55 protein-coding genes (2 of these 55 only partly in view) are annotated in these 54,619 nt (G+C 66.3%); 25 read left to right on the top strand and 30 right to left on the bottom strand.

Annotation, left to right across the window (positions count from 1 at the left end; translation table 11 throughout):
• Positions 1 to 344, bottom strand: partial view of a glutathione S-transferase family protein gene (locus GTH22_RS17310; RefSeq protein WP_252946831.1) — the 5' portion only. It extends 325 nt beyond the left edge of the window; the window shows 344 of its 669 coding nt (coding positions 1–344); its start codon is at positions 342 to 344; the stop codon falls past the left edge of the window.
• 208 nt (positions 345 to 552) lie between these two features.
• On the opposite strand from GTH22_RS17310, the gene GTH22_RS17305 reads away from it, so the two are divergent.
• The 3 genes from GTH22_RS17305 (at position 553) to GTH22_RS17295 (ending at position 2,852) form a co-directional block, all read left to right on the top strand.
• The gene (locus GTH22_RS17305) at positions 553 to 1,206 is read left to right on the top strand and encodes a peroxiredoxin (RefSeq protein WP_252946830.1); all 654 of its coding nucleotides are present in this window, start codon (positions 553 to 555) and stop codon (positions 1,204 to 1,206) included.
• A 136-nt stretch (positions 1,207 to 1,342) separates the two neighbouring features.
• Positions 1,343 to 2,104, top strand: a complete 762-nt coding sequence (locus GTH22_RS17300; RefSeq protein ID WP_252946829.1) for a metallophosphoesterase — start codon at positions 1,343 to 1,345, stop codon at positions 2,102 to 2,104.
• A 235-nt stretch (positions 2,105 to 2,339) separates the two neighbouring features.
• Positions 2,340 to 2,852 carry a hypothetical protein gene (locus GTH22_RS17295; RefSeq protein WP_252946828.1) on the top strand — a complete coding sequence of 171 codons (513 nt, stop codon included), beginning with the start codon at positions 2,340 to 2,342 and terminating at the stop codon, positions 2,850 to 2,852.
• A gap of 90 nt (positions 2,853 to 2,942) precedes the next feature.
• On the opposite strand, the gene pnp is transcribed toward GTH22_RS17295, so the two are convergent.
• The 6 genes from pnp to GTH22_RS17265 form a co-directional block, all read right to left on the bottom strand.
• Positions 2,943 to 5,078, bottom strand: coding sequence for a polyribonucleotide nucleotidyltransferase (gene pnp, locus GTH22_RS17290; RefSeq protein ID WP_252946827.1), 2,136 nt, complete (start codon positions 5,076 to 5,078; stop codon positions 2,943 to 2,945).
• A gap of 247 nt (positions 5,079 to 5,325) precedes the next feature.
• Positions 5,326 to 6,453, bottom strand: a complete 1,128-nt coding sequence (locus tag GTH22_RS17285; protein WP_252946825.1) for a GAF domain-containing protein — start codon at positions 6,451 to 6,453, stop codon at positions 5,326 to 5,328.
• Positions 6,454 to 6,637: 184 nt separating this feature from the next.
• Positions 6,638 to 7,351, bottom strand: a complete 714-nt coding sequence (locus GTH22_RS17280; RefSeq protein ID WP_252946824.1) for a sterol desaturase family protein — start codon at positions 7,349 to 7,351, stop codon at positions 6,638 to 6,640.
• A 167-nt stretch (positions 7,352 to 7,518) separates the two neighbouring features.
• The gene (gene rpsO / locus GTH22_RS17275; RefSeq protein WP_252946822.1) at positions 7,519 to 7,788 is read right to left on the bottom strand and encodes a 30S ribosomal protein S15; all 270 of its coding nucleotides are present in this window, start codon (positions 7,786 to 7,788) and stop codon (positions 7,519 to 7,521) included.
• Between the two features lie 156 nt (positions 7,789 to 7,944).
• Entirely contained in the window at positions 7,945 to 8,427 is a 483-nt protein-coding gene (locus GTH22_RS17270; RefSeq protein WP_252946820.1) for a DUF5665 domain-containing protein, read from the bottom strand.
• A gap of 59 nt (positions 8,428 to 8,486) precedes the next feature.
• Entirely contained in the window at positions 8,487 to 9,491 is a 1,005-nt protein-coding gene (locus tag GTH22_RS17265; RefSeq protein ID WP_252946819.1) for a calcium-binding protein, read from the bottom strand.
• Between the two features lie 196 nt (positions 9,492 to 9,687).
• On the opposite strand from GTH22_RS17265, the gene GTH22_RS17260 reads away from it, so the two are divergent.
• The gene (locus tag GTH22_RS17260) at positions 9,688 to 10,683 is read left to right on the top strand and encodes a hypothetical protein (protein WP_252946818.1); all 996 of its coding nucleotides are present in this window, start codon (positions 9,688 to 9,690) and stop codon (positions 10,681 to 10,683) included.
• Here GTH22_RS17260 and GTH22_RS17255 read toward each other — a convergent pair.
• From GTH22_RS17255 to GTH22_RS17215, 9 genes are all read right to left on the bottom strand, one after another.
• A complete protein-coding gene (locus tag GTH22_RS17255) occupies positions 10,661 to 11,185 on the bottom strand; it encodes a DUF1643 domain-containing protein (protein ID WP_252946816.1) in 525 nt (174 codons plus the stop codon). The two genes, GTH22_RS17260 and GTH22_RS17255, sit on opposite strands and share 23 nt — an antisense overlap.
• 85 nt (positions 11,186 to 11,270) lie before the next feature.
• On the bottom strand, positions 11,271 to 12,173 hold the full coding sequence (gene truB / locus GTH22_RS17250) for a tRNA pseudouridine(55) synthase TruB (protein ID WP_252946815.1): 903 nt from the start codon (positions 12,171 to 12,173) through the stop codon (positions 11,271 to 11,273).
• Positions 12,174 to 12,269: 96 nt separating this feature from the next.
• On the bottom strand, positions 12,270 to 13,586 hold the full coding sequence (locus GTH22_RS17245) for an insulinase family protein (protein WP_252947667.1): 1,317 nt from the start codon (positions 13,584 to 13,586) through the stop codon (positions 12,270 to 12,272).
• Positions 13,587 to 13,591: 5 nt separating this feature from the next.
• Positions 13,592 to 15,013 carry a pitrilysin family protein gene (locus tag GTH22_RS17240; protein WP_252946813.1) on the bottom strand — a complete coding sequence of 474 codons (1,422 nt, stop codon included), beginning with the start codon at positions 15,011 to 15,013 and terminating at the stop codon, positions 13,592 to 13,594.
• Positions 15,014 to 15,136: 123 nt separating this feature from the next.
• The gene (locus GTH22_RS17235; RefSeq protein ID WP_252946811.1) at positions 15,137 to 15,670 is read right to left on the bottom strand and encodes a DUF3035 domain-containing protein; all 534 of its coding nucleotides are present in this window, start codon (positions 15,668 to 15,670) and stop codon (positions 15,137 to 15,139) included.
• A gap of 50 nt (positions 15,671 to 15,720) precedes the next feature.
• The gene (lspA, locus tag GTH22_RS17230; RefSeq protein WP_252946809.1) at positions 15,721 to 16,212 is read right to left on the bottom strand and encodes a signal peptidase II; all 492 of its coding nucleotides are present in this window, start codon (positions 16,210 to 16,212) and stop codon (positions 15,721 to 15,723) included.
• Entirely contained in the window at positions 16,212 to 17,801 is a 1,590-nt protein-coding gene (gene purH / locus GTH22_RS17225; RefSeq protein WP_252946807.1) for a bifunctional phosphoribosylaminoimidazolecarboxamide formyltransferase/IMP cyclohydrolase, read from the bottom strand. The genes lspA and purH overlap by 1 nt, the downstream gene beginning before the upstream one ends.
• Positions 17,802 to 17,819: 18 nt before the next feature.
• The gene (locus GTH22_RS17220) at positions 17,820 to 19,538 is read right to left on the bottom strand and encodes a heparinase II/III family protein (protein ID WP_252946806.1); all 1,719 of its coding nucleotides are present in this window, start codon (positions 19,536 to 19,538) and stop codon (positions 17,820 to 17,822) included.
• 177 nt (positions 19,539 to 19,715) lie between these two features.
• The gene (locus GTH22_RS17215; protein ID WP_252946804.1) at positions 19,716 to 20,939 is read right to left on the bottom strand and encodes an RsmB/NOP family class I SAM-dependent RNA methyltransferase; all 1,224 of its coding nucleotides are present in this window, start codon (positions 20,937 to 20,939) and stop codon (positions 19,716 to 19,718) included.
• A 71-nt stretch (positions 20,940 to 21,010) separates the two neighbouring features.
• On the opposite strand from GTH22_RS17215, the gene GTH22_RS17210 reads away from it, so the two are divergent.
• Positions 21,011 to 21,184: a DUF1674 domain-containing protein gene (locus GTH22_RS17210; RefSeq protein ID WP_252946803.1), complete on the top strand. Its 174-nt coding sequence runs from the start codon at positions 21,011 to 21,013 to the stop codon at positions 21,182 to 21,184.
• Between the two features lie 77 nt (positions 21,185 to 21,261).
• On the opposite strand, the gene dapB is transcribed toward GTH22_RS17210, so the two are convergent.
• Positions 21,262 to 22,080, bottom strand: a complete 819-nt coding sequence (gene dapB / locus GTH22_RS17205) for a 4-hydroxy-tetrahydrodipicolinate reductase (protein ID WP_252946802.1) — start codon at positions 22,078 to 22,080, stop codon at positions 21,262 to 21,264.
• Positions 22,081 to 22,180: 100 nt separating this feature from the next.
• On the opposite strand from dapB, the gene rbfA reads away from it, so the two are divergent.
• The 6 genes from rbfA (at position 22,181) to GTH22_RS17175 (ending at position 27,826) form a co-directional block, all read left to right on the top strand.
• Positions 22,181 to 22,603 (top strand): 30S ribosome-binding factor RbfA, encoded by a 423-nt coding sequence (rbfA, locus tag GTH22_RS17200; RefSeq protein ID WP_252946801.1) that lies wholly within the window; start codon positions 22,181 to 22,183, stop codon positions 22,601 to 22,603.
• Complete coding sequence (locus GTH22_RS17195) at positions 22,581 to 23,342, top strand: phosphodiester glycosidase family protein (protein ID WP_252946800.1); 762 nt, start codon at positions 22,581 to 22,583, stop codon at positions 23,340 to 23,342. The genes rbfA and GTH22_RS17195 overlap by 23 nt, the downstream gene beginning before the upstream one ends.
• A gap of 92 nt (positions 23,343 to 23,434) precedes the next feature.
• Positions 23,435 to 25,282: a DNA mismatch repair endonuclease MutL gene (mutL, locus tag GTH22_RS17190; protein ID WP_252946799.1), complete on the top strand. Its 1,848-nt coding sequence runs from the start codon at positions 23,435 to 23,437 to the stop codon at positions 25,280 to 25,282.
• A complete protein-coding gene (locus GTH22_RS17185; RefSeq protein ID WP_252946798.1) occupies positions 25,279 to 26,517 on the top strand; it encodes a DNA recombination protein RmuC in 1,239 nt (412 codons plus the stop codon). The genes mutL and GTH22_RS17185 overlap by 4 nt, the downstream gene beginning before the upstream one ends.
• Positions 26,518 to 26,683: 166 nt before the next feature.
• A complete protein-coding gene (locus GTH22_RS17180; RefSeq protein ID WP_252946797.1) occupies positions 26,684 to 27,436 on the top strand; it encodes an SDR family oxidoreductase in 753 nt (250 codons plus the stop codon).
• 63 nt (positions 27,437 to 27,499) lie between these two features.
• Positions 27,500 to 27,826, top strand: coding sequence for a DUF3775 domain-containing protein (locus tag GTH22_RS17175; protein ID WP_252946796.1), 327 nt, complete (start codon positions 27,500 to 27,502; stop codon positions 27,824 to 27,826).
• A gap of 6 nt (positions 27,827 to 27,832) precedes the next feature.
• Here the strand turns inward: GTH22_RS17175 and mnmH are convergent, their stop codons facing one another.
• On the bottom strand, positions 27,833 to 28,870 hold the full coding sequence (mnmH, locus tag GTH22_RS17170; RefSeq protein ID WP_252946795.1) for a tRNA 2-selenouridine(34) synthase MnmH: 1,038 nt from the start codon (positions 28,868 to 28,870) through the stop codon (positions 27,833 to 27,835).
• 103 nt (positions 28,871 to 28,973) lie between these two features.
• Here mnmH and GTH22_RS17165 point away from each other — a divergent pair, with 103 nt between their 5' ends.
• From GTH22_RS17165 to GTH22_RS17155, 3 genes are all read left to right on the top strand, one after another.
• On the top strand, positions 28,974 to 30,950 hold the full coding sequence (locus GTH22_RS17165; RefSeq protein ID WP_252946794.1) for a caspase family protein: 1,977 nt from the start codon (positions 28,974 to 28,976) through the stop codon (positions 30,948 to 30,950).
• A 16-nt stretch (positions 30,951 to 30,966) separates the two neighbouring features.
• The gene (locus tag GTH22_RS17160; RefSeq protein ID WP_252946793.1) at positions 30,967 to 32,010 is read left to right on the top strand and encodes a serine protease; all 1,044 of its coding nucleotides are present in this window, start codon (positions 30,967 to 30,969) and stop codon (positions 32,008 to 32,010) included.
• 145 nt (positions 32,011 to 32,155) lie between these two features.
• A complete protein-coding gene (locus GTH22_RS17155; RefSeq protein ID WP_252946792.1) occupies positions 32,156 to 32,644 on the top strand; it encodes a LysM peptidoglycan-binding domain-containing protein in 489 nt (162 codons plus the stop codon).
• A 6-nt stretch (positions 32,645 to 32,650) separates the two neighbouring features.
• On the opposite strand, the gene GTH22_RS17150 is transcribed toward GTH22_RS17155, so the two are convergent.
• Positions 32,651 to 33,037, bottom strand: coding sequence for a hypothetical protein (locus tag GTH22_RS17150; protein ID WP_252946791.1), 387 nt, complete (start codon positions 33,035 to 33,037; stop codon positions 32,651 to 32,653).
• Between the two features lie 84 nt (positions 33,038 to 33,121).
• Between GTH22_RS17150 and hemF the strand changes: the two genes are divergently transcribed.
• Together hemF and GTH22_RS17140 are read left to right on the top strand one after the other, a co-directional pair.
• Complete coding sequence (gene hemF, locus GTH22_RS17145) at positions 33,122 to 34,000, top strand: oxygen-dependent coproporphyrinogen oxidase (protein WP_252946790.1); 879 nt, start codon at positions 33,122 to 33,124, stop codon at positions 33,998 to 34,000.
• Between the two features lie 108 nt (positions 34,001 to 34,108).
• Positions 34,109 to 34,984 carry a DMT family transporter gene (locus GTH22_RS17140; protein ID WP_252946789.1) on the top strand — a complete coding sequence of 292 codons (876 nt, stop codon included), beginning with the start codon at positions 34,109 to 34,111 and terminating at the stop codon, positions 34,982 to 34,984.
• A gap of 35 nt (positions 34,985 to 35,019) precedes the next feature.
• Here the strand turns inward: GTH22_RS17140 and GTH22_RS17135 are convergent, their stop codons facing one another.
• Positions 35,020 to 35,403, bottom strand: coding sequence for a hypothetical protein (locus tag GTH22_RS17135; RefSeq protein ID WP_252946788.1), 384 nt, complete (start codon positions 35,401 to 35,403; stop codon positions 35,020 to 35,022).
• A 134-nt stretch (positions 35,404 to 35,537) separates the two neighbouring features.
• On the opposite strand from GTH22_RS17135, the gene GTH22_RS17130 reads away from it, so the two are divergent.
• Both GTH22_RS17130 and GTH22_RS17125 read left to right on the top strand, forming a co-directional pair.
• Positions 35,538 to 36,077, top strand: coding sequence for an RNA polymerase sigma factor (locus GTH22_RS17130; protein WP_252946786.1), 540 nt, complete (start codon positions 35,538 to 35,540; stop codon positions 36,075 to 36,077).
• Complete coding sequence (locus GTH22_RS17125) at positions 36,074 to 38,176, top strand: VWA domain-containing protein (RefSeq protein ID WP_252946785.1); 2,103 nt, start codon at positions 36,074 to 36,076, stop codon at positions 38,174 to 38,176. Before GTH22_RS17130 ends, GTH22_RS17125 begins: the two co-directional genes overlap by 4 nt.
• Before the next feature lie 244 nt (positions 38,177 to 38,420).
• Here the strand turns inward: GTH22_RS17125 and GTH22_RS17120 are convergent, their stop codons facing one another.
• A complete protein-coding gene (locus tag GTH22_RS17120) occupies positions 38,421 to 39,581 on the bottom strand; it encodes a TIGR03862 family flavoprotein (RefSeq protein WP_252946784.1) in 1,161 nt (386 codons plus the stop codon).
• A gap of 33 nt (positions 39,582 to 39,614) precedes the next feature.
• On the opposite strand from GTH22_RS17120, the gene GTH22_RS17115 reads away from it, so the two are divergent.
• The gene (locus GTH22_RS17115; RefSeq protein ID WP_252946782.1) at positions 39,615 to 39,914 is read left to right on the top strand and encodes an HNH endonuclease; all 300 of its coding nucleotides are present in this window, start codon (positions 39,615 to 39,617) and stop codon (positions 39,912 to 39,914) included.
• On the opposite strand, the gene GTH22_RS17110 is transcribed toward GTH22_RS17115, so the two are convergent.
• The gene (locus tag GTH22_RS17110) at positions 39,883 to 40,536 is read right to left on the bottom strand and encodes an enoyl-CoA hydratase/isomerase family protein (RefSeq protein ID WP_252946781.1); all 654 of its coding nucleotides are present in this window, start codon (positions 40,534 to 40,536) and stop codon (positions 39,883 to 39,885) included. The two genes, GTH22_RS17115 and GTH22_RS17110, sit on opposite strands and share 32 nt — an antisense overlap.
• Positions 40,533 to 41,285 (bottom strand): SDR family oxidoreductase, encoded by a 753-nt coding sequence (locus tag GTH22_RS17105; protein WP_252946779.1) that lies wholly within the window; start codon positions 41,283 to 41,285, stop codon positions 40,533 to 40,535. Before GTH22_RS17105 ends, GTH22_RS17110 begins: the two co-directional genes overlap by 4 nt.
• Before the next feature lie 136 nt (positions 41,286 to 41,421).
• Between GTH22_RS17105 and GTH22_RS17100 the strand changes: the two genes are divergently transcribed.
• The 4 genes from GTH22_RS17100 (at position 41,422) to GTH22_RS17085 (ending at position 45,734) form a co-directional block, all read left to right on the top strand.
• Positions 41,422 to 42,924: a DUF2125 domain-containing protein gene (locus GTH22_RS17100; RefSeq protein ID WP_252946778.1), complete on the top strand. Its 1,503-nt coding sequence runs from the start codon at positions 41,422 to 41,424 to the stop codon at positions 42,922 to 42,924.
• Between the two features lie 246 nt (positions 42,925 to 43,170).
• Positions 43,171 to 43,488: an antibiotic biosynthesis monooxygenase gene (locus GTH22_RS17095; protein ID WP_252946776.1), complete on the top strand. Its 318-nt coding sequence runs from the start codon at positions 43,171 to 43,173 to the stop codon at positions 43,486 to 43,488.
• Between the two features lie 118 nt (positions 43,489 to 43,606).
• The gene (locus GTH22_RS17090) at positions 43,607 to 44,959 is read left to right on the top strand and encodes a TldD/PmbA family protein (protein ID WP_252946775.1); all 1,353 of its coding nucleotides are present in this window, start codon (positions 43,607 to 43,609) and stop codon (positions 44,957 to 44,959) included.
• On the top strand, positions 44,946 to 45,734 hold the full coding sequence (locus GTH22_RS17085; protein WP_371928364.1) for an inositol monophosphatase: 789 nt from the start codon (positions 44,946 to 44,948) through the stop codon (positions 45,732 to 45,734). The genes GTH22_RS17090 and GTH22_RS17085 overlap by 14 nt, the downstream gene beginning before the upstream one ends.
• Here the strand turns inward: GTH22_RS17085 and GTH22_RS17080 are convergent.
• On the bottom strand, positions 45,712 to 46,686 hold the full coding sequence (locus GTH22_RS17080; RefSeq protein WP_252946774.1) for a helix-turn-helix domain-containing protein: 975 nt from the start codon (positions 46,684 to 46,686) through the stop codon (positions 45,712 to 45,714). The two genes, GTH22_RS17085 and GTH22_RS17080, sit on opposite strands and share 23 nt — an antisense overlap.
• Positions 46,687 to 46,740: 54 nt before the next feature.
• Between GTH22_RS17080 and GTH22_RS17075 the strand changes: the two genes are divergently transcribed.
• Together GTH22_RS17075 and GTH22_RS17070 are read left to right on the top strand one after the other, a co-directional pair.
• Positions 46,741 to 48,414 (top strand): FAD-dependent oxidoreductase, encoded by a 1,674-nt coding sequence (locus GTH22_RS17075; RefSeq protein WP_252946772.1) that lies wholly within the window; start codon positions 46,741 to 46,743, stop codon positions 48,412 to 48,414.
• Positions 48,411 to 49,190 (top strand): SDR family NAD(P)-dependent oxidoreductase, encoded by a 780-nt coding sequence (locus GTH22_RS17070; protein WP_252946770.1) that lies wholly within the window; start codon positions 48,411 to 48,413, stop codon positions 49,188 to 49,190. Before GTH22_RS17075 ends, GTH22_RS17070 begins: the two co-directional genes overlap by 4 nt.
• A gap of 75 nt (positions 49,191 to 49,265) precedes the next feature.
• Here the strand turns inward: GTH22_RS17070 and GTH22_RS17065 are convergent, their stop codons facing one another.
• The 6 genes from GTH22_RS17065 to GTH22_RS17040 all read right to left on the bottom strand — a co-directional run.
• Entirely contained in the window at positions 49,266 to 49,988 is a 723-nt protein-coding gene (locus GTH22_RS17065; protein ID WP_252946769.1) for an ABC transporter ATP-binding protein, read from the bottom strand.
• Between the two features lie 3 nt (positions 49,989 to 49,991).
• Positions 49,992 to 50,762, bottom strand: a complete 771-nt coding sequence (locus GTH22_RS17060) for an ABC transporter ATP-binding protein (RefSeq protein WP_252946767.1) — start codon at positions 50,760 to 50,762, stop codon at positions 49,992 to 49,994.
• A complete protein-coding gene (locus tag GTH22_RS17055) occupies positions 50,759 to 51,733 on the bottom strand; it encodes a branched-chain amino acid ABC transporter permease (RefSeq protein ID WP_252946765.1) in 975 nt (324 codons plus the stop codon). The genes GTH22_RS17060 and GTH22_RS17055 overlap by 4 nt, the downstream gene beginning before the upstream one ends.
• A complete protein-coding gene (locus tag GTH22_RS17050) occupies positions 51,730 to 52,608 on the bottom strand; it encodes a branched-chain amino acid ABC transporter permease (RefSeq protein WP_252946763.1) in 879 nt (292 codons plus the stop codon). The genes GTH22_RS17055 and GTH22_RS17050 overlap by 4 nt, the downstream gene beginning before the upstream one ends.
• A 116-nt stretch (positions 52,609 to 52,724) precedes the next feature.
• Entirely contained in the window at positions 52,725 to 53,852 is a 1,128-nt protein-coding gene (locus GTH22_RS17045) for an ABC transporter substrate-binding protein (protein ID WP_252946762.1), read from the bottom strand.
• A 136-nt stretch (positions 53,853 to 53,988) separates the two neighbouring features.
• A protein-coding gene (locus GTH22_RS17040) for a shikimate dehydrogenase (RefSeq protein ID WP_252946760.1) crosses the window boundary here: on the bottom strand, positions 53,989 to 54,619 show its 3' portion. It continues 182 nt past the right edge of the window; the window shows 631 of its 813 coding nt (coding positions 183–813); its start codon lies beyond the right edge, outside the window — the gene reads right to left on this strand; its stop codon occupies positions 53,989 to 53,991.

The following is a 54,619-nucleotide window of genomic DNA, read 5'->3' as shown; positions in this document are numbered from 1 at the left end:
CCGGTGAGCGGCTCGACCGAGTTGAGCGCGGCAAAGACCCAGGACAGCGCGGCATAGCGGTCGATTTCGGGGGGGAGCAGGGCCTCGCTGGTTTCGGAGATGCGCCAGACCACAGCGCCGCTCTCGAACATAGGGGCGCCGTCGATTTCCAGAACCGGCACCTGGCCGAAAGGTTGCCGGGCCAGATGCTCGGGTTTGCCCTGTGTGCCCATGGCAACGTGATCGACATCGTAGCTCAACCCCGCCTCGATCAACGCCCAGCGCAACCGGAAGTCGCGCACCTGGCCCTTGGCGAAATCGGGCACCCAGTCGTAGCCCCAGACCTTGAGTTTCGAATCTTTCATGGCTGTCTCCCGACTTTGTTGGGTTGATGTCAACACGCCGTGCCGCCCCACCACAAGCCCCACCTGTCCCGCGGGCCGCGCAAATCATGGATTGCCGTTCCAGCCTGCCCCGGGATGGCAAAACAAGCACCCGGCTTTGTGCGGCCCCCCTTTCATTTCTGCCAGTCACCCGTATCTATTGCCCAAAGCATCACCAATGGAGGACACCATGGCCCTGCGTATCAACGACACCGCGCCCAACCTGACCGTCACCACCGATCAGGGCGAGATTTCCCTGCACGACTGGATCGGAGACGGCTGGGCGGTGATCTTCTCGCACCCCAAGGATTTTACCCCCGTCTGCACCACCGAGTTTGGCGCCGTGGCCCAGTTGGCCGACGAATGGGCCAAGCGCGGCACCAAGGTGCTTGGCGTTTCGGTCGACGGCGTGGAAGACCACAAGAAGTGGAAAGGCGACATCGAGAGCTTCGGCGGCGCGGCCCCTGGATTTCCGATCGTGGCCGATGACGGGCTGGAGCTGGCCAAGGCCTTCGACATGCTGCCCGCCGAGGCCTACCTGCCCGATGGCCGCACCCCGGCAGACACCGCGACTGTGCGCTCGGTCTACATCATCGCGCCGAACAAGAAGGTGCAGCTGGTGATGACCTACCCGATGACAGTAGGCCGCAACTTTGCCGAGGTGCTGCGTGCACTTGACGGGCTGCAGCGCACCTACGAGCAGCCGCTCGCCACGCCCGCCAACTGGGAAGTCGGGCAGGATGTGATCGTTGCCCTCGCGCTCGACGATGCCGCCGCGACCGAAAAATACGGGGAGCTGGACAAGAAGCTGCCCTACCTGCGGTTTGCCAAGAACCCGGGCTGACGGCGCAGGCCTGATCCCTCATACGTGACAAGGCCCCGTTGGTGACAGCGGGGCTTTTTTGTTAGTCTCGGGAGCGGCGCCCTGGCTGTGATGGCAGGCGGGGGAGCGCGGGGCGTTATGGAGTAGCAAGGCGGACGTGAAGAACCTGATCCTCAACCTGTTTGGAAAGCGCGCCCCGGGGGCCGCCGGGGCCGCCTTTGTGGGCGAGGCCCCTGCGCCGGAAACGGCCTTTGTCGCCGTCGGGGACATTCATGGCCGCGATGATCTGCTGGTGCGGATGCTGGAACGGATCGAGGAAGAGGCGGCCGGGCTGCCGATTGTGTTCGTCGGGGACTACGTGGACCGGGGAGAGGCCTCTGCCGCTGTGCTCCGGCGGCTCAAACCGATGTGTGACGATGGCCGGGCGATCTGCCTGAGGGGCAACCACGAAGAGATGATGCTGGACTTCGCGCGGGGCAAGTATCCGCGCTGGCTGGCCTATGGCGGCTTGCAGACCCTGGCGAGCTTCGGTCTTGGCGCCGACATCACCGAAACCGGCGGCACCGGGCTGGAGGCGGCACATGCGGACTTGCACGACGCGCTCGAGGCGGACGGGCTGCTGGCGTGGCTCTCGGACCTGCCACGCCACTGGCAGAGCGGCAACGTGGCCGTCACGCACGCGGGGGCCGACCCTGCGCGGCCGATTGCAGAGCAGTCCAACTCACTGACCAACGGCCACCCGGACTTCTTTTCCACCCCGCGCCCGGACGGAACCTGGATTGTGCACGGCCACTACATTCGCGAAACCCACGAGATTCACCCGGGCCGGATTGCCATTGATACCGGGGCCTATGCCACCGGGCAGCTCACCGCCGTCGTACTCGCGCCCGACTCTGCTCCCCGTTTTCTGGCAACGTGAAACCGCCATTTGCGGCGAGCCATGCGCCCTGTGCAGGAAGTCCATGCAGCGTGGACATGGAGGCAGGAAAAGGCCCGGCGGATGCCGCCTAAAAGCCCGAAACTCCCAAGTATCGGGGCTTGCATCCACATGGTTGCCTCAGTCTGCAGCTATCAGAATGGACCAAGAAAGTCCTGAACAGAGCATAGCCTCCGGCCCGGCCAGACCGGGCGGAGGGAATCGAGACAGGTGATCCATGACTGAAGAGACTTCGTATAAACGCCCGTTCTCGGGCGTCCCTGAAATGCTGTGCCGCGCGGCGGGCCTTGCGGCCCTGTGCTTCGGCCTTGCCAGCACCCCCGCGATGGCCAGCCCGGTGGCCAAGGGTGGCGGGCTCTTTGTTGTGGGCAACGACCGGGGCGGGGTGATCCTGTCGCGGCTGAAAGAACTGCGGAGGCTGCGCAGCTCGGCAAAGCGCGTCGAGATCCGGGGGCGGATGTGCCTGTCGTCCTGCACCATGTACCTCGGCCTGCCGCAGACCTGTGTGAGTGCCGAAACGACGTTCGGCTTTCACGGGCCTTCGCTCTTTGGCCTGCCGATGGGGCGGCGCGATTTCGAGAACACCAGCCGCATCATCGCCTCCAATTACCCCGCGCCGTTGCGGGGGTGGTACATGAGCAAGGCGCGCTACGAGATTTCGGGGTTCAAGCGGATGAGCGGCGCCACGCTGATCGAGCTGGGTGTGCCGGAGTGCCCCGTTTCGGGGTGAGGCACCTGCGGATCGGCCGGTTCCGGCGCACCATGGCAAAAGGGCCCGAGGTTTCCCCCGGGCCCTTTCGTTTTGTCAGGGAGAGCGACCTCAGTCGGCCTTCTCTTCCTTCTTGATCTCTTCGCCAGTCTCCTGGTCGACGACCTTCATCGACAGGCGAACCTTGCCGCGATCGTCAAAGCCCAGAAGCTTGACCTTCACGTCCTGGCCTTCCGTCAGCTGGTCGCTGGGGTGGTTCAGGCGCTGGTTGGCGATCTGGGAGACGTGCACGAGGCCGTCACGCTTGCCGAAGAAGTTCACGAAGGCGCCGAAGTCGACGATCTTCACGACCTTGCCGTTGTAGATCTTGCCTTCTTCCGGCTCGGCGACGATCGACCAGATCATCTCGCGGGCCTTCTCGATGCACTCGGCATTCGGCGAGGCGATCTTGATGACGCCATCGTCGTTGATGTCGACCTTGGCACCCGAAACCTCGACGATCTCGCGGATCACCTTGCCGCCCGAGCCGATCACTTCACGGATCTTGTCGGTGGGAACGTTCATGGTTTCGATGCGCGGGGCGTGGGCCGAGAACTCGGTGCGCCCGGCGGTCAGTGCCTTGGACATCTCGTTGAGGATGTGCAGACGCGCATCCTTGGCCTGGGCCAGAGCGGTCTTCATGATCTCGGGCGTGATGCCCGCAATCTTGATGTCCATCTGGAGCGAGGTGATGCCCTCTTCGGTGCCGGCAACCTTGAAGTCCATGTCGCCGAGGTGATCCTCGTCGCCAAGGATGTCGGTCAGGATGGCATACTCACCGCTTTCTTCCATCACCAGGCCCATGGCCACGCCAGCCACGGGGGCTTTCAGCGGCACACCGGCGTCCATCATCGAGAGCGAGCCGCCGCAGACGGAGGCCATCGAGGAAGAGCCGTTGGATTCGGTGATCTCCGACACCACGCGAATGGTGTAGGGGAAGTCGGTCGGGGCAGGCAGAACGGCCTGAAGGGCGCGCCATGCGAGCTTGCCGTGGCCGATCTCGCGACGACCGGTAAAGCCGAAGCGGCCAACCTCACCCACCGAGTAGGGCGGGAAGTTGTAGTGCAGCATGAAGTTGCTGCGGTAGTTGGCGTGCAGCGCGTCGATGATCTGCTCATCGTCGCCGGTGCCGAGGGTGGTGACCACAAGGCCCTGGGTCTCGCCACGGGTGAACAGCGCCGAACCGTGGGTCCGGGGCAGGATGCCCACTTCGCTGACGATGTCGCGCACCTCGGTGGTCGAACGACCGTCGATCCGCTTGCCGGTTTTGACAACGTCACCACGCAGGATGCCGGACTCGAGCTTCTTGAGGGCGGAACCGAGGTTTGCATCCTCTTTCTGCTCGTCGGTCAGGGCCTCGACGGCCTTTGCCTTGGCGGCAGCAACGGCGGTGGTCCGCTCCTGCTTGTCGGTGATGGCATAGGCGGCACGCATGTCGGCCTCGCCGGCCGCTTTCACGGCTTCATAGAGCTCGGAGTAATCCGGTGCCTGGTAGTCGAAGGGCTCTTTGGCGGCCTCTTCGGCCAGCGAAATGATCAGGTCGATCACCGGCTGGATCTGCTCGTGGGCGAAGGTCACGGCGCCGAGCATCTCGTCTTCGCTCAGCTCGTAGGCCTCGGACTCGACCATCATCACCGCGTCCTTGGTGCCGGCGACTACGAGGTCGAGGCGCTGGTCGGGGTTCAGGCGGAGCTGGTCCATGTCCTGCACTTCAGGGTTCAGGACGTATTCGCCATCTTCGAAGCCGACGCGGGCTGCGGCAATCGGGCCCATGAAGGGGGCGCCGGAGATGGTGAGGGCCGCGGAGGCGGCGATCATCGCCACGATGTCCGGGTCGTTGACCAGGTCGTGGGAGAGCACGGTGCAGATCACCAGCACTTCATTCTTGAAGCCGGGGACGAACAGCGGGCGGATCGGGCGGTCGATCAGGCGGGAGGTCAGCGTCTCTTTCTCGGTCGGACGGCCTTCGCGCTTGAAGAAGCCGCCGGGCACTTTACCGGCAGCGTAGTATTTCTCGTTGTAGTGGACAGTGAGGGGGAAGAAATCCTGCCCCGGCTTCGCCTGCTTGGCGAAGGTCACGTTGGCCATGACGGAGGTTTCGCCCAGCGTGGCGATAACCGAACCATCGGCCTGACGGGCCACACGGCCCGTTTCGAGGGTGAGGGTCTCTTCGCCCCACTCCATGGATTTAGTCGTCGTTTTGAACATGTTCGTTTCCTGTAGGGGAGCACTCCCGGGCGTATCCCGGGTCTCCCGTTTGAATGGCGACCCCATTGCCGCCGGCCCCTGATACCTATTCCATCGAGCGCCGGGGCCTTGGCGCAACGTCTCAGATGGCCGGGCCATACAGGAAAGTTCGGGCTATGGGAAGCGTTGTGAGGCCGCACCCGGATGCACGGCACGATTGTAGCGCCGCGGCAGGTTGGCCGACTTTGCGCGCCCCGACAAGGCGAGGTTACTCGGCCAGGCGTTCGCGGGGCAGGGTTATGTGACGGGTCATGCCGGTCGGGCGCAGGTCGGTTTCGAGCTTGCCGTCCAGCTGGCCTTCGATGGCAATGGAAATCAGCCGGGTGCCGAAACCTTCGGCCTTGCCGGCGCTGTCAGATACGCGGCCGGTTTCTTCCCAGTGGATGTGCAGGTCGTTGCCCGCCACCTTCCAGCTCACCGAAAGCTGCCCGTCCGGGCCTGCGAGCGCACCATACTTGGCGGCATTGGTCGCCAGTTCGTGCAGCGCAAGCGACAGTGAGGTGCTGGCGCGGGGGCCGAGCACCACGTTGGGCCCTTCGATCTGGCTCAGGTGCTCCTTGCCGTAGGGAATGAGCAGGGTGTCGAGCAGCTCGGAGAGCGAAATGCGGTCGCCCAGCGGCTTTCCGGCCTGGATGATCGGGGCCAACAGGTTGTGAGCCTTCGCCAGCGCCTGCAGCCGCGCCTCCAGCACCGACTGATCTTCGCCGTTGGAATGGCTCAGACGCACCATACCGCTGACCACGGTGAAAAGGTTCTTCACCCGGTGGTTCAGCTCCTCGACCAGAAGCTGGCGCTCCTCAAGCGCCTGATGCAGGCGGATCTCGCTTTCGACGATGCCGGCGATATCCTCGAGCGCCTTCATCTGCTCTTCGCTCCAGTCATGCGCCATGTTGTCGATCGCACAGAAGGAGCCCAGCACCTCGCCGCCCGGCCCGTGGACCGGGACGCCAAGGTAGGCGACCACGCCCAGATCCGAGGTGGCCCCATTGCCCGCCAGAAGCGGATGGCTTCGGGCATCCATCACCGCAAGCGAGGTGCGCGACGACACGACGTACTGACAGAAGGAATGGCTCAGAGGCGTTTCGCGATCGGTTACGCCGGCTTCGTCGAGGCCGGATTGCGCCTTGAAGAACTGGCGTTGATTGCTGACCAGCGAGAGCAACCCGACCGGGGCCCCAGTAATCTGACGGGCCAGCCGCACGGCACGGTCGTAGACCTCTTCGGGGACGCTATCCATCAGGCCCGTCTTTTCCAGCTCCACGAGCCGCTCGCGTCGCCCAAGCTCGGCGGCGTGGCCCTCGGGTTCGGCAGTGGGAAACTCGGGCAGATCCGCCATAGGATGCTTTCGTAGGGATGGTGCTGTTCGGCGCAGAGGGTTAGCAGCTTGAAGCACACCACACCACGAAATTTTACGGAGATGCCAGAGGTTTGGGCGGAAAGTTGATCGCTCGGGGGCCGTGGTGCGGGCAGGCTATGTCTTATGCTGCACTCGCGCAACCTTGGCGCGAGCAGGTTGAGCCCTACCCGACGTGGCGGGGGGCCTTGGCGATGCCATAGGCCTTTCGGGCGGTGACAAGGCGCAGGTCGTCGGGGTTCATCCCGATGCTCATCATGGTGCTGCGGTCGTAGCGCGCGCGGGCGCGGGCCGGGTCATGCGGGGTGCCCATCAGCCTGTCGATCCACGCCATGCCCGCGGTGACGTGAAAGGTGGCGTGGTGGTCTTGGTAGTGGTGGGCCATGTGCTCTCGCGTCACCCATTTGCCAAAGCGGCCCTTGGGCACGTTCAGATGCGCCAGCGTGTGGCAGTACTCGTAGAAGGCAAAGGCCGCAGCGGAACCGACGAAAAGCGCCACCCAGGCAAATTGCACTGCGCCCCACAGCCCGACGAGGGGCCAGAGCACCAGCAGATGCACCGCGAAAGAGCCGGCGGCAAAGCGGAGCGGAAACCAGTGATCGTCGCCGGTGAAGAACTCTTCGTCCTGCGGAAATTCGTGATGCCCGATGTGGCTGCGATAGAGCTTGTTGAACGGGCTCTGCTCTGTCGGCGGCTTGCGGTGATAGATGAAGCGGTGGATCAGGTACTCGTTGAACCACTGGATCACCACGCCATAGGCAAGGGCGGGCAGCATCCAGAGCTGGAAATTGAAGACGATCAGGCCGAGGCCCGCCAGCCAGAACGGCGCAAGCCTGTGCAGCCCGCCCATGTGGATGACGATGCGCAACGCAGGGATCATGGTGCTCCTCCTGCCCGCAGGATGAGGCGTCGTGCGGCTTTCGGTCAACGGGGTGGCCGGTGCGACGTGGCGTCGGATGGCCTGCAGCCCGTTGGCACGCCGTCCTCCGCAAACGAAAAGGGGCGGCCCAACGGCCACCCCTTCGGTCTTGTCCCTGGCGGTCCGTCTTAGCGGCGGATGCCGAGCTTGCCGATGAGGTCCTTGTAACGGTCCTCGTTCTTGTTCTTCAGGTAGTCCAGCAGCTTGCGGCGCTGGGCCACGAGCTTGAGAAGGCCACGGCGGCCGTGGTTGTCCTTCTTGTGGGTCTTGAAGTGCTCGGTGAGCGTGCTGATCCGCGAGCTCAGGATGGCAATCTGCACTTCGGGCGAACCGGTGTCGCCTTCTGCGGTGCCGTATTCCTTGATGACGCGGGCCTTGTCTTCAGCGGTAATCGACATCGGGGTCTCCTTTGGTTTGGTGTTTCGGGCGCAAGCCGGGATGTCGTCCAGCAGGGTCCATGGAGTGTGCCGACCGGCGATCCGGGCGACAGGGGGGGCGTATAGGGGAAGGCAGCGCGGATGGGAAGGTGATTCGTGATGCCTGTGCGGGCGGGGTCAGTCGGCGTTGGCCGGAGGAATTTCGCCCGGTTCGGCCTGCGGCGGATCCTCGGGCGCAGGCTGCCCGGCGCCCTCTGGCGCGGGCAATTGCTCTTCCACCCGCTGCTCGGCTTCGGCCTCGGTCTGCTCCTCGCCCATTTCAACATCCAGTTCCGCTGCCCATTCGGCGAGGATCGGGATGAAATCGACCTGGCTCAGGAGATAGGCGAGAATCGAGACCAGCACCGTGGCGCCCACCACGGAGCCGAGCCCGAAGGCCATGCCACGCAGGAGCTGAAAGGCGATGAGTCGCCAGAACTGGGCATAGACCCGCAGGAACTTGTGATCGTTGAGCTTGGCGACCTCCTCGCGCAACGAGACGATCTCACGCTTGAGATCGGTTCGAGTTGCATCGAGTTCGGTTTCCGGCACGCCTGCCTGTTCCTCGGCCGCGAGGGCCGGAGACGGTTTGGCAGAAAGATGTGGGTCGGGGTCGCTCATGGGGCGACACTATCGGAATCCGTCGAATTGAAAAGCCGGGCGCGACGGAAGCTGTGCGATCAGGGCGAGGCAGCTGTCGACATCGGCACGAGCTGAATATCCTGTGGCGTGAGCGAGGCGCCACCGTGGACGAGGCCGATCAGCGCGCCATCGGCAAACACCGCGACCAAGTCGCCGTCTCCCTCCGACATGGTGACTTCCGGCGGCATGTCGCCCGCCTCGTCGTCCCAGAGCAGGGCGAGGCCGTCTTCTGCACTGTTGAAGTCGAGAATCTCGGCCACGGCCGCGTCGTCGCGGTCAGGTCCGAGGGTGAATGTGTCGGCCCCCGCGCCGCCGGTTGCAATATCACCAGCTCCAAGCACCAGAACATCGTTGCCGGCGCCGCCATTGAGCCAGTCGGTGCTCTGGTCGTCCGCGCCGGTGAGCAGGTCGTCGCCCTGTCCGCCTTGCAGGTTGTCTTGCCCCTCACCGCCCGCGAGCGTGTCATCGCCAAGCCCGCCTTCGATCTGGTCATCGCCTGCGCCGCCGGAGAGCACATCCGCCCCATCGCCGCCTGTCAGCCGGTCGGCGCCATCGCCGCCCGCGAGCGTGTCATCGCCCGCGCCGCCCCAAAGCGCATCGTCACCCGCGCCCCCCTGAAGCAGATCATTGCCCGCCTCGCCGAAGAGCGCATCGGCGCCCGCCGCGCCGAGGAGCATATCATTTCCGGCGTTGCCGAAGGCTACATCGTCGCCGCCGCCCGCCTCGATAAGGTCGTCTCCCTCGTAGCCCTGAAGGATATCGTCTGCATCGGTGCCTTCCAGCCTGTCGGCATCGGGTGAGCCGGTTTGGGTCTGGGCACCGCCCCCTTCTTCGGGGTCGGACAGCGGGTTTGTCTCCCCGGTCTCATCCGGTTCGAGAGTATCGAGCAGCGACGTGCTGAGCAGGCCATCGCCCGGCACGCCAGACGCATCTTCGCCTTCATCGACTGCGAAATCCTCCTCTTCGGCCTCTTCGCTGCCCATGACGCCGACAACCGCAGACCCGACAAGGACGGCACCCATAATTCCGAACAGCAAGAACATGCAGGCGATCCCTCCAACGGCGCGGCAGCTCGGGTGAGCGGAAAAGCGGGGCCCCGGGCGTAAAGTCCCTGATAGCCGCGATGGATGGACGAAACCTTTCCGACACCGGAAAGAAGTGCCTAAAATTTGCAACAAACCATGCGCGCCTGACGCCTATGGGCTGGAAACCCGCCGGGGTTCGGAGGATGATCCGCCCATGGTTCCCGACTGGCTCATTCCGTTGCTGATCTTCCTGCTGGCGCTGGTGCTGATCGCGCTGTGGTTCCGGCTGCGGGCACGGCGCAAGGCCGATCTGGCCGAGGTCGAACCGGTGGAAGATGTGCCGGACGCTGCGCCTGAGGAGCCTGCTGCGGCAGCAGTTCAGGCAGAAGAGTTTCCGCCCGAGATCCAGGCGGTCAGGGAAGAATTGAGCCGCATTCGCTCCGAAGAGGAGGCCGCGACTGCAAAGGAAGCGGAGCTGGATTCGCAGGCCGCCGCGCGGGCGGCCATCGCCAAGGCGCTGGCGGAAGGCGTGAGCGAAGAGGACGCGAAGACGCCTGAGGCGACTGCTGCCGAGGGGGACGAGGCTGACCCGGTGGAGCTGGCGGAGCCCCCCATTGCAACTGAGCCGGAACAGGCCGATGAGGAGGAGGCGCACGAGGAGGTCGAGGCATTGGCAGCGGAAGCGGAGGGCGATGAGCCCACCCGCGAGGTCATGGTCGCGGACCCGTTGGAGAGTGACGACAGGTCTGGCGACGTGCCGGAGGCGGAAGCGGAAGCGGATGAGCTGGCCGAGACAGAGACAGAGAACGCCATCGAGACGCCCGGCGACACCGATGAAGAGGCCGCCCCCGGGCCGGAGCCAGACGCCAGCGACGAGACTGCCGACGGCGATGAATATGACTCCGAGGGCAGGATCATCCTGCCGATGGCGATGGGCGATATCATCGTCACCACAGAAACGCCGCGGCGGCTGAAACTCTCGGTTGATCGGCAGTGGCCGATCCCGGTGGTGCAGGGCTTCGAGCCTGAAACCGAGCGGCTGGTGGTGTTCTACGATGGTCCGGAGGCCACGGATGTCGTGATGCTGCCAACGGTGCAGGACACGTGGCAGATCAGCCTGGGCGGTCGCCCGGTGGTGCAGGTGGAGTGCGCCGGGGGGCCGGAAGCGATTGGTACGGCGCTGCGGGTCAGGACACGTCCGGCGGACTAGTCCAGAGCCGGGGCTGCTCGGCGTATCCGATATAAAGCGGGTGCTTCGGCTCGCCGTGCTTGGTCAGCCCGAGATGGTAGAGCGGCCAGCCGCCCTGCCGCAGCAAATCGGCCACCGCCCTGCCCCGGCCCAGATGCGCACCATGGCTGCCCCAGGCACAGATGATCCGATCGGCCCATGTGCAGCTCTCGAGAATCGCCGCATCATTCTCCGGGCCTACCGGCTCGGGTGCGGCGCGCATGGCCTTCGGGTCGGTGTCGCGCCAGGCGAAGATGTTGGTGACGCGGAAGCTGCCGAAGCCGAGGGTGCGGGCGCGGCGCTCGCAGCGCTCGACGGTAGGGTCGTTCTGGACCTCGGTGGCGGTGGAAGGGTTGAGCATGATGAACAATGCCTTCTCGCCCGCCGGATCCCAGGTGCGGGTGAGCAGGTAACGGTAACGCTCGCAGTCGGAATAGACGGCGGTGGAAGGCGCGTCGCCCTTGGTGTGGGTGCGCGTGATCATGGGTGCTTGGCCTTTGTGAGACGTGTTCGCGCGCCCGGGCGGGCCGGGGCGAAAGCGCCGCAGAGCGGTTGATGCGCCAGAACGCTCACCGGTTCAGAACTCGTGCAGGATGGAACTCGCCTCCCATGAAGCGGCCCAGCGCGATGGCCTGGCCCTTGTGGGCGGCCCAGCATTCTTCACCGAACTCGGCATCGGTAGCCACCACGGGCGCGGGATTGCCGTGGGCGATGCGGGTGGCGGCGGCCTCGTTCACGGTGACGCGGGCCAAATCCCCCAGACCGGCCTCCAGCGGCAGGAGCAGCCCGTCGACATCGGGTGTTCGGGCCAACGCCTCCACCTGCTCCAACGTCACCGACCCCTCAAGATCGAACGGCCCGGACCACTCGCGCCGCAGGCCCAACACATGGCCAAGACAGCCCAACGCCTCGCCCAGATCACGCGCGATGGAGCGGACGTAACCGCCCTTGCCGCAGACCATCCGCAGCTCGGCGGTGTCCGGGTCGGGGCGGGCGACAAGCTCGAGGCTCTCAACCCAGAGCGGGCGGGCCGCAACCTCGAAATCCTCGCCGTCGCGGGCCAGCGCATAGGCGCGCTCGCCGTCGATCTTGACGGCGGAATACTTGGGCGGCACCTGCATGATCTCGCCAGTAAACCCTGCCAGGGCGGCGCGGATCTCGTCATCGGAGGGGCGGGCTTCGGAGGTGGCGATCACTTCGCCCTCGGCATCATCGGTGTTGGTGGCCGCACCGAGCCGCACCGTGAAGCTGTAGCACTTGTCGGCGTCCATCACGTAGGGCACGCATTTGGTGGCCTCGCCAAAGGCGATGGCCAGAAGGCCGGTGGCTGCGGGATCGAGCGTGCCCGAGTGGCCTGCCTTCTTGGCCTCGAAGGCCCAGCGCAGCTTGTTCACGCACCCTGTGCTCGTCGGCCCGGCGGGCTTGTCGAGGATGATCCAACCGGAAATGTCGCGTCCCTTGCGGCGGGCCATGGGGCCTCCCTTGGTTTTGAGAGGCGGGGCGTAGCGCGGGCGGGCCGGGGCGTCAACGGGGCCGCGTGGGCCGGGCGGGACATGTCCCGCCCAATGTCAGTTGCCTGCGCTCTCTTCCAGCCCTTCCGGCGCGCCGACAACGACGAAGTGCAGGCCCTCGGGGTCGATCAGCCGCTTGGCGACGCGCTGCACATCCTCGACCGTCACGGCTTCGACGAAGCCGTTGCGGTTGGTGATGTAATCCACGCCCAGCCCCTCGATCTGAAGGCCGACGAGGATGTTGGCAATCCGCCCGTTGCCGTCAAACCGCAGCGGGTAGGCCCCGGTGAGATATTTCTTGGCCCGTTCCAGCTCTTCGGCGCTCACGCCTTCGGCAGCGAGCTTTGCCCATTCATCGCGAACCACCTCAATCACCTGCGCCACCCGGCCATTGGCCGAAGCCACGCCGCCGCCGATGATCTCGCCGTAATCCATCGGCGCGAGGTAAGAGTAGATGCCATAGGTCAGCCCGCGCTTTTCGCGGACCTCTTCCATCAGGCGAGAATTGAAGCCGCTGCCACCGAGGATTTCCATCATCACGAAGGCCGGGAAGAAATCGGGGTCGTCGCGGGTGATCCCGGCCTGGCCGAAGGACACCACCGACTGCGGGGTGTCGAAGGGCACCACGGTGAGCCCGCCCTGCAGGGTGTAGTCGACATGGGGCGGCAGCTTGGCGCCGCTCTCGGGCAACCCGGAGAACAGGTTGTCGAGCAGGGACGACAGGCGCTCTGCGTCTATGTCGCCCACCGCCGATACGTAGAGCCGGTCGCGCACCATGACCCGCGCCTTGGCGTCGAACATGTCTTCGCGGGTCAGGGCGGCCACGCTGTCTTCGGTGCCGTTCAGATCGGTGCCGTAGGGGTGGTTGCCCCATGCGAGGCGGTCGAAGGTGTTGCCGGCGATCTTGTCGGGGTCGTTGTCGTTGGAGCGGATGATCGACTGCACCTGAGCGCGCACCCGGTCGAGCGCATCCTGGTCGAACCGGGGCTCTTCCATCGCCATGCGCAGCAGCTCTGCGGCGTCATCCATGTTTTCGCTGAGGAACTTGGCCGAGATCGAAAGCGCGTCGTTGTGGACATCGAAGTCGATCGAGGCGGCGAGGCTGTCGCGCGCGGCGGCCCAGGCGCGGGAATCCAGATCGCCGGCGCCTTCTTCGAGGATGGCGGTCATCAGGTTGATCGCACCGCGCTTGCCGGGCGCATCCAGCGAGGCGCCGCCCTTGAAGCGGATTTCGAGCGCCACGAAGGGGATGGAGGGCTCGTTGACCAGCCAGGCCTTCACCCCGCCGGGCGATGTGACCTTTTCGATATCGACCTCGGCAGAGGCGACGAGGGGGAGAACCGTGAGCAGGAGGCCACAGGCGATGCGCTTGATAAAGGTCACTGAGAGATCTCCTCGGTCACGGGCAGGTCGTCAGGAACCGTCTCGGCCACGGGGGCGCTGGCGGGTTCCGGCGCGGGGGCGGCCTCGGGGGGGCGCGTGGCGTAGCCCGTCACCGAGTTGAGCGGGTTCAGCACCTCGCGGGCGGCGGCCATCACATCCTCGGGCGTGACCGCCTGAAGCACCTGCGGCCAGGCCTGAATATCCTCGACCGTCAGCCCCGAGGTCAGCCCCTCGCCGTAGCGGCGGGCCAGCCGCTGGAGGCTGTCCTTGGCGTAGATTTCGGAGGCGCGCAGCTGCATCTTGATGCGCTCGAAGGCCTCCATGTCGACGCCCTCTTCCATGAAGGTCTCGATCACCCGGTCGATATCGGCCTCGGCCTCTTCCAGCGAGCGGCCCGGCACCGGCACGGCGTAGAAGCCGAACTGCCCGTCATCGAGGCTTTCGCCGGAGTAGAACGCGGCGGAATAGACCGCGAGGCTTTCGTCGAATTGCAGCATCCGGCCCATCAGCGACGAGGTCGGGGAGCCGCCCAGGAGCTCGGCCAGAAAGGTCAGCGCGGCGGCCTTTTCCTGCGCCCCGGCATCGCGCTCGGGGGCGAGGTAGGTGCGCACCACGTAGGGCTGCGAAATGCGCGGATCTTCGAAGTCGAGGTGAACGGCGGCGCGGTGCGGCGGCTCCTGCGGGCGGGCGCGCGGCTTGATCTCGGGGTTGGCGGGCAGCGGCCCGAAGTAGGTTTCGGCCAGCGCCTTGACCGACTCGGGGGTCACATCGCCCGCCACCACGAGGATGGCGTTGTTGGGCGAGTAATGCAGCTTGTAGAAATCGTAGGCATCCTGTCGGGTCAGCCCCTCCATCTCGTGCTTCCAGCCGATGATCGGGATTCCGTAAGGGTGGTTCATCCATTGGGCGGCGCGCCGGTCTTCTCCGAACAGCGCCGAGGGGTCGTTTTCGATCCGCTGGTTGCGCTCTTCGAGGATCACCTCGCGCTCGGTGGCGACATCTTCCTCAGTGATCTTGAGGTCGACCATCCGGTCGGCCTCCATCTTCATCATCAGCTCCAGACGGTCGGCGGCGACGCGCTGGAAGTAGCCTGTGTAATCCCAGGAGGTGAAGGCGTTGTCGGTGCCGCCATTGTCTTCGACCACCTTGGAAAACTCGCCGGGTGCGAGGTCGTCGGTGCCCTGAAACAGCAGATGTTCGAGAAAATGGGCGATCCCGCTCTTGCCGGGGGCTTCATCGGCGGCGCCGGTGCGATACCAGACCATGTTGACGACGACGGGCGCGCGGTGATCCTCGATCACCACCACGTCCATCCCGTTCTCCAGTGAAAAGGTTGTTACCTCTTCGGCCGCGGCTGGGAGTGCGAATAGGGCCAGAGCGGCAGCAAGCGCGGTGGCGGCGCGGCGGATCGGGGGCATCGGCACTCCTCTCGAATTATGCGAGGGCTACCCTATGCACGGTGCGGATATGCGCAAGTGGGGCAACGGGCTTGTGAAGCCCCGTGCGACAGTTTGCGACGGCGCGCGGCAAGTTTTGCGAGGTCAGTCCTGATACTCGCCGCTGGGCGGTGCCGAAGGCGTAGCTACGCCGGCGCGGCGGAACCGGGCCAGCTCGGCATCCTGATCGAGCGACTGGCGGCGGTAGGCCTTGTAGTAGACGTTCACGTTGGCCAGCCGTTCAAGCAGGCGACCATTGTTCTTTTTGCGGAAGGCATAGTCTTCTGCGGCAAGCTGCTGGCGGATGTTGCGGGTCAGCCCGAAGCGGGTGACGTGCGTGATCAGGCCCGGCGGGCCGCTGTAGGCACCGCTGGTGTTGAGCCGCTCGGGATCGCCGCCCAGTGCCGCCACCGCATCCTTGAACGGCGAGGCATCGGCCCGATTGCTGCCACCGAGGGTGGGTGCGGGCAGGTTGCTGTAGCTCTCGGGCTGCTGGATCGGCTTGTTGGGAAGGATCGAAAATTCATCCGGCGTGTCTTGCCCGCGCTGGATGTTCATCAGCTCCGGCTCGCGCGAACACGCCGTGACTGCGGCACACAATGCCAGACCCAGCGCAATGCGCCCGGCGGTCCTTGCCATTTTCTGAGCCCCTGAAACCACTCGCCCGTCCTCTTGGTCTTTTGCCCGTTCTAACGCGTTTCGCGGCCCTCGTCAGCCGCCTTTTTCTCACCCGTCCAGAGGATCAACCCGAAGGCCCCGGCAAAGATGAACACATCCGCGAGGTTGAACAGGAAAGGGTTGGTGAAGCCGCAGCACGACATGTTGAGAAAGTCGAGCACGCCGGGGTAGATCACTCGGTCGAGCGCATTGGCCAGAGCGCCGCCGATCACCAGCCCGGCGGAGGCGAAGGCGCGGGCGGTGTTAAAGCTGCGCCAGGCCCAGACGAGCAGGGCCGTGCAGAGCACCAGAGAGATGGCGATCAGGATGATCCGCTGCGCGCCCGATCCGCCACCGAAGAGGCCAAAGTTGATGCCCTCGTTGATACCGGGACGAAACACCAGCAGCGGGTCCATCACGTCGATCCGCCCGCGCTCCCAGAGGCCGAGCCAGTGGAACACGAACCACTTGCTGGCCTGATCGATGGCGAAGGCCACCAGCGCGGAGAGCCCGAGCCAACGCATCAGTGACGAAAGTGCCGCATGCCGGTGAAGACCATGGCGATCCCGGCCTCGTCGGCCGCGGCGATCACCTCGTCGTCACGCATGGAGCCGCCCGGCTGGATCACTGCCGTTGCGCCCGCTTCAACCGCGGCCATCAGCCCGTCGGCAAAGGGAAAGAAGGCATCGGAGGCCACGACGGAGCCCTTGGCCAGCGGCTCGGAGAGGCCCAGCGCCTCGGCCATGTCGAGGCTCTTGCGGGCAGCGATGCGCGAGCTGTCCACCCGGCTCATCTGCCCGGCGCCAACGCCCACGGTGGCGCCATCCTTGACGTAGATGATCGCGTTGGACTTCACGTGTTTGGCCACGGTCCATGCAAAGAGCAGGTCGTTGAGCTGGGCGTCGGTCGGCTGCACCTTGGTGACAACCTTCAGCTCGTCCTTGGCGATGTGACCCACGTCCTTGTCCTGCACCAGCATCCCGCCACTCACCTGCCGATAGGTCAGCATCGCCGCGCGTGGGTCGGCCAGTGCGCCGGTGGTCAGCAGGCGCAGGTTCTTCTTGGCCGCAAAGACCTCCTTGGCCTCGTCATCGGCCTCGGGGGCAATGACGACCTCGGTGAAGATCTCGCTGATTGCCCGCGCGGTTGCGCCGTCGAGCTTGCCGTTCAGCGCGATGATCCCGCCGAAGGCGGAGGTGCGGTCGCAATCGAAGGCGCGCCGGTAGGCCTCTTCCAGCGTTGCGCCCGTCGCCACGCCGCAGGGGTTGGCGTGCTTGATGATCGCGCAGGCCGGGCCGCCCTCGGGGGCGAACTCGCTGACCAGCTCGAAGGCCGCATCGGTGTCGTTGATGTTGTTGTAGCTCAGCGCCTTGCCCTGATGCTGCGCGGCGGTGGCCACGCCGGGGCGGTTCGTGCCGTCGGTATAGAAGGCAGCCGCCTGATGCGGGTTTTCGCCGTAGCGCATGGTGGAGGCCAGCGTTCCGGCAAAGGCGCGGCGGCGCGGGGTCTCTTCGCCGATGGCGCCCGCCATCCAGGTGCTGACGGCCGCGTCATAGGCCGCCGTGCGGGCGTAGGCGGTTTGCGCAAGGCGCTGGCGGAAGGCGAGGGTGGTCTGGCCATCATTGGCCTCCAGCTCGTCTACCAGCGCGGCGTAGTCCTCCACATCCGTCACCACGTTCACGAAGGCATGGTTCTTCGCTGCGGCGCGGATCATCGCCGGGCCGCCGATGTCGATATTCTCGATGCAGGTGTCATAATCGGCGCCCCGGGCCACGGTGGCCTCGAAGGGGTAGAGGTTGACCACAAGCAGGTCGATCGGCTCGATTCCGTGCTCTCCCATCGCAGCCACATGCTCGTCGTTGTCGCGCAGCGCCAGCAAGCCGCCATGCACGCGGGGATGCAGGGTTTTCACCCGGCCATCCATCATCTCGGGAAAGCCGGTAAGATCGGCCACGTCCTTCACCGCGATACCGGCTTCACGCAGCATTCCGGCGCTGCCGCCGGTCGAGAGAATTTCGATCCCGCGCTGCGACAGCAGCTCGGCCAGCTCCACCAGCCCCGCCTTGTCGGAAACGGAAAACAGCGCGCGGCGGATTGGTTGCAGGTCACTCATCGGCATCGGTCCCCTCGGTCAGCCCTGCTCCGCGGTCTCTTCGTCTTCGTCATCGCGGAGCGTGTCACGAATGGCCAGCGGGGTATCCTGTGCTTTCGCCAAGGTCCAGCCGATCTCGTGCCCGTAGTCCATGACATTGGCAGAAAGGACGATCTGCCGCGCCGCACGCGGCTTGATCCGGCCCTGCTCGAGGTACACCGAGGGCTCCAGCGTCAGCTCGGCGCGACCCGAGGGGCGAAAGACCCAGATTTCACCGGACTTCAGCGCGAGCGACACGGCAAGTCCGCCCATGTCGATGGTGGCATCGACATCTGGGTGCAGGTGGAAATGCGCGGTGAAGGCAACGCCTTGCAACTGCATCCGGGTCATTGCTGCATCGAAGGCGCGGCGCGCGGTATCGGTGAAGGCGCGCAGCGTGTCGGTTCCGGCCAGCAGGCGGCCGGCCGGGTCGAGATCGAGCCGGCGCATGTGGGTGAGGCCATGGGTGGTGCCGTAGCCATCATGTCCGGCAAGGAGATGGGTGCCGGCGGAATCGGCGGTGCGCTCGACCTTGACCTGCTGCGGCCGGTCTTCGAGAAACTCCGCCCGCTGCCCTGCGGCCTTGGCTAGCCGGGATGACGAGTAGCGCTCGACGGCGAGCGTGGAATGGGAGGCGGTGGCGCGACCGGCACGGCGCCAGCCCTCGCCAAAGCTCGCCCCCGAGCCGCAGGACACGATCAGCGGGCGGCGGCCCGATGTCAGCTCGAAGGCAAGGGTCGAGGCGTGGGCGCGGGCCGAGGCGGGGCCGGAAGGCGGGCGGGCGGCATCGACGATGACGGTGGTGCGCCCGGCGGCGAGGCGGGCGTATCCCATCGACAGGCCGTCCCCCGGCCCCTCGCGCACACCCGAGGCCACCAGGGCCGCGTCAAGCCGCCCCTCGAGCCCGCGCCCACCGCCATGAAACCGCGCCAGGCCGCCATCGGCATGTCGCAGGGCACGCAGCGTCGGTGTGATCCGGGCAATCGCGGCGGTGAGCGCACGTGGCACCGGCTGGGCGGCATCCACGAGCGCATGGGCGGCCCATGTGAGGAGGGTCAGAACCTCCATCAGCTCTTCGGGGTTGCGGGTGGGTATTCCGCCCTCGGCATCGACCTGACGGTCGCATTCGCGGGTCAGCGCCTTCAGGGCGGGGGCCACATGTGCCTCCATGCCCTTGAGCGCCAGCCCGGCATAGATCAGCCCGGTCAGCGCCTCGAACCTCGGCAGGCCGGGCGCGGCGGAGCGCCAGCGACGGGCCAGAAAGCGGGTCTGCCCGGCCAACGCCTTGAAATAGGCCTGGCTCTGTTCGGAGGTGCGCCCGTTCAGCAGAAAGATCGCATGGTTGATCCAGCGGATCAGGCGGCGGCCGGTCAGATCGGGCGTCCAGCCCGATCCACGTCCCTTGCCGAAGCGCTCGATCCAGACCCATGTCCAGTTCTGCGCCTTCCTCCGGGCCCGCAGGTCGCCGACGGCAGCGAGGTCGTCGAGCCAGGAAAAGCCCATGAGGGCCTCGGTGAACTCGGGGGCCGGCGCGGGCAGATCCCATACCGGCCGATCATCGCCCCGGGCTTCCACAAGATATCCGGCAAAGAGATAGGTGCTGGCCACCAGTTGCCGCCCCCGGGCGAAGCTGCCGATGGTCCGGGGCTCGGGCTGGCTGGTGAAGGCCGTGGCCGGGCGAGACAACGTGGCCAGCCGGGCCTGAAGCCGGTTGGCCATGCGCGTCCAGCTCGCAGATGGGTGCTTTGCCAAGGTGCCTGCCATGGTGCTTTCGGGGTGCCCTTTGGGCGTGTTGTTGGTTGCGGCGCAGGATAGGGTGCCGGGCCGCAGGTGTCACCGGGGAATTGGTCGGAACGCGGGTTTGGGCGGGATTGGGTGCGCCAAGGCCCGGCCCGGCTAGGCTTTTCGCAGAACCGCCATGTAGAAGCCGTCCATCCCGCCGTGCTCAGCCCAGAAGTCCGGCCGCAGGCGCAAACCGTTCTCGCTGCGCCATGCCTCTTCGATCCAGGGCGCTTCCGGTCGCTCCACCGAGAAACCCTCAACCTGGGCCTCGCCTTCCTCGGGAAGAAGGCTGCAGGTGCAATACACCAGCCGTCCGCCCGGCTTGAGCCAGCCCATCGCCCGCTCGAGCATGGTGGCCTGAAGCGCGAACAGCTCCTTGAGGCCCTTGCCGTCCTTCACATGTGGAAGGTCCGGGTGGCGGCGGATGGTGCCGGTGGCCGAGCAGGGTGCATCGAGCAGGATGGCGTCAAACGGGGCGTCGGGCTCCCAGGTCAGGGCATCCCCGGCAACGAGCTGCGCCGTGAGGCCGGTGCGGGACAGGTTCTCTTCGACCCGCTTCAGCCGCCTCTCCGACACGTCCAGCGCAACCACCTCTGCTCCCGCAGCGGCAAGCTGCATGGTTTTGCCACCCGGCGCGGCGCAGAGGTCCAGCACCCGCTCGCCGGGCTGTGCATTCAACAGCTTGGCCGGCAGGGCGGCGGCGGCATCCTGAACCCAGAACGCCCCGTCTTCGAACCCCGGCAGCGCCGTGACTTGCGCAGGGCCGGTGATCCGCACTGAACCGGTGGGAAGCAGCGTGCCGCCTGTCGCCTCGGCCAGAGCCGCCGCTTCGCCCTTGGCCGTCAGGTCCAGCGGTGCGCCCGCGCCATGGGCGGCCTCGATCTGGGCAACCACGGCATTGCCGTAGGTGGCCCCCAGACGTCCACGCAGCCAGTTGAGCATGCGCGTGGGCGGAGCGGCATCGAAGGCTGCCTGCCCCTCTTCCGCCACGCGCCGGAGCACAGCATTGGTCATTCCCGAGGCCCGAGGACTGGCCTGCTTGGTCAGGCTGACGGCTTCGCTAACCACCCCGTGCGCCGCCTCCCCCAGCGCCAGAAGCTCAACCGTGGCCAGCCGCAACACATCGCGGACCGGCGCGGGGGGCGCCTTCTTCAGGTATGGTTTCAAGGCGGCATCGGCGGGGCCGATCTTGCGCAGGGTGGCGTTGGCCAGACGCTGAGCGCGGGCGATCACCTCGGGCGGGGCCTGCGTGGCCGCGACGAGGTCCTGCATCATGATCCGCTGCGCCAACACACCCTTGATGAATGAAAGCGCCAGCTCGCGTGCCGCATCGGCCATGGGTCTTCCCCTTTTCCGTTCAGGCCTCGCGGGCTATATCACGCCGCAAGCCCTGACAAGGAGCCAGACGCATGACCGACCCCAAAGACCTGCCCCCCGAAGCCCAACGCGCGCTTGCCGAGGCCGAGGAGCGCCGCGCAAAGGCCAAGGCACTGGAGCTGCCCACCGAGCTCGGAGGCCGCGAGGGCCCCGAGCCCGTTCGCTACGGCGATTACGAGAAAAAGGGCATCGCGGTCGATTTCTGAGCGGTGGGCTGGACCGCAGGCGACAGGGTCGCACCATGGGTGGGGCAGGCTGTAGGGTGGGTGACACTCACCTGCCGTCACTCCTCCGAAAGGCCCAATACGTCCAGCATCGAGTAATGCCCCGGCTTGCGCCCCTGCCCCCAGAGCGCGGCCTTCAGCGCACCCTTGGCAAACAGGCTCCGGTCGGTGGCGCTGTGCGAAATCGTCAGGCGCTCGCCCGGGCCGGCAAAGATCACGTCATGCTCGCCGATGATGTCGCCGCCGCGAATGGCCGAAAACCCGATCTGGCCGCGCTTGCGGGCACCGGTGATGCCATCGCGTGCCGCCTCGTAGACCTCTTTCAGCCCATGGCCCCGGCCCTCTGCGGCGGCCTCGCCCAGCATCAGCGCGGTGCCCGAGGGCGCATCGACCTTGTGCCGGTGATGGGCCTCGACCACTTCGATATCGAAATCCTCGTCCAACGCGGCAGCCATCTTTTTCACCAGCACCGTCAGCAGGTTGACTCCGAGCGACATGTTGCCCGCCCGCACGATCACCGCGTGCCGTGCGGCGAGGTCGAGCTTGGCGATGTCATCCTCGGTCAGACCGGTTGTCCCAATCACATGCACCGCCCGCGCCTGCGCCGCCAGGGTCGCCATTTCGACTGTGGCCGCCGGTGCCGTGAAGTCGATGACCGCCTGCGCCCCTGCCATCGCTTCCAGCGCGTCTGCCGTCACCGTCACGCCGAGCGCCGCGCCGCCCATGGCCTCGCCCACATCGCGGCCGATCCACTCGTGGCCCTCTCGCTCAAGCGCCCCGACGAGCCGCATAACCGGGCTCTCCTGCACGCTCTGCACCAGCATCCGCCCCATCCGGCCGGAAGCTCCCATCACCACGATCCCGGGCACATCCATCATCTCGCACAGTCCTCTCAAGCTTCGGCCCCCTTTAGCTGAGACGGGCCTGCGGCGCAAAGCCCCGCTTGCGTGGCCGCCGCACGCGGCCTATGTCCGGCTCATGGCGAAGAACAAGTTTCATGATGGTAACGGCCCCTCGCAGCGTCAGCTCCGCGTGGGCGAAACGATACGGCGGGCGTTGGCGCAGGTGCTCCAGCGCGGCGATGTGCACGACGATGCGCTGGGACGCATGTCGATCACCGTCAGCGAGGTGCGCTGCTCACCCGATCTGAAAGTGGCAACCGCCTTCGTGATGCCGCTCGGCGGGCAAGGCGAAGAGGAAGCCCTCGAGGCGCTGCGCCGCAACCGGTCCGAGATCCGCCGCGCCGTCAACAAATCGCTGGCGCTCAAGTTCTCGCCGGAGCTGCGCTTTCGCCTCGATGAGACCTTCGACCAGATGGACGACACCCGGCGGATGTTTTCCGAAGAGCGGGTGCGCCGTGACCTTGAGGGAGGAGACGATGGGGAAGATACCGAGACATAGGCGGCTCGCGCCCCTGTTGGCGCCTCTCCTCGCCCTCTTCGCCGCGCCCGCGCTGGCCGCGCCGGAGTGCCGCGATATCGCCCATGAAGGCCGGGCCTATACCCTCTGCACCCTCGACGCCGCCGATGATGACATTCGTCTGTTTCACAAGACCGACGGCAAGGTGATCGGCAGCTTCAACCGGCTGGAGACCATGCTTGAAGCCGAGGGTCTGTCGCTGACCTTTGCCATGAACGCCGGAATGTATCACGAAGACCGCAGCCCCGTTGGCCTCTACGTCGAGCAGGGCCGCGAGACGGCGCCGCTGGTGGCCAACCCGGGGCCGGGCAATTTTGGCCTCGTGCCCAACGGGGTGTTCTGCCTGATGGAGGGCCGGGCGGCCGTTGTCGAAACCCTTGCTTACCGCGCCAATCCGCCCGCCTGCCGCTATGCCTCGCAATCCGGGCCGATGCTGGTGTTGAATGGCAAGCTGCACCCGCGCTTCCTGAAGAACAGCACGTCGCGCCATTTTCGAAATGGTGTTGGCGTGGGAGCGGACGGGCGCACCGTGCATTTCGTGATTTCCGACGAGCCTGTGACCTTCTGGGAGTTCGGCAGCCTGTTCCGCGACCAACTCGGCACGCCGAATGCGCTCTACTTCGATGGCTCGGTCTCCCGCCTCTTCGCTCCGGCAATCGGGCGGAACGATACCGGCTTTCCGCTTGGCCCGCTGGTCGGCGCGGTGGTGCGCAAACCATAGGGGCTGAACGGGCCCGCACGATCGCCATGCCCTGTTAAACAACGATAAAACCCCCTCGCAGAATCGCCCGGCCCCATGCTACCCCTTGTAGGATGAACGCCCCGCACCCCAAGATAAGCCTCGATCCGCCGCAAATCCGGCAACTCGACGAAACGGTCATCAACCGCATCGCCGCTGGCGAGGTGGTCGAGCGGCCGGCGTCTGCGGTCAAGGAACTGATCGAGAATGCCATCGACGCGGGCGCCACCCGTATCGACGTGGCCATCTCTCACGGGGGCAAGACCCTTATCCGTGTGACCGATGACGGATGCGGCATCCCGGCTGCCGACCTGCCGCTGGCGCTTTCGCGCCATGCCACATCCAAGATCGACGGCTCCGACCTTCTCGATATCCGCTCCTTCGGCTTTCGTGGCGAGGCGCTGCCCTCGCTCGGCGCGGTCGGGCGGCTCACCATCACCTCGCGTCCCGCCGGGGCTGAGGCGCATTCCATCGCATGCACCGGTGGTAGCCTGGGCGCTGTGAAACCCGCTGCGCTCACCTCGGGCACCGTGGTCGAGCTGCGCGACCTGTTTTACGCCACACCCGCCCGGCTCAAGTTTCTGCGCTCGGACCGGGCGGAGACACAGGCGATATCCGAAGTCGTCAAACGGCTGGCCATGGCCGAGCCCTTCACCGCCTTCACCCTGCGCGACGAAACCTCGGGCGAGCCGCGCGTGACCTTCCGGGCCGATGCCCAGTCTGGTGACCTGTTCGATGCTCTCGCTGGCCGTCTCGCCACCGTTCTGGGCCGTGACTTTGCCGAGAATGCCATTCGCCTCGATGCCGAGCGTGAGGGGCTTCACCTTACCGGATACGCCGCCCTGCCGACCTACTCGCGCGGCTCCTCGGTGGCACAGTTCCTTTTCGTCAACGGACGACCGGTGAAGGACAAGCTGCTGATCGGTGCGCTGCGCGGCGCCTATGCCGATTATCTCAGCCGCGAGCGTCACCCTGCTGCCGTGCTCTTTCTGGACGTTGACCCGCAGCGGGTTGATGTGAATGTGCATCCCGCCAAGTCCGAGGTCCGTTTTCGCGAGCCCGGCACCGCTCGGGGGCTCATCGTCTCGGGTATTCGCCACGCGCTGGCGGAAGCCGGGCATCGTGCATCGACCACCGTGGCCGGCGAGGTGTTGGGGGCACTCAGGCCCGAACCGGTGCAGCCGCCGCTCACCCCCCGGATCTACCAGATGGACCGGCCCGCTCAGGAGCGTGCCCAACCTTACCGCTTCCCCACGCAAGTCGTGGAGCCGATGGGCTTTGCCGAAGCGCCGACGGGCCGGGTCGACCACACGCCGCAGGGTGCGGACGAGCCCCTCACCCACCACCCGCTCGGCGCGGCCCGGGGGCAGGTGCACGAGAACTACATCATCGCCCAGACAGACACCGGCATGGTCATCGTCGACCAGCACGCCGCGCATGAGCGTCTCGTCTACGAAAAGCTCAAACGGCAGATGGCCGAGAACGGCGTGGCCGCGCAGGCGCTGCTGATTCCCGAGATCGTCGAACTCTCGGAGCAGGACGCCGCCACCCTGCTGGCGCATGCCGAAACCTTCACCCGAATGGGCCTCACGCTGGAGCCCTTCGGCCCCGGCACGCTCGCCGTGCGCGAAACCCCGGCGATCCTTGGCGAAATCAACGCCGAGGCCATGCTGCGCGATGTGCTCGACGAGTTGGATGACATCGGCGAGAGCCAGTTGGTGCAGGAACGGATCGAAGCCATCCTGAGCCGCGTCGCCTGCCACGGCTCCATCCGCTCGGGGCGCCGGATGCGCGCCGAAGAGATGAATGCGCTGCTGCGCGAAATGGAAGCCACCCCGCACTCCGGCCAGTGCAACCACGGGCGCCCGACATATGTGGAGTTGAAGCTGCACGACATCGAGCGGCTTTTCGGACGGCGATGAACGAAACCGCTGCAATGACCCTCCGTCTGGACGACCCGGCGACTCTTGCCCTGCTGGCCGGTGCGGTGCTTGCCCTTGTCTTGCTGGCACTGCTCATCACCATCGTCCGCCGCGCCGGACGTGCCGCCGACGCCGCGGGCCAGATCGGCACCGTTTCGCGCGCTGTCGAGGCGCTTGCCCAGGGGCAGCACGAACTTGGAGGCCGGCTCGCCTCGGTGTCCGAAAGCCAGCAGTCCGGCCAGGCCCATATCGTCGCGGCAATGGAGGCGCGGCTGGCCGAGGTCCAGGCGCAGGTGGCCGATCGGCTGCACCAGACCGCGCTGCACTCTGCCCGCACTCTCAATGACATGCAGGAAAAGGTGAACGAGACGCTGTCGGGAAGTTCGAAGCAGACCGCCACCTCGCTCACCCAGCTCACCGAACGGCTGGCGCAGATCGACAAGGCGCAGGCCAATATCGAAAAGCTCTCGGGCGATGTGCTGGGGCTGCAGGATATCCTGAGCAACAAGCAGACCCGTGGCGCCTTTGGCGAGATCCAGCTTAACGATATCGTCTCGAAGGCCCTTCCCCGCGACAGCTACACGCTGCAGGCCACCCTCTCCAACGGCAAGAGGGCCGACTGCCTGATTCATCTGCCAAACCCGCCCGGTCCGATCGTGATCGACGCAAAGTTTCCGCTGGAAGCTTACGAGCAGCTCCGCGCTGCCAACACCGATGGCGAAAAGACCGCCGCCGCACGCGCCATGCGCACCGCGGTAAAGGCCCACATCTCAGCGATCTCTCAAAAGTACATCGTCGAGGGTGAAACGGCGGATGGAGCGCTGATGTTCCTGCCCTCCGAAGCCGTCTATGCCGAACTTCACGCCAACTTCGCCGAAGTCGTGCGCGAAGGCTTTGCCGCCCGTGTCTGGATCGTGTCACCCACCACCTGCATGGCCACGCTCAACACCATGCGGGCCGTGCTGAAGGACGCGCGGATGCGTGAGCAGGCCGGGGTCATCCGCAAGGAGCTGGCGTTGCTGCACGGCGATGTCGAGCGGCTCGGCACCCGCGTCGGCAACCTCGACAGGCACTTCGGCCAGGCAGCCAAGGACATTGAAGAGATCAAGATATCCGCCGAAAAGGCGGGCAAGCGGGCACATCGCCTCGACAGTTTCGACTTCGAGGAACTCGCGCCAGAAGAAGAGGCTGCCGTTGTGCCCCTTGCCGGCCCTGCGACGGCCCCGACACGCTGAATCCTGCTCAAATCGCAGGCAATGGCGCGAAATTGAACGCCCGCAGCCACCCCGTTTGAACCAGCCAGTAACTGACCGCGTTATACTTCGCGTGCACCGGCGCAGAATCACTTCTGCGCGGGGCGAATGCATTTAAGACAGGGTTTTGACGCGGAGGAAGAATTTAATGATCGAATGGCAGGGTAAACGGTACTGGATCATCGGCGCAGGCTCCGCGCTCGGGCGTGCTTTGGCGGATCAGCTTTCTCGTGTGGGGGCCGAGCTGGTGCTGACCAGCGCCGAACCCGAGGCGATGACGCGTCTGGCCGAGATGCTTCCCGGAAGAGCCACGGCTCTGGAAGCCGATGTTTCGGACGCCGAGGCCATGCGGACCGCCTCGGAAACGGCTGGCGCGCTGGACGGCGTGATCTACCTGCCCGACGCCCTCGGCGGGCACGGCGCCCGCAACTGGGATACGACCGCAATCAAGAAGGTCATCGACCGCAATCTGGATGGCGCGCTCAATACCGTTGGCGCTGTGCTGCCCGGCATGGTCAGCGCCGACAAGGGCCATTTGCTGCTGGTGGCCGGCCTCTCTGCCTATCGCGGTCTCCCCGGGGAAATCGGCTATGGCACGTCGATGGCCGCCGTCATGCACCTGGCAGAGGAACTCTATGCCGAGCTCCGTAATAGCGGCGTGCAGGTGCAGTTGGCCTGCCCCGGCCATGTGATCGAGCCCGAGCCCGTGGCCGAGGGCGACACGCCCGCGGCCCTGCCCCCTTCGGTCATGACATCCGAAGCCGCCGCCCGCGAGCTGTTCGAGCACATGAACGACGACGTGTTTCAGAAGAGCTTTCCCACCATGCGCGGCTGGCTGGTGCGCGTCTCGCAGCTCATGCCCAACTGGCTTTATTATCGGCTGTTCCGCTCGCAACTGTGACGCAGTCGCGGGACTGGTAAGCAGAGGCGCAGAGTGGCACTCTGGCGCCAAGGAGGCATTGCCATGCTCGACATATCGCTCGCCAAGATCGTTCGCGTCATCGCACTGGCCCGTGAGTACGGATCAGATGGCGTTTCGACCCGTCGTTACATTTCCGAGTTGAACGAAGATGAGCAATCCAGCCTCGTGGCGCTGATGTGGGTTGGGCGCGGCAGCTATGCCCCCGACGACATCGAAGAGGCGCGCCGCCTCGCCGTTGCCGAACATACCGCCCCGACCGAAACCTACCTAGGCGGCGAGCCGCAACTGGCCGACATGCTGGAAGACGGGCTGGATGCCATGGATATCAACGTGGCCGATGCAGAGGACCACCTGCGCGAACGGCCCTGAGCCGCCTCAACCGCCAAGCTGTGCCATGATCCGGTCGGCGGCGCGGTCCAGCCCGTCGTCATCCAGTGCGATCTCGAGCGCAGTTTCGGGCGTGTCCGTGCGGCGCGACTTGGCATAGCTCGGGTCGTAGTGATGCAGGCAGAGTTCGGCGGCGAGGGTCTGCATGTCGCCGGCCTCGGCGAGGCCCTGCCAATGCCGAATGCGCTCACGACCCCGCAGGCGGACGAGCGGCTCCAGCAGAGCGTTGAGCCGGGGCACATCGGCGGCGAGATCGGCATAGCAACGGGCGAGGTAGCGGGCGCGGTCTTCCATCGTCGCAGAGAGGGTGATGCGCGGTGCTGCCAGCATGTTCTTCCACAGGGCGGGCGGCACCAGCACCTCACCAACCTTGGAGCTTTCGGCCTCGACCAGAACAGGGCGCGATGGATCCAGCCGCGACAGCGCCGAAACCAGTGCCGTTTCAAACCCCTTCTGCGACGGCTGCGGCCCGAGGTTGCCGAGCAGAGAGCCGCGATGGTTGGCCAGCCCTTCGAGGTCCAGCACCTGCCCGCCGCGCGCGGCGACCCGGTGCAGCAGGTCGGTCTTTGCGGTGCCTGTGTTGCCATCGAGCAGGATCACGCGATACGGCAGCTCGCTCTCGTAGAGCGCCCGGACCACGGCTCGGCGATAGCTCTGATAGCCGCCCTCCACCTTGTCGACCCGCCAGCCGATCTGGGCGAGGATGGTGGAGAACCCTCCAGAACGCTGCCCGCCGCGCCAGCAGTAGACGAGCGGCTTCCACCCGCCATCCTTGTCGGCCAAGGGCCCTTCAAGGTGCGTGGCCACATTGCGCGCGAGGATCGCCGCGCCCACCTTGCGGGCCAGAAACGGCGACTGCTGCACATAGATCGTGCCCACCTTGGCCCGCTCTTCGTCTGAGAAGGCCGGCAGTGAGATTGCGCCGGGCACATGGTCTTCGGCGTATTCGGCGGGCGAACGCACGTCGATCACCGTGTCGAACGGGAGCGATGCGCCGGTCAGCGGGTCAGGCAGGGTGTAGGCCATGGCGCGAATTACCGCAGGCGGGCAGCTGGGGGAAGTGTGTCAATTGCCGTCATGCAGTGCGGCAAGACTTGCGGGGCGCGATTTCACCAATAATATCCCGGCCATGACGCAGCGACACCTCCCCCTTGCCTTGCTTTCCGCGCTGGCGCTTGCTGCCCCCGTGCAGGCCGAGACCCGCGCCCTTCTGATCGGGGTGGGGGATTACGAATATCTCGACGCCGACCTGCGCGGCCCGGTCAACGATGTGGCTCTGATGGCCCGCACCCTGATGTCGCGCGGCGTGGCGCCGGGTGCGATCACCGTGCTCACCACCGCGCCCGAGCTGCTGCCCGACGGCGTGGTGGCAGGCGTGCCGCGCCGCGAGGCAATCCTCTCCGGCCTGGCCGAGGCCGCCGAAGCGACCGGCGAAGGCGACACGGTGTTTTTCTATTTCTCCGGCCACGGCTCGCAGGCCCCGGACCTCGATGGCGACGATCAGGGCGGCTACGACGAAATCCTGCTGCCTTCGGACGCGAAGAACTGGAAAGGCACCATCGGCGCGGTAGAAAACGCAATCCTCGATGACGAGCTTCGCGCAGCCGCCGAAGCGATCATGGAAGACGGCGCATCGCTGGTCGCGGTGCTCGATGCCTGCCACGCCGCCACCGGCTTTCGGGCCATGCCCGGCAAGGGCGCGGCGCGCTACGTGGAGCCGGTGCTGTTGGGCATCCCCGAGGCGATGGAAGCGGCAGAGAGCCGCCCTGCCCCGGCGCTCGAAGGCAGCTTCGCCTTTCTCTATTCCTCGCAATCCGATCAGCGCAGCTTTGAATATCCGCACGGCGACCCGGAAGATCCGGCAAGCTGGTATGGCGAGTTCACCCGGGTTCTCACCACCGTCATGGCCTCGACCCCCGATCTCACATGGGACCAGCTCCTGGCCGCCACCATGGACGGGATGCGAAAGGAAACCGCCACCGCCACCCAGACACCGGATGGCGAGGGGACGATCATGGCCGCGCCGGTTTTCGGTGGAGCCGAGGCCGGGGCGCGCCTTCGGGTTGACGGCAAGCTGAAGGCCGGGCTGCTCGCCGGACTGACCGAAGGCAGCGAAGTCACCCTTTACGCCGCAGCCGCCGGTGGCGAGCCGTTGGGCACCGCCACCCTCAGCGATCTCACCCCTTTGGAAGCCATGCTCTCCGCCCTGCCGGAAGGTGCAGGCTACGCCGAAGTCACCTCCCTGGCGCCCGCCGCGTCGACCCCGCTGAAGCTCTCCGCGCCGGTGGTGGCCGATGGCGCGGACTACATCGAAATCACCGCCGAGTTGGCCCGCATCGAAGCCGAGGGGCTGGTTGATGGGGTGGAATGGAACGCCACCGCCCCCGACCGCGCGCTCGTGCTCACCGGTGGATTGCTCGCTGTCACCGGCCCCGATGGCGTGCTCGACCCGGAAGGCCCCGGCTCTTCTCCACGCTTCGCCGCATCCGAACTTGCCGCCGCCCTTGCGCGCCTTGGGCAGGTGGTGCGGCTCGAATCCGCGCTGACCCAAGCCGAAGCGGGGGCCAAGGGCGGCTTCACCATCTCCGGTCCGCCGGTGAAGGTTGAGCTTGAAATGATCCCCGCAAATTGCGACGGCACCCCCACAGGCCCCGCCTCGCGCCCCGCGCCCCAGACCGTGCCCCATTGCAGCCAGCTCTGGCTTCACCTGCGCAACACCTCGAGCAAGGCTCAGGACGTGACCGTGCTCTACCGCGACAGGAGCTTCACCATTAGCGCCATCTTCCCCGGCTCCGGCACCTCCAACCGGCTCAACTTCAACGAAAGCGTTCCGGTCGGGATGCTGATGGTGAACGATGGTGAGGGCCCGGCGCTGGAAGAGGTGATTGTGCTCGTCACCCCCGCCGAGGACGGCGCACCGCGCACTGCGCTGACCGGCCTCGCCAATGACGGGCAGAGCCGCGGCGCTGGCTCCCCGATGGAGCAGTTCCTCACCGCCGCCGCCGCCCCACCCGGCGAAGGCAGCCGGAATTTCAGCTTTTCGACCGCACCGGCCCCCCTTACCGTGGCCCGGTTCCCGGTGCGCATCACACCCAAGGACGATTGAAGGAAGGACAACAGACATGAGATTTGCAGCGGTTTTCGTGGCGCTTGCGGGGCTTGGCCTCGGCACCGCCACGGCTCAGGACTTTTCCGGCGACGCGAGCGCCTCGCCCTTTGCATGGGCGGAGAGCGGCGAAAAGGCCGAGTATCTGGAGGAAAAGGCCAGCGAGGACTCGGGCAGCCGGGTGATCGGTGGCGAGGTGGCCGCCGATGGCGCCTGGCCCTGGCAGGTGGCGCTGATGATCAAGGGCAAGGGCGTCAGCCCCGATGCCCATTTCTGCGGTGGCTCGCTGGTGCTGGACCAGTGGGTTCTGACCGCGGCTCATTGCGTGCACATGCAGGACCCCGAGGGCCAGTATCGCGATATCAACCCGGCCGCGATCCAGGTGCTTGCCGGCACCAACCAGATCGCGGAAGGCAACGGCGACCTGATCGACGTGGCCGCGCTCTACCGCTTTCCGGGCTACGTGGGCGGGGTGTTCGACAACGACATCGCCCTGCTCAAGCTCGCCCGCGCCCCGCAGGTGCCCTATGAAACCGTCAAGATCCCCGATGCCGAGTTGGGCGACCTTCTGGAACAGCCCGGTGTGACCACAACCGTCACCGGCTGGGGCCTGATCGACGGCGGCGACCATCCGCAGGATATGCGCCAGGCCGACATTCAGATGCTGCCGCGCGACGCCTGCAACCAGGCCCTGATGGAAGCGCGTGCCGAAGTTGCCGCAAAGGGCTTTGTCTTTGCCGCCAAGACCTTTGGCCTCACCCCCGACGACGCGCAGGGCGCATGGGAAGAGCTGGTCAAGCGCGCACCCACCCCGATCTCGGAGAACATGATCTGCTCGGGCACCTACGAAGGCGGCAAGACCGCCTGCTCCGGCGACTCCGGCGGCCCGCTGGTGGTGAAGGTCAATGACGAGGGCCTCTACATTCAGGCCGGCGTGGTGAGCTGGGGCCTCTCCGGCGAGGGTGGCAAGAACTGCAACGAGCAGGCCAAATTCTCGGCCTACACGCGCACCGCCAACTACATCGACTGGCTGAACGGCATCATCACCGCCAACCCGTAAGCTCGGCGACATTCACGCCAGAAGGGCGGCCGGTTCACCCCGCGCCGCCCTTTTTCATGGGGTTTTCACGCCCGCGCCCGGCCCCGGTTGCTATCCTCTGCGCCAAGCTTGCAGAACCCGGCCCCGGCCCAAGGAGTGCACCGCCATGACGCCCACCCTCGATATCCAGCAACCCCGCCCCTTCGATCTGGTCGGCCAGACGATCTTGATCGCGGGCAATGCCACCGCCTTTGAAGGCACGCTGACGATCCATGTCAGCGAGGGGCACGACGAATACTCGGGCTTCACCTCGGTCGGCGCGCTCGGCCTGCGGCAGTTTCAGGGCGCGATCGAGATTCCGGCGAGCCACAGCTTTCAGCTCAACCGCCTTTTCCTGACCCTGGCCGACGACACCGGAAACGAAAACGGCCCCTCGGTAACAATCCCGGTGCTCTTCGGCCCGCGCCTCCTGCCGGGCTATCGCGGCTGGCAGCCCCACACGGTGCAACCCGGCGATACGCTCACCTCGATTGCCCAATCGCACTACGGCAACGGCAATTTCACACCGATATTCGAGGCCAATCAGCACGTGCTGGCAAGCCCCGACCTGATCTTTCCGGGGCAGATCCTGCGCATTCCGCGCAGCGACATCTGAGTTACCTCAGCCCTCGGGATAGGCCTGCCGGCAGGCCGACACCTTCGCACGTGCCTCGCGCTGGAGCTGGTCGCGCTTGGCAATCATGTTGCGCAGCTTGCGCTGCTCGGCGGCGGGGTCGATTGCCACCTGCTTGTCGCGGTAGCGGGTTTCGGAGCGGTTGCACCAGACCGCCTCCACCGGGCCATCGCCGGTGCGGGCGCAGATCTGGTAGCGCGTGGACACATAGGGCTCGCGCTCGATGGCGTACCCCCGGTCCACATTGGCGCGTGTTTCGGCGATGAGCGTGTTCATCACCCGCAGGTCCTTGGTTGCACGTGCTTCGCAGGCCTCGCGCGGGGTGGCGCAGGCGGCGAGGAGCGGGAGGAGAAGCAGGGGCAGAAAATGCCGCATCCGGCGTCCTTTCAATGGCTTGGCTCCATCATTAGTGTCGCGGCGCGGATTCGCCAAATCACAATGCCCGCAGGGAGGCCCGACATGAGCGCAGCGATGGAGCAGGAAAAGGCCCGCGCCGCCACCTGGTTTCGCAGCCTGCGCGACGAGATCGTGGCGGCCTTCGAAGCGCTCGAAGAGAGCCATCCCGGCGCGGAGCCTCTGGGCCGGTTCGAGCTGATACCGACCGAGCGCACCGCCGAGGATGGTAGCGATGCCGGTGGCGGGCTCATGAGCGTGATGCGCGGCGGGCGGGTCTTTGAAAAGGTGGGGGTGAACGTGTCGGAGGTCTTCGGCACACTTGGCGAGGCCGCGCAGCGATCCATGGCGGCCCGCGGCGTGCCGGGGGTGGAAGACGACCCGCGGTTCTGGGCCTCGGGGATCAGCCTGGTGGCCCATATGCAGAACCCGCATTGCCCCGCCGTTCACATGAACACCCGCATGTTCTGGACCCCGGCGGCCTGGTGGTTTGGTGGCGGGAGCGATCTGAACCCCTGTCTCGAATATGCCGAGGACACCGCGCATTTTCATGCCGTCCAGAAGGCGCATCTCGATCCGCACGGCGCGCAGCTCTATCCGGAGCTGAAGGCCTGGGCGGATGAATATTTCTATATCCCGCACCGCAAGCGGGCCCGCGGTGTGGGCGGTATCTTCATGGATGATCGCAACACCGGCGAGTGGGAGGCGGACTTTGCCCTCACTCAGGACATCGGCCGCGCCTTTCTGCCGGCCTACCTCCCGCTGGTCGAGAAGCGCCGGGTGCAAAGCTGGGGCGAGGCCGAAAAGGAGGCCCAGCTGGTGCATCGCGGGCTCTATGCCGAGTATAATCTCGTCTACGACCGGGGCACCAAATTCGGGCTGGCGACAGGTCATGATGCCAATGCGGTGCTCATGAGCCTGCCGCCAATGGCCAAGTGGGTCTGACCGGGGCGGCTCCTCCGCTTTTCGTGGTGTCTCGGCAGGGGCGTTCGGCAGCCCCTTGACCTTGCCCGTCAGCCGCGCAACTTGGCCCGGCACAACACGAGGCTTCCCATGCCCCTCTCCCCCAACGCCCAAGGCGCCCTCTGGATGACCGCCTCCATGGCCGGTTTCGCCGTCGAGGACGCCTTCATAAAATCCGCCGCCGGGGCGGTGCCGGTGGGGCAGGTGCTTGCGAGCTTCGGCCTGATCGGCACCACGATCTTTGCCTTTCTCTGTCTGCGGCGGGGCGAAAGACTGGTGCACCCCGCCCTGTTTTCACGGCCCATGGCGGTGCGCTGCGGGTTCGAGATGCTGGGGCGTGTTTTTTACACGCTCGCCATCGCGCTCACCCCGCTATCCACCGCCTCCGCCATCCTTCAGGCCGCGCCGCTCGTAGTCGCACTGGGGGCCATGCTGGTGCTGCACGAGCCGGTCAGCCCGGCGCGTTGGGTGGCGATCTTCGTGGGGTTTGCGGGCGTTCTGCTGGTACTGCGCCCCGGTCTGGAAGGCTTCGACATGCTGGCGATCCTCTCGGTGCTCGGCATGATCGGCTTTGCTGGCCGCGATCTGGCCACCCGGGCCGCGCCGCCCGTGCTCTCTCACGTTCAGCTCAGTCTTTACGGCTGCGCCATCCTGATTCCGGCCGGATTGCTGATCCTCGCCTTCCAATCCGCCCCCGTTGTCCCCTCGGGTGGCGATGCGCTGCGTATTCTCGCCGCCTCGTTGGCCGGGGCATCGGCCTATTACGCGCTGACCATCGCCATGCGCACCGGCGACGTGGGGGTTATTGCGCCCTTCCGCTATACCCGGCTGGTGGTGGCGATGGTGCTCGCCGCCATTGTTTTTGGCGAACGCCCCGACACCGCTACCCTCGCAGGCTCTGCCATCATCGTCGGCGCCGGGCTGATCGCCCTTGCCAGCGGACGGCGCAGGCGAGCCCGCGCCTGAAGGCCCGCGCCGACGCTGCTATTTGCGGAGCCGGGTTACTTGTAAAGCCCGGTGCGCACCGAAAGATCGGTCTCCGTCATCGCGTATTTCTGCACCATCCCGGCCTCGTCGAAGAGCACGGTCAGGCTCTTCTGCTTGCCCTTGCGCACCCGTCCGAAGAGCCGCACCCCGGGAATGTAGCTCACCGCATGGGGCCGTAGCCGCTCGTGGCTATAGATCCAGATCTCGGTGCCGGCAGCGGTAAAGCTCTTTTCCTGCGGCGCACCCAGCATGTTCTGCACCTGCACCTGGCTGGTCACGCCCGGATGCATCATCTGCGACACGCTGGTCTCGGTTTGATCCTTCATCACCTGATTGCCGCTGGAGCTACAGGCCGCCAGCGAAACGGAGAGAAGAAAAACAATAACAACACGGATCATGATCTGCCCTTTGGTAGCTGCCCCGGCGGCCAACCTGGGCCCGAAGCGGAAAGATTCGGTAAACCCCGTGAAAAAATCTTTGCCTCCCGGCCCAAGGATTGACGCCCCGGGTGCGTCCTACCAACGTGATGCGCATGGCAGTCTCCGATCACTCTCTGGCCCTTGCCGCCGCCGGCGGTGATCGCGAGTCCTTTGCCGCGCTGCTCGCGCGCCACTACGACAGGCTCCACGCCTTTGCGTTCCGCCTGACCGGCAGCCGTGCCGAGGCCGAGGATCTGACTCAGGATATCTGCCTCGCCCTGCCCGCCAAACTCGCCCGTTACGAGGGTCGCGCAGCCTTTGGCACATGGCTCTACCGGGTGGCGGTGAACGCGGCGCATGACCGGCGCCGCCGCGCGGCGAGCCAGGCGAAGGCGGCGGAAGGCTGGGGCGACTGGGAGGTCGCGCGGCAAGCCGAGATCAGTGAGACCACCGAGGCGGTTGACTGGCTCACCGCCACCCTGCGCACCCTGCCCGAAGAGCTGCGCGACACCTGCGCGCTGGTGCTGGGCGAAGAGATGACACAGGTCCAGGCCGGAGAGGTTCTGGGCGTGAGCGAGGGCACAATCGCCTGGCGCATGTCGGAGGTCAAAAAGCGCCTCCGCGCCGTGGCAACCGAGGAAAGAGCGTCATGACCGACGAGTTCGACAAGCTGAAAGCGGCGTTGCAATCCGCCCCGCCCGCTCCCGAAGCGCAGGCAAAGGCCCGCGCCATGGCCCTTGCCATGCAGGCTTTTGACGATGAGCGCGAAGAAAATGCGGCCATTCGCCAAGGATTGGCCAATGGCCCGCGTCTCACTCCTGAAGGCCCCCGAAAGGCGGGGCTGATGCAAGGAGTGAGAGAGATGTTTTCGAAGCTGAGCACCAAGGCCGGTCTGGCCGCCACCACCGGCATCGTTGCCGCAGGGCTGGCCGCCGTGGTCATCATCCCGCAGATGCAGAACGGTGGCGGGCCGGAGGCAATCACCGTGAGCGAAACGCCCGCGCCGAAAGAGCGCGTGCAGGCCCCGGTGCGCCAGGATGTGGCCAGCGCCGACGAGACCCGCGCCGATGATGGCGCGGCCAGCGGCGGCGCGTCCGAAGCCGTCGAGGAACTGGCCGAGAGCGAGGCGCCCATGGAAGCCGACGCCATGGCCGATGTCGCCGCCGCCGAGCCCGCCCCCGCGCCCTCCGGCACCCCGCGTCCTGCCGCCACCGTGCGCAAGCGGGCTGCCATCGGCGATCAGAATGGCGCGTTGGGCGGCATCGCTGGCGTCACCCGGCCCATGCCCGTCCCGCCGCCGCCCTCGGATGGTGGTTACGTCCAGCCCGAGCCTGACACCGAGGCCTTCCCCGAGGCCGAGCAGAACCCGGTGAAAGTGGCCTCCGAAGAGCCGGTTTCCACCTTCTCGATCGACGTGGACACGGCCAGCTACTCCGTCGTCCGCTCTTCTCTCAACGCGGGCCGGATGCCGCCGCCCGATGCGGTGCGCGTGGAGGAGATGGTCAACTACTTCCCCTATGCCTACGCCGCCCCCGAGGCGGATGACCCAGCGCCGTTCAAGCCTACGGTCGTTGTCTCCGAAACCCCGTGGAACCCGGACACCCAACTCGTCACCGTAGCGATCCAGGGCGAAATGCCCGTGGTCGAAGACCGCCCGCCGCTCAACCTCGTGTTCCTCGTCGACAGCTCCGGCTCGATGAACCAGGCCAACAAGCTGCCACTGCTCAAGCAGAGCCTGCGCCTCATGCTCCCCGAGCTACGCCCCGAGGATCAGGTGGCCATTGTCGCCTATGCCGGCAGCTCCGGCCTGGTGCTGCCGCCCACCCCTGCCGGGGAGCGGGCCAAGATTCTGAACGCGCTCGACAACATCGGTGCAGGCGGCTCTACCGCCGGGGCGGCGGGGCTGGAGCAGGCCTACGCCGTGGCCGAGGAAATGACCGAAGAGGGCGAGATTTCCCGCGTCCTTCTGGCCACCGATGGCGATTTCAACGTGGGCCTCTCCTCGCCCGAGGCGATGAAGGACTTCATCGAGAAGAAGCGCGACAGCGGCACCTTCCTGTCGGTCCTCGGCTTCGGGCGGGGCAACCTGAACGACGCGCTGATGCAGTCGCTGGCGCAAAATGGCAACGGCCAGGCCGCCTACATCGACACGCTCAACGAGGCCCGCAAGGTGCTGGTGGACCAGCTCACCGGCGCGCTCTTTCCGATCGCGTCGGACGTGAAGATCCAAGTGGAGTTCAACCCCACCGAGGTCGCCGAATACCGCCTGATCGGCTATGAAACCCGCGCCCTGAAGCGCGAGGATTTCAACAACGACAAGGTGGATGCGGGCGAGATCGGCGCGGGCCACTCGGTGACGGCGATCTACGAGGTCACGCCGGTCGGCTCCCCTGCCGTTTTGAACGACCCGCTTCGTTACGGCTCCGCCGATGTCTCGGTGGCCCCCGCACAGGCCGAGCAGGACAACCCCGAGCTGGCCTTTTTGCGGATGCGCTGGAAGGAGCCGGGGGCGAGCGAGAGCGAGCTGCTGGAATTTCCCATCACCGAAGGCATGGGCGAGGCCACGGATGAAACCCGCTTCGCCGCCGCCATCGCGGGTTTCGGGCAGCTTCTCAAGGGCTCCGATTACCTGAAGGGTTGGAGCTACGCCGATGCCATCGAAATGGCCAATGGCGCCAAGGGGACTGACGAATTCGGCTACCGCGCCGAGGCAGTGAACCTCATGCGCCTAGCACAGAGCCTCTCGCAGTAACTCCTTGAAATTCCTGCGCTGTCATCCCCAAAAGCGCAGGAAGACAGGCGGCAACCCCGCTGAGCAGGCCCGGCTCCTCCCCGCCGGGTGAACGACCCCGGCTTGTCCCCGCCGGGGTCGTTCTGATGAGAAAACACCCGAGGGTTGACTCACCCTTCCGTGAATTGCTAAATATTGCCCGCCGAACCGGCCATCCCCCAACATCAGGTGGGGGAGCATCCCAGGCAGGCGCGGTTCGGCACGACTACCCTACATCTTGATTCAGGTAGCGCAGGGCATGCTGCCCCGCCCAGCGCCCCGTGGCGAAGCAGCCCGTCAGCAGGTAGCCACCAGTGGGCGCCTCCCAATCGAGCATTTCGCCAGCCACAAAGACGCCGGGCCGCGCTTTCAGCATCAACCCGTCGTCCACCGCCGCGCGCGTCACGCCACCCGCCACAGAAATCGCCTCGTCCAGCGGGCGCGGGCCGCCATGGGCTACCGGCAGCGCCTTTATCAGCGCGGCAAGCGCCGCGCCTTCCGGCAGGGGGCGCCCGAATTCCATCACCAGCGCCCGCGCCACCGGGCTCAGCCCCAGCCGCTTGCGCAGCCGGTTGCCCACGCTCTCCTTGCCGCCCTTCGCCAACCTTGCGGTGGCGTCTTCCACGCTCGTTTCGGGCAGCAGGTCCAGCACCAGCGGCGCGCCCTCGCGCATCGCCGCCGAGACCTCGTAAATCCCGCCGCCCTCCAGCCCCCGAGCCGACACCACGAACTCGCCCCGGCTCTCCGCCGCGCCTGCGCTCAACCGCACGCCCTTCACCGGGCTTCCGAAATGCGGTGCCATATGCGCCGACCACACCACCTCGAACCCCATGTTCGCGGGGCGGAACGGCGCCAGCTCCACGCCCTCGCCCGCCAGCACCTCGGCCCATGCGCCATCCGAGCCGAGCCGCGCCCAGCTTGCGCCGCCCAGCGCCAAAACCGTTACCCTGGCCTCGATCCGCTCCGCGCCGCCCGGCGTGTCGAACAGCGCCGCGTTGCCCTCCCAGCCGCGCCAGCGCCAGCGGGTGCGCAGCTCGACGGTGTTCAGCCGTCCCAGCCATGCCCTCAGCAAGGGCGAGGCCTTCATTGCCCTGGGAAAGACCCGCCCGGTCGACCCGACAAAGCTTTCCTGCCCCAGTCCTTCCGCCCAGGCGCGCACCTCTGCCGGGCCGAACGCCTCCAGCATCGGCGCCAGCCAGTCGGTGCCATAGGCCGCGCCAAAGCCCTCTTCCTGCTTGGTCAGGTTGAGCCCCGACTTGCCCGCCATCAGCAGCTTGCGCCCCACCGAGGGCTTCGCCTCTGCCAGCAGCACGCGCCGCCCAGCCCCGGCCAGAACCTCCGCCGCCGCCAGCCCCGCCGGGCCGCCTCCGATCACCAATGCATCCATTGCCGCTCCTGCCTTTCGGCCCATCTATGCCCCATGGACGAGCCGCCGCCCACCTGCCCGCTCTGCCTGAGGCCGATTCCGCCCGATGTGCCGCAGAGCCGCCACCACCTCGTGCCGCGCCTGCGCGGCGGCAAGGGCGGCGAAACCGTGCTTCTGCACCACATCTGCCACAAGGAAATCCACGCCACCCTGAGCGAAACCGAACTGGCCCGCAACTACGCCACCCCCGAGGCCCTCCGGGCGCACCCCCGCCTCGCTACCTTCATTTCATGGGTCGCCAAGCGCCCGCCCGCGTTCAACCCTAAGACGGCAGGTCCCCGGCGGCGGAGGTGACGCCGGGAACGGTCATGCCCCGGCACATCGCCTTGATGCCCGCCCGCACCTTCGGCTCTGCCGCCATCGCCGCGGCGCATAGGGCCGCCGCCTCGCCGGTCAGCGCCTCGGGCTCCACCAGCCGGTCGACCAGCCCCCATGCCACCGCCTCTTCGGCCCCGATCTTCTGCGCCGCCAGCAAAATCATCCTCGCCCTGCCCCGGCCCACCAGCGCGGACAGCCGCGCCGGATCGGAGGGCTGGGGCAGGTAGCCCAGCTTCATCACCGGATAGAAAAACTTCGCCCCCGGCACCGCGATCCGCAGATCGCAGGCCAGCGCCATGCCAAAGGCCCCGCCCGCCAGCGTGCCGTTGAGCGCGGCCACGGTGAGCGCGTCGCTCTCCGCCACGGCGTGGGAAAGCCGCTCCCAGAGCGGGCTCGTCGCCAGCCCGGCCTTCGCCTCGTCCAGATCGGCCCCGGCAGAAAATACCTTGCCCGCCCCGGTCAGCACCAGCGCGCCGCCGTCAAACTCCGTCACCGCCTCGACCAGCGCCTCCAGCATGTCGCCCGTCAGCGAGTTGGCCTTTTCCGGGCGGTCGATGGTGACGGTGCGCAGCCCGCCCTCATCGGCAACGCGGATCATATCAGCCCGACCCGGCGCCGGATCTCCTCGTCACGCAGCGAAACCTCAGCGCCGCGAAATTCATCCGCCTCGGGCGAGCACATCCACAGCAACGCCTTGGCGGGCCAGTCCGGGGCGATATGGTCCGACCAGTCGAGCTGGCTCACCGGGTTGATGCCGCTGGCCTTGATGTCACGCTGCATCTGCGTTGCCACCGTGCCGGGCGAGAGCGAGAGGGCCCGAATGCCGCGCTCCGCGTTCTCCTTGTCGACCATCCGGGTCAGCATCAGCGCCCCTGCCTTGGAAGAGCAGTAGGCCGACCACGCCTCCACCGGGCCATGGGCGGCACCGGAACCGACAGTCAGAATAGTGCCACCGCCCTGCGCCAGCATCACCGGCAGCGCGGCGCGCATCCCGTTGAACACGCCCTTGAGGTTCACGTCGATCACCTGCCCCCAGGCCTCGGGGTCTGCCTCGGCCAGGTGGGTGATCGGCTCCAGCATCCCGGCGTTGTTCACCAGCACATCGAGCCTGCCGAAAGCCTCGACGCATGCGGCAACCGCAGCCTCGACCTCCCAGTAGCGGCTCACATCGCAGGGAATCGCCAAGGCCACCTCGGGCCCCAGCTCGCCCGCCAGCTCTGCCACGGCATCCTCGCCCCGGGCCAGCAGCGCCACTTTCGCGCCCGCGCCGGCAAAGATCCGCGCCGTCTCGGCCCCGATCCCCCGACTCGCGCCGGTAATCATCACCACCTTGCCATTCATCTCCATCCCTCGCCCTCCGCGTCTGATGCGCCCCAGAGATAACGCAATGGTGGGTTTCGTCCACCATCCCGGCCCTTGACCCGGCCTGCACCGCACGGGAGGATGACGCCACTTCATTTTGCGCCCGAAAGGACATTCTCCGATGAAATCATTCCTCCGCCTCTCCGCTGCCGCGACCGCGCTTTGCGTCGCCAGCCCCGCCGCATGGGCGCTCACCGCCGAAGAGGCGTGGGAAGCCTGGGTCGATATCGCCGCCACCTATGGCGAGAACGTCACCGCCGCCAACACCTCCCAGTCGGGCGGTGTGCTCACCGCCAGCGGCGTTGCCGTGGCCATGGAGGTCGAGGAGATGTCACTCAACGGCTCCATCGGCGATGTGACCTTCACCGAGAACGGCGATGGCACCGTGGCCATCGCAATGCCCTCCGCCTTCGACATGATGATGACGGTGGCCCCCGAGTACGGCGAGAAGGTCGAGCTGACGATCAACTTCCAGCTCGACGGGCTCGACATGTCTGCCGCCGATGCAGATGGAGGCGTTGCCTTCACCTATTCCGCGCCGTCCATGGTGTTTGCCATGGCCGACATGATGGTTGATGGCGAAACCATCCCCTTCTCCTTCACCGGCACCGTGAGCGGGTCGGCAGGCACCTACACCAAGGCCGGTGAGGCGCTTTCGTCGCAGTTCACCGCCGAGGGGCTGCAGATCGACTTCGACGGCCGCGACCCCGAGGGGACCGGGCAGGGCAAGGGCTCGGTCACCATGGCCGACCTCGTCACCACCTCTACGGGCCAGGGCCAGATGATGTTCATGGACCCGGAGAAACTGCCTGAAATGCTCAAGGCGGGGGCTTCGATGCAGGGCAGCACCTCGGTCGGCGCCACGACCTTTGCAATGGAAGGCACCGAGGACGGCGAGAGCTTTGCCATTTCCGGCGATATGGACGGTGGCACCGGCACTGTCACGCTGAACGCCGAGCAGGTGCTCTACGCGGTCAACTACACCGGCTTCGACATGACCATGTCGGGCAGCGAAATCCCGCTCCCCGAAGTCACCCTGGGCATGGGAGAAACCTCCTTCAACGTCATCATGCCGCTCGCCCAGTCGGATGCTCCCAAGCCCTACATGCTGGCAGTCGGCCTGAAGGATATCACCATCGCCGATGGCATCTGGAACATGTTCGACCCGGGCACCGTGCTGCCGCGCGATCCGGCCACGCTCACCTTCAATCTCGCGGGCACCGGCAAGTGGCTCATCGACATTCTGGATGCAGAGGCCATGGCAAACCCGCAGGGCATGCCGGGCGAGGTGCACTCGCTGAACATCTCCGACGTGCTGCTGAAGGCCGGTGGTGCCGAGCTGACGGCAAACGGCACCTTCACCTTCGACAACACCGACCTGATGACCTTTGGCGGCATGCCTGCGCCCGATGGCTCGCTGACGGCCAAGCTCTCCGGCGCCAACGGCCTGCTGGATAACCTCGTGAAGATGGGCTTCGTGCCCGCCGATCAGGCCAATGGGGTCAAGATGATGTCGGGAATGTTCTTCCGCCCCGGCGACGGCCCCGATGTGCTGACGACCGAGATCGGCGTGTCGCCCGACGGCACGGTTTCGGCCAACGGCATTCCGATCCCGCTGCAATAAGAGCATTCGAACTTCGCTGCTCCCGCCAGGTCCGGCGGGAGCAGCGCACCGCCAGTCACGCCGCCTCGCTCAAAGTCCTCGATTGGCAGACCCGTGAGCCGTGCGCCGCCCCCCTCCTGCGCAAGCCCGCACTGCACTGCCGTTTTTCCCGGCACTCGCGCGCCGTTGCCGCTTCAGCGCACTTCTACAGCTTACCTCGCACAACCTAGGCGATACCCTGTCCTCAGCCCGACAGGAGAATCTCCAATGCCCGTCATCACTGCGAACGATGGCACCATCACCCAGATCAACGTCTTCCTCACCGATGCCACCCGACAGGACCGGCTCATCGAAAGCCTGGCCGACACCGCTCGTGCTGCCTCCGACATGGAAGGCTGGGTCTCTTCCAGCATCCTCCGCAGCACCGATGGCCGGAAGGTTACGAATTACCTGCAATTCGAAAGTGCCGAGACGGCCCGCAGGGTAACGCGGGCGCTCTTCGAAGCCGGACTGATCCAGCAGAGCACGGCGCTGGGGCGGGTCGATCCGGGCGAATACGAGGTGGTCTTCACCCTCGGAAAATGACCCGTACACACCTCTCCAGATGCCCGGCCCTACCCGGTTTTTCGGCGCTCCGGCCTTGCGCCACGCGGTTCCGGGGGCTAGCTCAGTCCGGCAGCCAGTGCTGCCCGGAAGGACTTGAATGACCCAGACGCCCAGCCTCGACAAACTCACCCATGCGCTGCTCGCCGCTGCCCGCCGCGCCGGGGCCGATACCGCCGACGCCATGGCCGTGGCCTCCACATCGCTCTCCATCGACACCCGCGCAGGGGCGCTGGAACAGGCCGAGCGCTCGGAAGGCACCGAGATCGGGCTGCGAGTGCTGGTGGGCAAGCGGCAGGCCTGCGTTTCGGGCTCCGACCTGCGCGAAGAGACCATGGACACGATGGCAGAGCGTGCCGTCGCCATGGCCCGCCTCGCGCCGGAAGACCCGCACTGCGGGCTGGCCGACCCGGCGCAACTCGCAGAGAGCTGGGACATCGCCGCGCTGGATCTGGCAGACATCGGCTCCGAGCCGGAGGCCGCCGCGCTGCAGGAGGCCGCGCTGGCCTGCGAGGCCGCCGCCGCCGCCGTGACCGGCGTAGACCAGATCGAGGGCACCTCGGCAGGCTTCGGGCGCACTGCAATCCACCTTGCCGCCTCCAACGGTTTTTCCGGCGGCTACACCCGCACCGGCCACATGCTCTCGGCCTCCGCCATCACCGGCACCGGCACCGCGATGGACCGCGACCATTGCTACGAGCACCGCATCTACGCCGCCGACCTGCCTTCGCCTGAAGACGTTGGCACGCGGGCCGGCACTCGTGCTGCCGCCCGTTCCGGGGCCAAAAGGCCGCCCTCCGGCCGCTTCCCGGTTCTCTACGACGAACGCGCCTCGACCTCGCTGATCGGGCACCTGCTCTCGGCGGCCAACGGCGCGGCCATCGCACGGGGGTCGTCGTGGCTCATCGGCAAGATGGGAGAGGCCATTCTGCCTGCCGGGCTTTCGTTGACGGAGGAGCCCCATCGCGCCCGCATCTCCGGCTCCAAACCCTTCGACGCCGAGGGCCTCGCCACGCGTAGCTCTGCCATCATCGAAAACGGCCACCTCGCCCGCTGGGTGCTCGACCTCGCCTCGGCCCGCAAGCTCGGACTTGAGAGCACGGGCAATGCGGCCCGTGGCACCTCGGCGCCGCCCTCGCCTTCGGTCAGCAACGTCACCCTCACGCCGGGCACCGCCAGCCGCGAAGACCTGTTGCGCGACATGGGCACCGGCCTGCTCGTCACATCGCTTATCGGCTCCACCATCAACCCCAACAACGGGGACTACTCGCGCGGCGCTTCGGGCTTCTGGGTCGAGAACGGACAGATCGCCTACCCCGTCCACGAGTGCACGATCGCGGGCAACCTTCTCGACATGCTCCACCGGCTCACGCCTGCCAACGATGCGCAGGACCACAAGTCGCACCGCATTCCCTCGCTGCTGGTCGAAGGGCTGACCCTTGCTGGCGCATAGCACGTCAGCCGATACCACCCTGCTGATCGAGGCAGCGGAACGCGCTGGCGAGATCGCCATGCGCTACTTTCGCGCCGATCACCGGGTGTGGGAAAAGGACGATGGCGCCGGGCCGGTTACGGAAGCCGACCTCGCAGTGGATGCCATGCTTCGCGCGCACCTCCTGGGCGCGCGCCCCGGCTACGGCTGGCTGTCGGAGGAAAGCGCCGACGATGCCGCGCGCCTGTCATGCGAGCGATGCTTCATCATCGACCCGATCGACGGCACCCGTGCCTTCACCGCAGGCGAAGTGAGCTGGGCGCACTCCCTCGCCGTGGCCGAAGCCGGCCGCGTCGTGGCCGCCGTTGTGGCGATGCCGGCCAAGAAAATGATCTATGCTGCGGGCACCGGCACAGGGGCGACCCGCAACGGCACCCCCCTGCGCGTGACCGAGGCCACGGGGCCGGACGACATTTCGATCGTTACCGCCAAGCCCAACCTCGCCCCGCATCACTGGCCGGGCGGCCTGCCTCGCAACGCCCGCCACTACCGCCCCTCGCTGGCCTACCGCCTCGCGCTGGTGGCTGAAGGCCGCTACGACGCGATGGTCACGTTCCGCGACACGTGGGAGTGGGACATCGCCGCCGGCACCTTGATCGTGCAGGAGGCAGGCGGCACCGTCACCGACCGCCTCGGCACCCCCCTGCGCTTCAACACCCCCGACCGCCTCACCGCAGGCACCCTCGCCGCCAATCCGGCGCTGCACGGCAACCTCATGGCCCGACTGGCGCAGTAGGGCGTTCGGCCGCTCCCGGTCTCTCAACAGATTTTCGGTAGGCCCCGGGCGACACCCCGACCCGCTGCGTGAAGAAGCGATTGAAGTATGCCGGATCGTCGAACCCTGTGAGGCTGGCAACCACCGCAACGGAACTGTTCGTATAGAGCAACTGACGCTTGGCCTCGACAAGGATGCGCCCGTGCATCAGCTGAGAAGCGGTACACCCGGCGCGGGCCTTGCAGGCGGCGTTCAGCCGGGCCGGGGTGATGGCAAGGGCGCCGGCGTAGAAATCGAGCCGTTTCTCATGCCTGAAATGCGCTTCCAGAAGTTCCCGGTATCGGGTCACCAAGTCGTAGTTGCGGTCACTGGCCGCAATCCGGGCGTCTTCCCGCGTGATCGACAGCCGCTGCACGGCCACCAGTATGCAGGTAAGATGCGCCACCAGCGCCGCCCGACGACCCTGCGCCGCGCCGTCGAACTCGGCCTTCAGGCGCCGAAAGTCGGCCGATAGATCTGCGAGCTCTGTGAGCGGAAACACCGCCGGCTGTAGCGTCTCGGCCAGGTTTGGAGCCTGCGCGACGATTTTCTCGATGCACCCAAGGGCAACCGTTGTCACGGTGCCATCCGTGTCGGGATCGAACTCGATCTGGTGGACAATCCCCGAAGGAACCACCACCAGCGCCTGCGCCGGGATGGGAAACCTGCGGTCCTCCATGACAATCTCGCCACCCCCCTGCGTGACCAGCAGAACCTGCATGTGGTCAGGGTGCGCGTGCGGACGAATACTCCAATTGTTCTGGCCACTCCGGTTGCGGATGGCCTCAACATGCAGAAGGTCGAGCTCCCCGTCCGGTTCCTCGCCGCCGTAAAGAAAATAGTGCGGAATGTGCCGGGAGGCAGCAGCTTCCATCCTCTCGCTCCATGATCGGGTTTGCGACGAATTGTGCAATAAATCCGCGATGCCGTCCATCGGTCTCCACCCGCCCCTTCGCTAGACAGGATGCAACAACAGGGAGGAGTGCAGATGGAAGAGGCACGCCATTGCGATGTGCTGGTGGTCGGCTCAGGGGCCGGCGGGCTGGCGACGGCAATCACGGCACGCAAACACGGTCTTTCGGTCATCGTGATCGAGAAGGAGGAGGTTTACGGCGGCACCACGGCCTTTTCGGGCGGGGTGCTGTGGATTCCGGGCAACCGGCACGGAAAGGCGAGCAACCCCGACGACACCATCGAGGCGGCCCGGACCTATATGCAGGAGGAGACGGGCAACTTCTATGACGCCGACGCGGTGGAGGCCTTTCTTGCAGCCGGCCCCGAGATGCTCGACTGGTTCGAGGCCCAGACGGACGTAAAGTTCGTGCCCACGCTCTACCCCGATTATCACCCGACGGTGCCGGGCGGCGTTGATGTGGGCCGCTCGGTGCTGGCCGCGCCCTATGACACCAGCTCGCTGGGCGAGAACCTCAAGCGCCTGCGCCCGCCGCTTGGCACGATCACCTTCATGGGGATGATGTTCAATTCGTCCAACGCCGACATCAAACACTTTTTCAACGCCACCAAGTCGCTGAAGTCCTTTGCCTATGTCGCAAAACGCCTTGCCGCCCACGCGGGCGAGGTGCTGCGCTACGGGCGCGGGGTGCAGGTGACGAGCGGCAATGCCCTGGCCGCGCGGCTAGCCAAGAGCTGCTTCGACCTCGGAATCCCGATCGAAACCGGCACGCCCGCGCAGCGGCTGGTGGTGGAAGAGGGCCGGGTTGCAGGCGTCGAGACGCCGGGCGGGACCATTCGTGCCGAAAGGGGCGTGGTGCTTGCCTGCGGCGGCTACGCACAAGACCTCGCGCGCCGGGCGGCGGCCTATCCACACCTGAAGGGCGGCGGCGCGCATCACTCGCCCGTGCCCGAGGGCAATACCGGCGACGGAATCCGGCTGGCGGAGGAGGCGGGCGGCAGCTTTGCGGCGGAATACCCGCAGCCAGCAGCCTGGATGCCTGTGAGCCGGGTCCCCGGCAAAGGTGTCTTTCCGCACCTGCTCGACCGCTACAAGCCCGGCATAATCGCCGTGCTCTCCGACGGGCGCCGCTTTACCAACGAGAGCGAGAGCTATCACGATGTCGGCGTGGCGATGGCCGCGTCCGGTGAGGCGGGAGCCTGGTTGGTTGCCGACAGGCGCGCGATCCGGCGCTACGGGCTGGGCCACGCCAAGCCCGCCCCTCTGCCGCTCTGGCTCTGGACGCGCACCGGCTACCTGAAGTCGGGCAAGACACCGGCTGAACTGGCGCGAGCCTGCGGTATCGACCCGGTGGGGTTGGCGGAGACGCTGAACAACTACAACCCCGACGCGGCGGAGGGGCGAGACCCGGCCTTCCACCGCGGCGAAACCAGCTTCAACCGTTACCTCGCCGATCCGGATCACCAGCCCAATCCCTGCGTCGCCCCGCTCGATCGCGGGCCGTTCTACGCGGTGCGCCTCGAAATGGGAGACCTGGGCACCTTCGACGGGCTGAAGACGAGCGTGGCGGGAAAGGTGCTCGATGGCGAAGGCCAGGCGATCGAGGGTCTCTACGCCGTGGGCAACGACCGCAACTCCATCATGGGCGGCAACTATCCGGGAGCGGGCATCACCCTTGGTCCAGCCATGACCTTTGGCTGGATCACAGGCCGGCATCTGGCCGGTATCGACATGGAGGCGGGCGTATGAGCTGGCTAGCGCTGGAAGGAAAGACCGTGGTGATCACCGGCGCCGGAGGCGGCATCGGACAGGCCACCGCCCGGGCCTTTGCCGCCGAAGGGGCGGTGCCGATCCTGCTCGACCGTGACGTGGACCGCTCCGAGGCGCTCGCCAGCGAGCTGGGCAGCGGAGCGCGGGCACTGGCTTGTGACCTGGCCGATCCGGCGGTGGTGGCCGAGGTGGCCGCGGATGTGGAGGCCGGCGGCGGGGCCGATGTGCTGGTGAACTGCGCCGCCATCCTGCGGCCCGGAACGCTGGAGACAATCGATCCGGCGGACTGGAGCGCCATGCTCTCGGTCAATCTCACGGGCTACCTCGTGGCCTCGCAGGCTTTCGGGCGCGGCATGCTCTCGCGGGGCCATGGCGCGCTGGTGCATATCGCCAGCATCTCGGCCAGCCAGCCGCAGCCCGCATCGGGGGCCTATTCGGCCTCGAAGGCAGGCATCACGATGATGTCGCGCCAGCTTGCCGCCGAGTGGGGGCCGCAGGGGGTGCGCTCCAACTGCGTCAGCCCCGGGCTGGTAGAAACGCCCATGTCGGCAGGCTTCTACGCCGACCCCGAGGTGAAGGCCCGGCGCGAAGCCATCGTTCCTCTTCGGCGCATCGCAACGCCGGAAGATATGGCCGATGCTGCACTCTACCTCGCATCTGAACGGTCCAGTTACGTTACGGGTCAGGAAATTGTTGTGGATGGCGGGCTGTCGCAGGTGCTGATGGGGCTGGTGCCCCGCCCCGGCTACGGATGACCGCCGCAACACGGCACAGGCCAAAGGCCGCGCGGCGATAACCGCGCGGCCTTTTTGCCGTCTCGTCTGCTCCGCCTAGGCGGTTTCTTCGATGTGCCCGCCGAGGAAGAGCTGTCCGACGCGGGGATCGGCCAGCAGCTTGTCGGCCTTGTCGAACATGCGGGTCTGGCCAAGCTCCAGCACCAACCCCATATCCGACATCGCCAGCGCGGCCTTGGCGTTCTGTTCCACCATCAGGATCGTCACACCAGAGTCGCGCAGGCGGATCAGGGTTTCGAACACCTCCTGCACCAGGTTCGGCGAGAGGCCGATGGACGGCTCGTCGATCAGCATCACCCGAGGTTCCAGCAGCAGGGCCCGGGCGATCTCGAGCTGCTTCTGCTGTCCGCCGGACAGCTCGATGGCCTTGCGGTCGCGAAACTCGCGCAGCATCGGGAACTGGTCCATCACCTCTTCGATCCGGGTCCGCACCTTGCCCTGATCCTTCGCGGTGATGCCGCCAAGCTCCAGATTGTGAAACACCGACAGTTGCGGCACCACGTTGCGGCCCTGGGGCACGTAAGTCACGCCACGGGCGATCATCTTCGAGGGGCTTAGGCGGGTGACATCCTCGCCTTCCAGCAGGATCTGCCCGGAATGGATGCTCAGCAGCCCGAAGATCGCCTTGAACACGGTGGACTTGCCCGCGCCATTGGGCCCGATGATCGTTGTAATAGAGGCCTCGGGCACCTTGAAGCTGGTCTTGTTCAGAATGGTGATGCGGCCATAGCCGCCAGTCACGTCCTTGAGTTCGAGCATCTCTCAACCTCCCAGGTAGGCGTCGATCACCATCTGGTTCGACCGGATCTCCTCCGGGCTCCCCTCGGCGATGATCTCGCCCTGCGCCAGCACGATGATCCGGGTGCAAAGCGACATGACGAATTCCATGTTGTGTTCGATGACCACGAAAGTGGTGCCGTGATCGCGGTTGTAGGTGACGAGCCGCTCCTTGAGGTGCTGGAGCATCGTCAGGTTCACCCCGCCGGCCGGTTCGTCGAGCAGCACGATGTCGGGCCCGGCCATGAAGGCCATCGCGGCATCGACCAGCTTTTGCTGCCCATAGGACAAATCACCTGCCGGGGTGTCGATGTAGGGGCTGAGCCGGAAGAACTCGACCAGTTGGCGCGCCTTGTCCGTCAGCCCCGCATCACCCGGCCCGAAGAGGCGCGAGAACATTCCACCCTCGTGCTCCTGTCCGGCAAGAATGACGTTGTCGAGCACCGTCATCTTGGGAAAGACCGACAGCTGCTGGAACGTCCGACCGACCCCCATCAGCGACAGGTCGGCGGGGCGGACACGGGCGGTTGGGTTGCCGTTGATCTCGCAATGCCCCTCGGTCGGCCGGAGCTGGCCGAGGATGCAGTTGAACAGGGTCGACTTGCCGGAGCCGTTGGGCCCGATCAGCCCGAGGATCTCACCCTTGTGCACATCGAAGCTGACGTTGTTGACGGCGCGGATGCCGCCGAACTGCTTGGAGATGTTGTGCACCGACAGGACAGGAGCGCCCGTGGTTTGCCTTGCAGGAGCGTTCATAGCTGAAATCCCTTCTCCATGTCGCGCCGGTCCTCTTGCTTGGGCCGGAACCGCCCCCAGATCTTCTTGCCCGCGCCGATAAGCCCGTCAGGCGAGAACACCATCAGCACGATCACGAGGGCCGAGTAGATGATGAGGTAATAGCCTTCGGTGAAGCGCAGCACCTCGGGCAGCAGGATCACCACCGCCGCGCCCAGCATCGGTCCATAGAAGTAGCCCGAGCCGCCGACCACCACGATGAGCAGGATCTTGAGCGAGTGGATCAGGCTGAAGCTGGCCGGCTCGATAAACTGCACCAACGGCGTTTGCAGGGCGCCCGCGAAGCCGCCGAAGGCCGAGCCGATGGCGAAGGCGAGCAGTGTCTGCCGCCGGATCTTCAGCCCGAGGCTCTCGGCCCGGATCGGGTTTTCGCGCAGCGCCGTGAAGGCCCGCCCCCAGGGGGAGCGCAGGATCCACCACATCACCGCAAGCGCGCCGAGGAAGCAGACCAGAGTGAAGTAGTAGAACTCGAGGTTCTTCCCCGTCGAGATGCCAAAGACGGTGGGCCGGGGCATTCCGTAAAGGCCGAAGGAACCGCCGGTTAGCCATTCCTCGTTGCGCAGGACCAGAAAGAGCAGCGTGTTGAAGGCCAGCGTGACGAAGGCAAGGAAATGGTGTTGCACGCGCAGCGCCGGGTAGCCCAGCGCGAGCCCCACGGCAAAGGCGCCGAGGATCGAGGCGAGGGCGGCAAGGATCCAGGGGATGCCCGCCAGCGTCATCAGCGCGGTGATATAGGCACCGATCCCCATGAAGGCCGCCTGCGCGAGGCTGACCTGCCCGGCATAGCCGAGGGTAAGGTTGAGCCCCATCGCGGTGATCGAGAACACCAGCCAGGAGGTGAGCACGTAGATGATGTAATTGCCCTGGCCCAGCGGCGCGACGCAGAGCGCGGCAAGGGCGGCGAGTCCGAGGATGATCTTGAGCGGGGTCATACCGTGCGGCCCTCCGAGGTGCCCAGCAGGCCCTGCGGGCGCAGCATGATGATGGCGATGAGCAGTAGCATCGGCATGGCCGATCGGTACTGCGCGGAGATGTAGAGCGCCGAGATGTTGTCGATCACGCCGATCAGAAGACCGCCGACGAGGGCGCCGCGGATCTGGTTGAAGCCGCCGACGATGGCCGCGATGAAGGCGACGAGGCCGAGGGTTTCACCGTTGGAGAACTTGGCGAGGTAGATCGGCGAGATCAGCACCGAGGCGATGGTCGCGAGGGCGGCGTTGATGAGGAAGGTATACATCACCATCCGCTTCACGTTGACGCCGAGAATTTCTGCCACGCCGGGGTTCTGCGCCGTCGCCTGCATGCAGCGCCCGGTGCGGGTGCGACCGAGAAACAGCTGCAAGCCCCCGATGGCCAGCATGGAAACGGCAAGGTTGCACAGATCCTGCACCGAGATGTTTGCTCCCAGGAACTGGAACACGTCTTGCGGAAAGATCGGCGGAAAGGGCTGTGCGGTCGCGCCGTAGAATTCCTTGACGCTCTCCTTCATCAGCAGGCCCAGCGCGATGGTGGCGATCACCAGCGGCAGCACGCCATGGGGCAGCATCGGCTCCACGATCAGTTTCTTGAAGGCGACCCCGAGAACCAGCAGCGACAGAAGCAACCCGAAGGCGATGGCCGGCCAGAGCGAGAGGCCCAGCACATGCATGCCGACCAGTACGAAGAACGCCGGCAACATGACGAACTCGCCCTGCGCGAAGTTGATGGTTTGCGAGGCTTGCCACAGCAGGGTGAAGCCCACGGCAGCCAGTGCGTAGATCGAGCCCGCTGCAAGCCCCGAGATGATGATCTGGATAAACTCGGCCATGGTTGTTCCTCTAGCGTCGAGTGTGGTTTGCGGTCGCGCCGTCCGCGCGCCCCGGCAATGGGCGCCGGGCGTCTCGGGCTGGGAGCCCCAAGCCGCCCGGCGCACCCTGCCTCCGATCAGTTCGGCGGCAGGATCGCCTTTACCGTCTGCTTGCCGTCCTGAACCTCGACGAAGAAGCTCTCGCGCGACATCTCGCCGGTGTCGTCCCAGGTCGCGTCCATCAGGACCCCGGGGCATTCTTCCACCGTGAGCGTGAGGCCATGCATCTTGTCGGCCAGGGCCTGGCTGTCGGCCTCACCGATCATCTCGGTGACGCATTTGATCGTCCAGGCAGCGGTGTAGCCTTTGATCGCGTTGTGGTCGGGCGTGTAGTCGTATTTCGTCACGAACTTCGCCACCATCTCGTCGATTGCCGGCACGCCTGCATCAGCACTAAGCCCGACATGGCCCATCGCGCCATTGGCGGCATCGCCCGCCAGTTCGATCACCTTGGCCCCGATGAGCGTGGTTTCACCCACCATCGGAATCCCGATCGACTGCTTCTGTGCCTCCTTCAGAAAGCGGGCGCTTTCTTCCTCGGTCACGTAGACGAAGATCGCGTCGGCGCCGGAGTTCTTTGCCTTGAGAACGTCAGCCGAAAAGTCGGTCTGCGCCTGCTCGGTCGGAATGTCGGCCACGATCTCCATGCCATAGGTCTCGGCCTCGGACACAAACGCATCATGACCGCCCTTGCCGAACTCGGTGTTCGCCCAGACGACGGCAGCCTTCTTCACACCCATTTCTTCCGCCATGTAGCGGGTCATCTTCGGCACGCCCTTCTGAGCCCCGAAGGTGGTGCGGAAGATGTAGGGGTTGCCCTTGGCGGTGATTGTCGGTGCCTCGGAGCCGGTGAACTGGGGAATGCCGGCCTGCTGGGCCACCATCATGTTGACCACTGTGGATGACGAGAAGACCGTGCCGGTGATGGCATAGATGCCCTCGTCGATCGCCTTCTGCACCATGGCGCGGCTCACCTGCGGGTCGGTCTGGCTGTCGTACTCCAGCAGCTCGACCTGCTCGCCGAGGATGCCACCGGCCGCGTTGACCTCTTCGAAACCCATCTTCACGCCATCGTGGAAGTTGGTGCCAGCCGCAGCGCCTGCGCCCGAAAGCTCGATGATCGAGCCAATCTTGATTTCGGCCAGGGCCGGAGCGGTCGCCATCGCAAGCGCGATGGAGGCGGTTCCAAGCAGGGATTTCATCATTTGTCTTCCTCCCGTGTCCGGATTTGGGTTTGCCTGAAGGGGCCATCCGGAAGCCCGTGCAGACGTAGGGTGGGCAACTCCGCCGTGGCAGTGCGGCCCATAAATTCGGTGCGTCTCCGGACGAGCCGGAGCGCGGTCAGTCCTCAACGGGGCGCTTCCCCATCAGAAGTTCCGCCAGCAGAACGGCCTGGGCGGCAAACATGCCCGACCCCGACATGGTGGCGCAGCCGGTCGCGCGCGCGGCGGCGATGAGCGGCGGCACGGCCGGCCTCGTCACCACGTCCGAAACGAATTGATCGGCGGTGAGCAAATCCACCTGCACCGGCAACGGGTCGTCCTCGCGCATCCCGAGCGGGGTGGCATTTGCGACCAGATCGAAGCCGCGCGGATCGTTGCTGCCGCCGCGAACCTTTCCGGGGAACTCGGCGTTCAGCCGGTCGATCAGCGCGTCACGGCGATTGCTGTCGATATCGTGCAGCGCAAGCTCGGCGGCCCCGCGCACCAGGATCTCGCGGGCGATGGCAGAGCCCGCCCCGCCGGTGCCGACCAGCAGCGCGCGCTTGCCCGCCACGTCAAAGCCCTCGGCGGCGATCCCGTCCATGTAGCCCAGCCCGTCGGTCGCATCGCCCAACCAGTCGTCGCCGCTGCGGATCACGATGTTCACCGCGCCCGCCGCCTCGGCCCGCCGGGTGAGGCGGGTGCAGAACGCGATGCAGCCGGTCTTGAACGGCACCGTGGCGATGAAGCCCGGGCAGTTTTGCACCGAG

Source organism: Oceanicola sp. 502str15 (assembly GCF_024105635.1).
Lineage (GTDB): Bacteria > Pseudomonadota > Alphaproteobacteria > Rhodobacterales > Rhodobacteraceae > Vannielia.
Note: the sequence above shows the minus strand (reverse complement) of the source record. Positions and strands in the feature narration are given on the sequence as shown.

Excerpts from the sequence above, each read along its gene's own strand:
- GTH22_RS17305 (WP_252946830.1), top strand. The coding sequence starts at position 553 with ATGGCCCTGCGTATCAACGACACCGCGCCCAACCTGACCGTCACCACC.
- GTH22_RS17295 (WP_252946828.1), top strand. The coding sequence starts at position 2,340 with ATGACTGAAGAGACTTCGTATAAACGCCCGTTCTCGGGCGTCCCTGAA.
- pnp (WP_252946827.1), bottom strand. The coding sequence starts at position 5,078 with ATGTTCAAAACGACGACTAAATCCATGGAGTGGGGCGAAGAGACCCTC.
- GTH22_RS17285 (WP_252946825.1), bottom strand. The coding sequence starts at position 6,453 with ATGGCGGATCTGCCCGAGTTTCCCACTGCCGAACCCGAGGGCCACGCC.
- GTH22_RS17280 (WP_252946824.1), bottom strand. The coding sequence starts at position 7,351 with ATGATCCCTGCGTTGCGCATCGTCATCCACATGGGCGGGCTGCACAGG.
- rpsO (WP_252946822.1), bottom strand. The coding sequence starts at position 7,788 with ATGTCGATTACCGCTGAAGACAAGGCCCGCGTCATCAAGGAATACGGC.
- GTH22_RS17270 (WP_252946820.1), bottom strand. The coding sequence starts at position 8,427 with ATGAGCGACCCCGACCCACATCTTTCTGCCAAACCGTCTCCGGCCCTC.
- GTH22_RS17265 (WP_252946819.1), bottom strand. The coding sequence starts at position 9,491 with ATGTTCTTGCTGTTCGGAATTATGGGTGCCGTCCTTGTCGGGTCTGCG.
- GTH22_RS17260 (WP_252946818.1), top strand. The coding sequence starts at position 9,688 with ATGGTTCCCGACTGGCTCATTCCGTTGCTGATCTTCCTGCTGGCGCTG.
- GTH22_RS17255 (WP_252946816.1), bottom strand. The coding sequence starts at position 11,185 with ATGATCACGCGCACCCACACCAAGGGCGACGCGCCTTCCACCGCCGTC.
- truB (WP_252946815.1), bottom strand. The coding sequence starts at position 12,173 with ATGGCCCGCCGCAAGGGACGCGACATTTCCGGTTGGATCATCCTCGAC.
- GTH22_RS17240 (WP_252946813.1), bottom strand. The coding sequence starts at position 15,013 with ATGCCCCCGATCCGCCGCGCCGCCACCGCGCTTGCTGCCGCTCTGGCC.
- GTH22_RS17235 (WP_252946811.1), bottom strand. The coding sequence starts at position 15,670 with ATGGCAAGGACCGCCGGGCGCATTGCGCTGGGTCTGGCATTGTGTGCC.
- lspA (WP_252946809.1), bottom strand. The coding sequence starts at position 16,212 with ATGCGTTGGCTCGGGCTCTCCGCGCTGGTGGCCTTCGCCATCGATCAG.
- purH (WP_252946807.1), bottom strand. The coding sequence starts at position 17,801 with ATGAGTGACCTGCAACCAATCCGCCGCGCGCTGTTTTCCGTTTCCGAC.
- GTH22_RS17220 (WP_252946806.1), bottom strand. The coding sequence starts at position 19,538 with ATGGCCAACCGGCTTCAGGCCCGGCTGGCCACGTTGTCTCGCCCGGCC.
- GTH22_RS17215 (WP_252946804.1), bottom strand. The coding sequence starts at position 20,939 with ATGGCCGATGCGGCACGCGAGCTGGCGCTTTCATTCATCAAGGGTGTG.
- GTH22_RS17210 (WP_252946803.1), top strand. The coding sequence starts at position 21,011 with ATGACCGACCCCAAAGACCTGCCCCCCGAAGCCCAACGCGCGCTTGCC.
- dapB (WP_252946802.1), bottom strand. The coding sequence starts at position 22,080 with ATGATGGATGTGCCCGGGATCGTGGTGATGGGAGCTTCCGGCCGGATG.
- rbfA (WP_252946801.1), top strand. The coding sequence starts at position 22,181 with ATGGCGAAGAACAAGTTTCATGATGGTAACGGCCCCTCGCAGCGTCAG.
- GTH22_RS17195 (WP_252946800.1), top strand. The coding sequence starts at position 22,581 with ATGGGGAAGATACCGAGACATAGGCGGCTCGCGCCCCTGTTGGCGCCT.
- mutL (WP_252946799.1), top strand. The coding sequence starts at position 23,435 with ATGAACGCCCCGCACCCCAAGATAAGCCTCGATCCGCCGCAAATCCGG.
- GTH22_RS17185 (WP_252946798.1), top strand. The coding sequence starts at position 25,279 with ATGAACGAAACCGCTGCAATGACCCTCCGTCTGGACGACCCGGCGACT.
- GTH22_RS17180 (WP_252946797.1), top strand. The coding sequence starts at position 26,684 with ATGATCGAATGGCAGGGTAAACGGTACTGGATCATCGGCGCAGGCTCC.
- GTH22_RS17175 (WP_252946796.1), top strand. The coding sequence starts at position 27,500 with ATGCTCGACATATCGCTCGCCAAGATCGTTCGCGTCATCGCACTGGCC.
- mnmH (WP_252946795.1), bottom strand. The coding sequence starts at position 28,870 with ATGGCCTACACCCTGCCTGACCCGCTGACCGGCGCATCGCTCCCGTTC.
- GTH22_RS17165 (WP_252946794.1), top strand. The coding sequence starts at position 28,974 with ATGACGCAGCGACACCTCCCCCTTGCCTTGCTTTCCGCGCTGGCGCTT.
- GTH22_RS17160 (WP_252946793.1), top strand. The coding sequence starts at position 30,967 with ATGAGATTTGCAGCGGTTTTCGTGGCGCTTGCGGGGCTTGGCCTCGGC.
- GTH22_RS17155 (WP_252946792.1), top strand. The coding sequence starts at position 32,156 with ATGACGCCCACCCTCGATATCCAGCAACCCCGCCCCTTCGATCTGGTC.
- GTH22_RS17150 (WP_252946791.1), bottom strand. The coding sequence starts at position 33,037 with ATGCGGCATTTTCTGCCCCTGCTTCTCCTCCCGCTCCTCGCCGCCTGC.
- hemF (WP_252946790.1), top strand. The coding sequence starts at position 33,122 with ATGAGCGCAGCGATGGAGCAGGAAAAGGCCCGCGCCGCCACCTGGTTT.
- GTH22_RS17140 (WP_252946789.1), top strand. The coding sequence starts at position 34,109 with ATGCCCCTCTCCCCCAACGCCCAAGGCGCCCTCTGGATGACCGCCTCC.
- GTH22_RS17135 (WP_252946788.1), bottom strand. The coding sequence starts at position 35,403 with ATGATCCGTGTTGTTATTGTTTTTCTTCTCTCCGTTTCGCTGGCGGCC.
- GTH22_RS17130 (WP_252946786.1), top strand. The coding sequence starts at position 35,538 with ATGGCAGTCTCCGATCACTCTCTGGCCCTTGCCGCCGCCGGCGGTGAT.
- GTH22_RS17125 (WP_252946785.1), top strand. The coding sequence starts at position 36,074 with ATGACCGACGAGTTCGACAAGCTGAAAGCGGCGTTGCAATCCGCCCCG.
- GTH22_RS17120 (WP_252946784.1), bottom strand. The coding sequence starts at position 39,581 with ATGGATGCATTGGTGATCGGAGGCGGCCCGGCGGGGCTGGCGGCGGCG.
- GTH22_RS17115 (WP_252946782.1), top strand. The coding sequence starts at position 39,615 with ATGGACGAGCCGCCGCCCACCTGCCCGCTCTGCCTGAGGCCGATTCCG.
- GTH22_RS17110 (WP_252946781.1), bottom strand. The coding sequence starts at position 40,536 with ATGATCCGCGTTGCCGATGAGGGCGGGCTGCGCACCGTCACCATCGAC.
- GTH22_RS17105 (WP_252946779.1), bottom strand. The coding sequence starts at position 41,285 with ATGGAGATGAATGGCAAGGTGGTGATGATTACCGGCGCGAGTCGGGGG.
- GTH22_RS17100 (WP_252946778.1), top strand. The coding sequence starts at position 41,422 with ATGAAATCATTCCTCCGCCTCTCCGCTGCCGCGACCGCGCTTTGCGTC.
- GTH22_RS17095 (WP_252946776.1), top strand. The coding sequence starts at position 43,171 with ATGCCCGTCATCACTGCGAACGATGGCACCATCACCCAGATCAACGTC.
- GTH22_RS17090 (WP_252946775.1), top strand. The coding sequence starts at position 43,607 with ATGACCCAGACGCCCAGCCTCGACAAACTCACCCATGCGCTGCTCGCC.
- GTH22_RS17080 (WP_252946774.1), bottom strand. The coding sequence starts at position 46,686 with ATGGACGGCATCGCGGATTTATTGCACAATTCGTCGCAAACCCGATCA.
- GTH22_RS17075 (WP_252946772.1), top strand. The coding sequence starts at position 46,741 with ATGGAAGAGGCACGCCATTGCGATGTGCTGGTGGTCGGCTCAGGGGCC.
- GTH22_RS17070 (WP_252946770.1), top strand. The coding sequence starts at position 48,411 with ATGAGCTGGCTAGCGCTGGAAGGAAAGACCGTGGTGATCACCGGCGCC.
- GTH22_RS17065 (WP_252946769.1), bottom strand. The coding sequence starts at position 49,988 with ATGCTCGAACTCAAGGACGTGACTGGCGGCTATGGCCGCATCACCATT.
- GTH22_RS17060 (WP_252946767.1), bottom strand. The coding sequence starts at position 50,762 with ATGAACGCTCCTGCAAGGCAAACCACGGGCGCTCCTGTCCTGTCGGTG.
- GTH22_RS17055 (WP_252946765.1), bottom strand. The coding sequence starts at position 51,733 with ATGACCCCGCTCAAGATCATCCTCGGACTCGCCGCCCTTGCCGCGCTC.
- GTH22_RS17050 (WP_252946763.1), bottom strand. The coding sequence starts at position 52,608 with ATGGCCGAGTTTATCCAGATCATCATCTCGGGGCTTGCAGCGGGCTCG.
- GTH22_RS17045 (WP_252946762.1), bottom strand. The coding sequence starts at position 53,852 with ATGATGAAATCCCTGCTTGGAACCGCCTCCATCGCGCTTGCGATGGCG.